47 protein-coding genes and 6 tRNA genes (1 of these 53 running past the window's edge) are annotated in these 57,671 nt (G+C 61.2%); 40 read left to right on the forward strand and 13 right to left on the reverse strand.

Going from position 1 to position 57,671, the window contains the following annotated elements; translation table 11 throughout:
* Positions 1 to 143 precede the first annotated feature (143 nt).
* The 3 genes from ACTQZF_RS00940 to ACTQZF_RS00950 all read left to right on the forward strand — a co-directional run bounded on the left by ACTQZF_RS00940 (position 144) and on the right by ACTQZF_RS00950 (position 2,541).
* Positions 144 to 794, forward strand: coding sequence for a Mu transposase domain-containing protein (locus tag ACTQZF_RS00940; RefSeq protein ID WP_441554291.1), 651 nt, complete (start codon positions 144 to 146; stop codon positions 792 to 794).
* Positions 794 to 1,567 carry an IS21-like element helper ATPase IstB gene (gene istB / locus ACTQZF_RS00945; protein WP_441554292.1) on the forward strand — a complete coding sequence of 258 codons (774 nt, stop codon included), beginning with the start codon at positions 794 to 796 and terminating at the stop codon, positions 1,565 to 1,567. Before ACTQZF_RS00940 ends, istB begins: the two co-directional genes overlap by 1 nt.
* Positions 1,568 to 1,929: 362 nt before the next feature.
* Positions 1,930 to 2,541 carry a TetR/AcrR family transcriptional regulator gene (locus tag ACTQZF_RS00950; protein WP_441041102.1) on the forward strand — a complete coding sequence of 204 codons (612 nt, stop codon included), beginning with the start codon at positions 1,930 to 1,932 and terminating at the stop codon, positions 2,539 to 2,541.
* 104 nt (positions 2,542 to 2,645) lie between these two features.
* On the opposite strand, the gene ACTQZF_RS00955 is transcribed toward ACTQZF_RS00950, so the two are convergent.
* From ACTQZF_RS00955 to metK, 6 genes are all read right to left on the reverse strand, one after another.
* A complete protein-coding gene (locus tag ACTQZF_RS00955; RefSeq protein WP_441554293.1) occupies positions 2,646 to 3,860 on the reverse strand; it encodes an ABC transporter permease in 1,215 nt (404 codons plus the stop codon).
* Positions 3,857 to 4,630 carry an ABC transporter ATP-binding protein gene (locus ACTQZF_RS00960; protein WP_427717357.1) on the reverse strand — a complete coding sequence of 258 codons (774 nt, stop codon included), beginning with the start codon at positions 4,628 to 4,630 and terminating at the stop codon, positions 3,857 to 3,859. The genes ACTQZF_RS00955 and ACTQZF_RS00960 overlap by 4 nt, the downstream gene beginning before the upstream one ends.
* On the reverse strand, positions 4,630 to 6,063 hold the full coding sequence (locus ACTQZF_RS00965) for an efflux RND transporter periplasmic adaptor subunit (protein WP_441048461.1): 1,434 nt from the start codon (positions 6,061 to 6,063) through the stop codon (positions 4,630 to 4,632). Before ACTQZF_RS00965 ends, ACTQZF_RS00960 begins: the two co-directional genes overlap by 1 nt.
* A gap of 129 nt (positions 6,064 to 6,192) precedes the next feature.
* On the reverse strand, positions 6,193 to 7,650 hold the full coding sequence (locus ACTQZF_RS00970; RefSeq protein ID WP_441554294.1) for a L,D-transpeptidase: 1,458 nt from the start codon (positions 7,648 to 7,650) through the stop codon (positions 6,193 to 6,195).
* Positions 7,651 to 8,066: 416 nt separating this feature from the next.
* On the reverse strand, positions 8,067 to 9,674 hold the full coding sequence (sdaAA, locus tag ACTQZF_RS00975; RefSeq protein WP_441554295.1) for an L-serine ammonia-lyase, iron-sulfur-dependent, subunit alpha: 1,608 nt from the start codon (positions 9,672 to 9,674) through the stop codon (positions 8,067 to 8,069).
* Positions 9,675 to 10,017: 343 nt separating this feature from the next.
* Positions 10,018 to 11,298, reverse strand: coding sequence for a methionine adenosyltransferase (metK, locus tag ACTQZF_RS00980; protein ID WP_427728191.1), 1,281 nt, complete (start codon positions 11,296 to 11,298; stop codon positions 10,018 to 10,020).
* A 326-nt stretch (positions 11,299 to 11,624) separates the two neighbouring features.
* Here metK and gltX point away from each other — a divergent pair, with 326 nt between their 5' ends.
* The 5 genes from gltX to ACTQZF_RS01005 all read left to right on the forward strand — a co-directional run bounded on the left by gltX (position 11,625) and on the right by ACTQZF_RS01005 (position 18,877).
* A complete protein-coding gene (gltX, locus tag ACTQZF_RS00985; RefSeq protein WP_441554296.1) occupies positions 11,625 to 13,100 on the forward strand; it encodes a glutamate--tRNA ligase in 1,476 nt (491 codons plus the stop codon).
* Positions 13,101 to 13,170: 70 nt separating this feature from the next.
* Positions 13,171 to 15,642, forward strand: a complete 2,472-nt coding sequence (priA, locus tag ACTQZF_RS00990; protein ID WP_441554297.1) for a replication restart helicase PriA — start codon at positions 13,171 to 13,173, stop codon at positions 15,640 to 15,642.
* An 18-nt stretch (positions 15,643 to 15,660) separates the two neighbouring features.
* Positions 15,661 to 16,197 carry a peptide deformylase gene (gene def / locus ACTQZF_RS00995; RefSeq protein ID WP_118449363.1) on the forward strand — a complete coding sequence of 179 codons (537 nt, stop codon included), beginning with the start codon at positions 15,661 to 15,663 and terminating at the stop codon, positions 16,195 to 16,197.
* 362 nt (positions 16,198 to 16,559) lie between these two features.
* Positions 16,560 to 17,480: a methionyl-tRNA formyltransferase gene (gene fmt, locus ACTQZF_RS01000; RefSeq protein WP_441554298.1), complete on the forward strand. Its 921-nt coding sequence runs from the start codon at positions 16,560 to 16,562 to the stop codon at positions 17,478 to 17,480.
* Entirely contained in the window at positions 17,477 to 18,877 is a 1,401-nt protein-coding gene (locus ACTQZF_RS01005; RefSeq protein WP_441554299.1) for an RsmB/NOP family class I SAM-dependent RNA methyltransferase, read from the forward strand. Before fmt ends, ACTQZF_RS01005 begins: the two co-directional genes overlap by 4 nt.
* Before the next feature lie 390 nt (positions 18,878 to 19,267).
* Here ACTQZF_RS01005 and ACTQZF_RS01010 read toward each other — a convergent pair whose 3' ends face one another.
* From ACTQZF_RS01010 to glgB, 7 genes are all read right to left on the reverse strand, one after another.
* Positions 19,268 to 19,504, reverse strand: a complete 237-nt coding sequence (locus ACTQZF_RS01010) for an FmdB family zinc ribbon protein (RefSeq protein ID WP_154518065.1) — start codon at positions 19,502 to 19,504, stop codon at positions 19,268 to 19,270.
* Positions 19,505 to 19,592: 88 nt separating this feature from the next.
* Complete coding sequence (locus ACTQZF_RS01015; RefSeq protein ID WP_441554300.1) at positions 19,593 to 22,889, reverse strand: 4-alpha-glucanotransferase; 3,297 nt, start codon at positions 22,887 to 22,889, stop codon at positions 19,593 to 19,595.
* A 219-nt stretch (positions 22,890 to 23,108) separates the two neighbouring features.
* The gene (gene glgA, locus ACTQZF_RS01020) at positions 23,109 to 25,523 is read right to left on the reverse strand and encodes a glycogen synthase GlgA (RefSeq protein ID WP_441554301.1); all 2,415 of its coding nucleotides are present in this window, start codon (positions 25,521 to 25,523) and stop codon (positions 23,109 to 23,111) included.
* A 90-nt stretch (positions 25,524 to 25,613) separates the two neighbouring features.
* Positions 25,614 to 26,741, reverse strand: coding sequence for a glucose-1-phosphate adenylyltransferase subunit GlgD (gene glgD, locus ACTQZF_RS01025; RefSeq protein ID WP_441063618.1), 1,128 nt, complete (start codon positions 26,739 to 26,741; stop codon positions 25,614 to 25,616).
* A gap of 4 nt (positions 26,742 to 26,745) precedes the next feature.
* Positions 26,746 to 27,894 carry a glucose-1-phosphate adenylyltransferase gene (locus ACTQZF_RS01030; RefSeq protein ID WP_441554302.1) on the reverse strand — a complete coding sequence of 383 codons (1,149 nt, stop codon included), beginning with the start codon at positions 27,892 to 27,894 and terminating at the stop codon, positions 26,746 to 26,748.
* Positions 27,895 to 27,999: 105 nt separating this feature from the next.
* Entirely contained in the window at positions 28,000 to 30,426 is a 2,427-nt protein-coding gene (locus tag ACTQZF_RS01035; protein ID WP_441554303.1) for a glycogen/starch/alpha-glucan phosphorylase, read from the reverse strand.
* Positions 30,427 to 30,519: 93 nt separating this feature from the next.
* Positions 30,520 to 32,799, reverse strand: coding sequence for a 1,4-alpha-glucan branching protein GlgB (glgB, locus tag ACTQZF_RS01040; RefSeq protein WP_441554304.1), 2,280 nt, complete (start codon positions 32,797 to 32,799; stop codon positions 30,520 to 30,522).
* 331 nt (positions 32,800 to 33,130) lie between these two features.
* Between glgB and ACTQZF_RS01045 the strand changes: the two genes are divergently transcribed.
* The 32 genes from ACTQZF_RS01045 to ACTQZF_RS01200 all read left to right on the forward strand — a co-directional run.
* Positions 33,131 to 33,820, forward strand: coding sequence for an HAD family hydrolase (locus ACTQZF_RS01045; protein WP_441554305.1), 690 nt, complete (start codon positions 33,131 to 33,133; stop codon positions 33,818 to 33,820).
* Positions 33,821 to 33,829: 9 nt separating this feature from the next.
* A complete protein-coding gene (locus tag ACTQZF_RS01050) occupies positions 33,830 to 34,495 on the forward strand; it encodes a thiamine diphosphokinase (RefSeq protein WP_441554306.1) in 666 nt (221 codons plus the stop codon).
* Between the two features lie 126 nt (positions 34,496 to 34,621).
* Positions 34,622 to 34,697: transfer RNA gene (locus tag ACTQZF_RS01055), tRNA-Ala, on the forward strand.
* Positions 34,698 to 35,080: 383 nt separating this feature from the next.
* A tRNA-Val gene (locus ACTQZF_RS01060) sits at positions 35,081 to 35,155 on the forward strand.
* Between the two features lie 130 nt (positions 35,156 to 35,285).
* Positions 35,286 to 35,358, forward strand: a tRNA-Ala gene (locus tag ACTQZF_RS01065).
* 200 nt (positions 35,359 to 35,558) lie between these two features.
* Positions 35,559 to 35,634: transfer RNA gene (locus ACTQZF_RS01070), tRNA-Ile, on the forward strand.
* Positions 35,635 to 35,951: 317 nt separating this feature from the next.
* Positions 35,952 to 36,024, forward strand: a tRNA-Ala gene (locus tag ACTQZF_RS01075).
* A 75-nt stretch (positions 36,025 to 36,099) separates the two neighbouring features.
* Entirely contained in the window at positions 36,100 to 38,130 is a 2,031-nt protein-coding gene (locus tag ACTQZF_RS01080) for an ABC-F family ATP-binding cassette domain-containing protein (RefSeq protein WP_441554307.1), read from the forward strand.
* On the forward strand, positions 38,117 to 38,413 hold the full coding sequence (locus ACTQZF_RS01085) for a hypothetical protein (RefSeq protein ID WP_441554308.1): 297 nt from the start codon (positions 38,117 to 38,119) through the stop codon (positions 38,411 to 38,413). The genes ACTQZF_RS01080 and ACTQZF_RS01085 overlap by 14 nt, the downstream gene beginning before the upstream one ends.
* A gap of 9 nt (positions 38,414 to 38,422) precedes the next feature.
* The gene (locus ACTQZF_RS01090; protein WP_441554309.1) at positions 38,423 to 39,106 is read left to right on the forward strand and encodes a site-2 protease family protein; all 684 of its coding nucleotides are present in this window, start codon (positions 38,423 to 38,425) and stop codon (positions 39,104 to 39,106) included.
* 84 nt (positions 39,107 to 39,190) lie between these two features.
* The gene (locus ACTQZF_RS01095; protein WP_441554310.1) at positions 39,191 to 40,000 is read left to right on the forward strand and encodes a segregation and condensation protein A; all 810 of its coding nucleotides are present in this window, start codon (positions 39,191 to 39,193) and stop codon (positions 39,998 to 40,000) included.
* A gap of 11 nt (positions 40,001 to 40,011) precedes the next feature.
* Positions 40,012 to 40,740, forward strand: a complete 729-nt coding sequence (gene scpB / locus ACTQZF_RS01100; RefSeq protein WP_441554311.1) for an SMC-Scp complex subunit ScpB — start codon at positions 40,012 to 40,014, stop codon at positions 40,738 to 40,740.
* A complete protein-coding gene (locus ACTQZF_RS01105; RefSeq protein WP_441554312.1) occupies positions 40,727 to 41,692 on the forward strand; it encodes a pseudouridine synthase in 966 nt (321 codons plus the stop codon). The genes scpB and ACTQZF_RS01105 overlap by 14 nt, the downstream gene beginning before the upstream one ends.
* 66 nt (positions 41,693 to 41,758) lie before the next feature.
* Positions 41,759 to 42,445, forward strand: coding sequence for a (d)CMP kinase (cmk, locus tag ACTQZF_RS01110; RefSeq protein WP_441554313.1), 687 nt, complete (start codon positions 41,759 to 41,761; stop codon positions 42,443 to 42,445).
* Positions 42,446 to 42,448: 3 nt separating this feature from the next.
* A complete protein-coding gene (locus ACTQZF_RS01115; RefSeq protein WP_441554314.1) occupies positions 42,449 to 43,177 on the forward strand; it encodes a lysophospholipid acyltransferase family protein in 729 nt (242 codons plus the stop codon).
* A 2-nt stretch (positions 43,178 to 43,179) separates the two neighbouring features.
* Entirely contained in the window at positions 43,180 to 44,076 is an 897-nt protein-coding gene (locus ACTQZF_RS01120; RefSeq protein ID WP_441554315.1) for a 4-hydroxy-3-methylbut-2-enyl diphosphate reductase, read from the forward strand.
* Positions 44,077 to 44,078: 2 nt separating this feature from the next.
* Positions 44,079 to 45,521 (forward strand): DUF512 domain-containing protein, encoded by a 1,443-nt coding sequence (locus ACTQZF_RS01125; protein WP_441554316.1) that lies wholly within the window; start codon positions 44,079 to 44,081, stop codon positions 45,519 to 45,521.
* Between the two features lie 10 nt (positions 45,522 to 45,531).
* Positions 45,532 to 46,866 (forward strand): ribosome biogenesis GTPase Der, encoded by a 1,335-nt coding sequence (der, locus tag ACTQZF_RS01130; RefSeq protein WP_441554317.1) that lies wholly within the window; start codon positions 45,532 to 45,534, stop codon positions 46,864 to 46,866.
* Complete coding sequence (plsY, locus tag ACTQZF_RS01135) at positions 46,859 to 47,542, forward strand: glycerol-3-phosphate 1-O-acyltransferase PlsY (RefSeq protein WP_441554318.1); 684 nt, start codon at positions 46,859 to 46,861, stop codon at positions 47,540 to 47,542. Before der ends, plsY begins: the two co-directional genes overlap by 8 nt.
* 9 nt (positions 47,543 to 47,551) lie before the next feature.
* A complete protein-coding gene (locus ACTQZF_RS01140; protein WP_441554319.1) occupies positions 47,552 to 48,559 on the forward strand; it encodes an NAD(P)H-dependent glycerol-3-phosphate dehydrogenase in 1,008 nt (335 codons plus the stop codon).
* An 18-nt stretch (positions 48,560 to 48,577) separates the two neighbouring features.
* Positions 48,578 to 49,249, forward strand: coding sequence for a ribulose-phosphate 3-epimerase (gene rpe / locus ACTQZF_RS01145; protein ID WP_441554320.1), 672 nt, complete (start codon positions 48,578 to 48,580; stop codon positions 49,247 to 49,249).
* Between the two features lie 6 nt (positions 49,250 to 49,255).
* On the forward strand, positions 49,256 to 50,434 hold the full coding sequence (locus tag ACTQZF_RS01150; RefSeq protein ID WP_441554321.1) for a cysteine desulfurase family protein: 1,179 nt from the start codon (positions 49,256 to 49,258) through the stop codon (positions 50,432 to 50,434).
* Positions 50,431 to 51,240 (forward strand): Nif3-like dinuclear metal center hexameric protein, encoded by an 810-nt coding sequence (locus ACTQZF_RS01155; RefSeq protein ID WP_441554322.1) that lies wholly within the window; start codon positions 50,431 to 50,433, stop codon positions 51,238 to 51,240. The genes ACTQZF_RS01150 and ACTQZF_RS01155 overlap by 4 nt, the downstream gene beginning before the upstream one ends.
* Positions 51,237 to 51,956, forward strand: coding sequence for a zinc ribbon domain-containing protein (locus tag ACTQZF_RS01160; RefSeq protein ID WP_441554323.1), 720 nt, complete (start codon positions 51,237 to 51,239; stop codon positions 51,954 to 51,956). Before ACTQZF_RS01155 ends, ACTQZF_RS01160 begins: the two co-directional genes overlap by 4 nt.
* Positions 51,957 to 51,958: 2 nt before the next feature.
* The gene (gene coaBC / locus ACTQZF_RS01165; protein WP_441554324.1) at positions 51,959 to 53,173 is read left to right on the forward strand and encodes a bifunctional phosphopantothenoylcysteine decarboxylase/phosphopantothenate--cysteine ligase CoaBC; all 1,215 of its coding nucleotides are present in this window, start codon (positions 51,959 to 51,961) and stop codon (positions 53,171 to 53,173) included.
* 80 nt (positions 53,174 to 53,253) lie between these two features.
* A tRNA-Pro gene (locus tag ACTQZF_RS01170) sits at positions 53,254 to 53,330 on the forward strand.
* Between the two features lie 295 nt (positions 53,331 to 53,625).
* A complete protein-coding gene (locus ACTQZF_RS01175; protein WP_441536134.1) occupies positions 53,626 to 54,330 on the forward strand; it encodes a CDP-alcohol phosphatidyltransferase family protein in 705 nt (234 codons plus the stop codon).
* Between the two features lie 66 nt (positions 54,331 to 54,396).
* Complete coding sequence (locus ACTQZF_RS01180) at positions 54,397 to 54,831, forward strand: FHA domain-containing protein (RefSeq protein WP_195838557.1); 435 nt, start codon at positions 54,397 to 54,399, stop codon at positions 54,829 to 54,831.
* Between the two features lie 3 nt (positions 54,832 to 54,834).
* Positions 54,835 to 55,719 (forward strand): transcriptional regulator FtsR, encoded by an 885-nt coding sequence (gene ftsR, locus ACTQZF_RS01185; protein ID WP_154516382.1) that lies wholly within the window; start codon positions 54,835 to 54,837, stop codon positions 55,717 to 55,719.
* Between the two features lie 23 nt (positions 55,720 to 55,742).
* Entirely contained in the window at positions 55,743 to 56,288 is a 546-nt protein-coding gene (locus tag ACTQZF_RS01190) for an adenine phosphoribosyltransferase (RefSeq protein WP_441015444.1), read from the forward strand.
* Between the two features lie 32 nt (positions 56,289 to 56,320).
* Complete coding sequence (locus ACTQZF_RS01195) at positions 56,321 to 57,442, forward strand: coiled-coil domain-containing protein (RefSeq protein WP_441048408.1); 1,122 nt, start codon at positions 56,321 to 56,323, stop codon at positions 57,440 to 57,442.
* A 178-nt stretch (positions 57,443 to 57,620) separates the two neighbouring features.
* Positions 57,621 to 57,671 carry the beginning of a DegV family protein gene (locus ACTQZF_RS01200; protein WP_441554325.1) on the forward strand. The gene runs 816 nt beyond the window's last position, so 51 of the gene's 867 nt are visible here — the first part of the coding sequence; it begins with the start codon at positions 57,621 to 57,623; its stop codon lies beyond the right edge, outside the window.

Genomic DNA, 57,671 nt, shown 5'->3' on the forward strand with positions numbered 1-57,671 from the left:
GCCATGCCCTCATGCAGGAGGGCTAGCCGCTCAAAAAGCGTGCGCGCTTCCGATGCTCAGGCTGCTCAATTTCCGATGATCTTTTTGCTCAAATCCTCTTGACGAAACACAGCGGCGTCCCGGAGGAGTGCATCACGGACAACATGTCGTGCCTGGTGACCGTCTCTGGCCGCAGGAGGACCAGGCAGGAGAGGGCGTGGCGGTTCGCGCGGGAGGCCGGCTTCGAGCTCAGGCTCTGCGCGCCGCGCTCGCCGCAGACCAAGGGCAAGGACGAGTCGGCCAACCGCTTCCTGAACCGCCTGCTCGCCTACGGCGGCGAGTTCACCGGGTGGAGCGGCCTCGCCGAGGCGGTGGCCCGGGTCGAGGCCCAGGCCAACTCGGAGCCGAACCGCACCACCGGCCTGCCGCCCGACGTGCTGTTCATGCGGGAGAAGGAGTGCCTGCGGCCCATCGGGAACCTCCGGCTCCTCGAGTCGATGGTGGGCGACGTGAGCGTCCAGACCGTCCCGTCGACCATGCTCGTCAGGGCCGCCGGCAGGGAGTGGTCCGTGCCCAGGCGCTGCATCGGCCGGCGCGTGAGCGTCGTGGCGATGCCCGGCGGCCAGGTCGTGGTGAGGATGGCCGGCGAGGAGGTCGCCGTCCACGACGCCGCGTCCGGGCCGTCGAGGCCCATCAACTACGACCCCGACCACTACGGGCAGGCCCTCGAGGGGAAGCGGGGCCTGGCCGACGCGGACATCGCCGAGGCCGCGCGCGCCAACCTCGCGCTGCTCGACTCGCTCGGAGGGGCGTGATGGGCGCCGTCGCGGAGGGCAGCCCCTCGATCAGGGCGCAGGCGAACCTCTCCGCGCTCGGGCTGCACGAGATGGCGGCGTCCCTGCCCGACTACGTGAGGATGGTCGCCGCGGGCGAGCGGGGCTTCGCCTCCGCCCTCGAGGAGATGACGCGCGTCGAGGTCGCCGCCCGGGAGGTCAGGACCACCAGCCAGCGCATACGGTCGTCGGGGTTCCCCTACGTCAAGGGGCTGGCGGACTTCGACTGGGACTTCCAGCCGTCGGTCCCGCGCGCCGAGATCGAGGAGCTCGCGACCCTGAGGTTCGTCGAGCGGGCCGAGAACGTCCTGTTCGTGGGGAGCCCCGGCGTGGGCAAGACGCACCTCGCCGTCGCGCTGGGCATCGAGGCGGTCAGGGCGGGGCGCGAGGTCAGGTTCGTGGACTGCGCCCGGCTCGTCGAGGACCTGGAGGACGCCTCGTCGCGCGGCATCCTCAAGAAGAGGCTCAGGTACTACGCCCACTCGAGGCTGCTGATCATCGACGAGCTCGGCTACCTCGACGTCGGCAGCGCGGGCGCGGACCTGCTGTTCCAGCTGATATCGACGCGCTACGAGCAGCGCTCGACGATCATCACCACCAACGTGGGGATCAGCGGCTGGGGCAGGGTGTTCGGGGACGACGTGGCGGCGAGCGCGATCGCGGACAGGGTGTGCCACCACTGCCACCTGGTCAAGATAACGGGCAGGTCCTACAGGCTGAAGGACCTGCCGAGGGACGGCCCCGTCGAGCCGTGACCGGAATCGGTGAAAATACGTTAGCGCAACCGGTGAAACCGCCTTTGCGCAAACGGCGCGCCTGTTTAGCGAAACTGGTGAAAAATAGATTGACGCTAACAACTCGAAGCCGTGCCCTCGCTCGAAGAGCCCGATCGCCGCCTTCCTGGCCTCGATGTCGTGTTTCACTCTCAAGTCGACACGCATAAAAAGCCTCCCATTTCTCGTGTCCAAGAAATGGGAGGCAGTTCAAGTTGGTGAGTCGTGCGTTCTTAATGATGCTCGTCATTGCGATGCTAGATGTAGGATAATCCTCTTACGTTGATTATCTCCCACTTGTACAGGAGCTATAGGTGGGCAGTTGACATGAAGGGGACACGTCTATGGCCACCACTAAACCGCGCCTTGACCGCCGCATCGTTCGCAGTCGCAATGCGATTCTTTCGGCATTCGAGCGACTGCTGATGGAAAAGCCCCTCGCCGATATTACGGTGAGCGCCATCGCGCGCGAGGCAAATGTCGACCGTAAGACCTTCTACGTGCACTTTGGCACGGTGGACGGCTTGCTCGATGCCATTGCCGTGGATGTGGTCGAGATGATTGTCGACTCAGTCGAGAAGACGCTTTCCTCTATGGGCGGTAACACCAACGAGCGCGCACTCGGAGCGGCGGCGACCTTCTTCAAAACCGTTAACGAGGCGCTGTGCAACAATTTGGTGCTCAATCGCCAGCTGATTGAAAACATTCCGCTCGACGACTTTATGACGCGCTTGCGTGTGCCGCTCGAGCACGAGATTGCCGAGCGCGACCTGCTGCCCGATGGCTTAAAGGACGAGCTGTTCGACTATTATCTGGCGTTTTTGCTTTCGGGCATTATCGGCATTTACCGCACGTGGGCACTCTCCGATGGCTCGGTGCCCATCGAGCGCATTTCGGAGGTCGCTAACAATCTGACGTTGAACGGGCTATCGAGTCTGGAATCTCGTTTCGAATAGCACTAGCGCCTTATCCCCTCCGAGTTGCGGTGAAATAAGGACTGAATAGGCCTTTTAACGGCTAAAACACTCCCTATTTCACCGCAACTCAGGGGGGGATTGCATTACTGGTAGCGCAGGCACTCCACGGGGTCGAGTTTTGCGGCCCGGCGGGCGGGGTAGAAGCCAAAGATTACGCCGATGCCGACGGAGACCGCAAAGGCCAGCAGCACCGTGGCGATCGAAAAACTCGGCGTTATGGTACCGCTGGCACCGAGTTCGCCAAGCACGCCGGAACCCGCGGCGAACATCGCTAGGCCCCAGGCAAGCAGGTAGCCAATCAGGACACCTAGCAGACCGCCGGTGATGCACAGCGCCGAAGACTCGGCCAAAAACTGTGCGGTGATATCGCGACGGCTGGCACCCAAGGCTCGACGAATACCGATCTCGCGGATGCGTTCGGTCACATTGGTGAGCATCATGTTCATGATGCCGATACCGCCCACGAGCAGCGAAATGCTGGCAACGGCGCCCATGATGAGCGAAAACGCGCCCATAAAGGAGTTGAGGGCGTCGATGGCGCTTTTCATTGAGGTCGCCGACACGCTGTCATATTCGTCGTCATCCGCGATGTCCTTCATGCTGCGCACCTTGGATTCAATCATCTTGCACAGCTCATCCATGTCCGTACCCTCGGCGGCGAGCGCCGTTACGCTGGGAAAAGACGGGTTCTCGTCGCCAAAGAGGCCCGAGATGGTCTCGCGCGGCATGTAGAGCGTGAGTGAGCCCATGGAGTCGCTGCCGCCGTCGATAACGCCGATAATCTGCACCTCGCCGTTCGACACCTTGATGGTCTTGCCGAGCGCGTCCTGTTCGTTGCCGTACAGCTGGTCCGCGCCGCCGCGGCTGATGAGCGCCACGCGTGCGCCAGATTGGGACTCAGCCTGGGTATAGGTGCACCCCGCGACGAGCTTGCTGGCGCCCACTGCGTCGAGCATGTCGCTATCGACGCCCTGCGCCATGACGTTATAGCTTTTGTCACCGGCCTTGTACTCGGTATAGGCACTGTCCACGATACCGATCTGCTCGATCTGCGGCACCATCTTGCGAAGATTCTCAACGTCCGACTCGGTGAGCTCTTGCGACGAATAAATCTGCACCATACGCGCGGCGTTGAGGCCCAGGCTGTTGACCAGGCTGTTTTGGATACCGCCGATAAGCGAGGTCATGGCAATGACGGAGGCGATGCCAATAACAATGCCCAGGATGGTGAGTAGGCTGCGTCCCTTGTTGGCCTCGAGGGAGTGAAGGGCTTCTTGGATAAGGTCGCACGTGCTCATGCCTTCACTCCTTTCGTCGGATTGGCGTGTGCGGAAATCATGGGCAGGTTATCAATGGCGCCGTGCAGGGTCTGCGGTGCGTGCGCGATGTACGCGCCGTCGTGGATTCGGCCGTCGCGAATGGTTACGGCACGGTCGGCCTCGGCGGCGATACCGGGATCATGCGTGATGAGCACAATGGTCTTGCCACGTTCCTGGAGTTTGTGGAAGGTCTCCATCACGAGCGCTCCGGTGGCGGAGTCCAGGTTTCCCGTCGGCTCGTCCGCCAGGATGATGGGCGGGTCGTTGACGAGGGCGCGCGCGATGGCAACCCTCTGCATCTGTCCGCCTGAGAGCTCGGAGATGCGGTGGTCCCAGTGGTCGACCGGCAGCGTGACGGCTTGCAGCGCATGAACGGCGCGCATCTCACGCTGAGCCCGCGGCACGTTGGTGTACGACAGCGGCAGCATGACGTTTTCGATGACCGATAGGCGCGGCAGCAGGTTAAAGCTCTGAAAGACAAAGCCGATGCTCAGGGCGCGGACTTCGGTGAGCTCGTCATCGTCGAGCTCTGCCACGTTGAGGCCCTGCAGGTAATAATCGCCTGCCGTTGGCTTGTCCAGGCAGCCCAGGATGTTCATGAGCGTTGACTTGCCCGAGCCAGAAGGGCCGGTAATGGCCACGAATTCGCCGGGATTCACTGCCAGGCTCACGTTATGCAGGATATGGGCGCAGCCGGCCTCGCTCTCAAAAATGCGATGCACGTTGCGGATGTTGATGACGGGACGCATTACAAGCCCTCGTCGGCAGACATGCTGCCAGAGTCGTCGCCGTCGGCCGTCATGCCTGCGCCGGTGTCCACGATGAGGGTGTCGCCGTCGCGCAGCTTGGTAACCGGTACGTCTGCGTTGATCTCATTGCCCTGGTCGTCGCGCTTGACCTGCGTCTTGCCGACCACGGCGTCGTTATCGTTTTGCGTCACAATGGTCACCTTCACGCGGCGCATCTCCTTGCCTTCACCGTCGGTTGCCACGTTGACGTAATAGTGCTCGCCATCCTCGGTCATGAGCGCCATGGTCGGCACCATCACCACATCGTCGAGCTGCTCGGTTACCACCGAGACCTCGGCGGTCATGCCCGGCTTGAGGCGCGCGTCGGGCGCGTCGATCAAAATATCGACGTTATAGGTCACGCTACCGCCGCCACCGTAGGTGGAGTCGGAGTTTGCCACCGAAGCGATTGTCGTGACCGTTCCCTGGCTCACGATATCGGGAAAGGCCGGATAGGTAACGTTGGCGCTCTGGCCCACTGCGATCTTGGCGATATCCTTTTCGCCCACCTGAACGGTGACCTTCATCTTGGAGAGGTCAGCGATCTGCATGCACTGCTTGCCGCCGGTCGTATCGCCTTCGCCCATAATCATGCCGCCCGTCACCGTGGCGCCGACCTTGGCGTTGAGCTCGACGATGCTGCCCGAGCTGGGCGCGGTCACAGTGCGCTCGGCAGCTTTGGCGTTGGCCTGGTCCAGGGTCGCCTGGGCCGAGGCCAGGTTACGTTGGGCGCTCGAGATGGCGCTCGTGTCGGCACTCGTGCCGGTGCTGCCGCTGGCGCCACTTGCGCCTGCCGCATCTGTGTCAGTCGCCGGAGCGGCTTGGGCGGCAGCTACCGCTTTCTGCGCGTTGGCGAGGTCTTCCTGTGCCGCCGCCACCGCGCGTTGCGCCTCGGCAACGTTGCGATCGAGCTCGTCATTTTTAATGGTCATGAGCACATCGCCCTCGTTAACGGACTGGCCGGCTGATACGTTGATCGATGCCACCGTGCCGTCGACAGAAGGGGAGACCACCGAAGCCGAGATAGGCTTGAGCTGGCCTTTAGCCTCGACGGTGGTCGTAAATGTACCCTCGGTGACCATGTCTGTCACCGGCCCGTTGGTACCTGCGGGCCGTGCGTTAATGACGAAGGTTACGACAACGGCGATGAGCACAATGGCGGCCACGACGCCGGCCGCAATGCCACGTCGGATGAGCTTTTTGCGCCGACGCTCGGCACGCTTCGCCTTGAGCTTGGCGTAGGCCTCTTCGTCAGAAATCTCGGTTGCATCGCTTGTGCTGCCGTTTTGCTGTGTGGCGCGCATGTTTGTTATGAGGGGAAGCGTTTCGGTGGCACCCTCGGGCGCTCGCTCGGTATCATTCGGTCCCGGGGTGATGGTGGGGACATTCGACATGGCGTCTCCTTTATAGAAAGTTCTTCGATAAGTATATGCGCCCGTCGCGAGAAGCGGGCGCATATGGCGGATTCTTTCGGAACTGTTAGATTGGAGCGTCAGTTCCCCGTTGTGCGAAGGCGTGTTTCCCTACGAGTGCACGACCACGCACAGGCCGACGCTGATGCAGTCGTGGAGTGCCTTGGCATCGGCCAGACGCAAGTTGATGCAACCGTGGCTGCCGCACCATTTGTACGAATTTGGGTCGTCAAAGCTCTGATCGTTTTGCCATGTTGCATCATGGAAACCAACCATGTTGCCTTCAAACGGCATCCAATACGACACGGGGCTTTCGTATTTTGGTTTTCCGGTCTCTGGGTCTTTGGCACCGATGAGCTTGCTTGCGCCGTCATTGCTATTGATCTGCCAAACGCCCTCGGGAGTGGCATCCTCTCCCGGTTTGCCCGAGATAAAGTTGGCTTCCCACACGATATTACCGTTCTCGTCATAGTAGCGCGCGTGCTGCTCGGACAGATCGACGTCGATATACGCTTTCCAGTCGGGCTCTCCCTTCGCGGTATAGGTGTCGGCCTTCTGGGAGTACTTAATCTCGATTTCGCCGGTCTGCTTGTTGTTAATGGCGTCCTCGACCTGCTTGGCGAGCGAGCTGCTGTCGATGGACCAGCCAAAGTCACCGCCCTCGACGGCACATTCTTTGCCGTCGGCACGCGTCCACCAGCGGGTGGTGCCCACGGTATTAAAGCCGTTGGCGAGCTCGGCTGCCCAGCTACCGATCTGCGACGTATCGAGTGTGGGGTTGGCCGGATTGGCAAAGCTGATCCACTGCAACACGGAGCTGCCGTCGACCTTGCCGGCAGCTCCGCCGTTGAGCTTGAGGGTCACGTTGACGCCCAAGAAGTTGTTGGCGGCATCGCATGCGGCCTGAATCTGATCATTGGTCAGCGTTTCATTGAGCGGCTCATAGGCATCGTTGCCGAGCTTGGAAAGATCTACGGTCTCGGCCAGCGAGGCAAGCTCGAGCTCGGCATACTTAATGACATGCTCGCGGTTGAGTTTTTCGTTGGAGCGCGCCTTCTCGACGGTAAACTTGCCGGCTTGCTCGTCATAGGAGCTATTGGCCTCGAACGTACCCGAACGGCCCTCGTTAAACTCGTCAATGGCGGCGCCCAGATCCTCCTCAAACTTCTTTTGGTCAAAGGTGTCAGAGAGCATGGACAGGTCGACGTCTTGTTCAAGATCGACTTCGTTGGAGGTAGCGGTTGTTTTGGTCTTGCCGCTTAAGGATTCCACAAGGCGGACCGGCCATATAAAGGCTTCGTTGCGGCTGATGATTTCTTTTGCGGCAGCTTCGCCGTCGACGATGGGTTCATCGGACTCGGGTTGATAGATCCAGTTAAAGTCGTCGCCTGTCACGGTGAGCTTATAGTGCTTCCACGCCGAGTTGACCTTAGTGGCAGCAGACGAAGCGTTGGAGAACGAGACGTCGACGCCGGCAATGGTGGTGTTGGGGTAGGCTACCTGCGAAAATGCGACAACGCCAACAATGTAAACGACAACAATGAGGCCCAGAGCAACGAAAAGGGTCATTTTGGCCCCGGATTTTTTCCCGTCGGCGTGATTCTCTGACCCACGGGGACCCTTGTGATGGTTTTGCGTGTGTGAAGGCGCGTGCTTAGTCGCTTTATTGCTCTGACGCTGCTGATATGCATGAGGGATCTGGCGCTGTGAGGTGTTTCCCGAACCATGCTTTGTGCTACGCGTTGGCGTAATGGGGCGCGGCGACTGGACGCCGTCGGTAGGCCTAGAAGGCTGTTTAGGATCGGGAATCAGTTGGGTGCGGTCGTTTTGCGACATCGTATGCATATCCTTCGAGTTTCGCCTTGCGGCTCATCGTGTTTTTACTGGGCTTGCATTATAGCGATTACCTAGTTGTTTGTGGTATTGAAACGGTGGCATTGGCAAGAGGTTGGACATTTGTCCCACCTCTTGTTTTGGACTGCTCTTTATCCGCACACACCGCATTTTGCACAGGCCGAAAGCGCGGCCGGAGCCTGCGCGATGCCGCCCTTTGCCGTCTCGCGCAGCGTGGCCGGCAACGCGTGGCCCACCGAGAGCATGACGTGTGCCATCTGGTCGAAGGGCACAAGGCTTTTGATACCTGCAAGGGCGAGCTGCGCCGAGCTAAATGCGGTCGCCACGCCGATCGCGTTGCGGTTTTGGCATGGCACTTCGACAAGGCCGCCCACGGGATCGCATACAAGACCAAGCAGATTGCTCAGTGCGATAGAGCTAGCGTCGAGTGCCTGCTCGGGCGTGCCGCCCAGCATCTGGACTAGCGCGGCAGCGGCCATGGCGGCGGCGCTGCCCACCTCAGCCTGACATCCGCCTTCGGCACCGGCGACGCAGGCACTTGTGGTGAGGTTGAGACCAATCGCGGCAGAGCAGTAGAGTGCGTCCATGACCTGTTCGTCATCGAGCTGTAGATGGTCGGCGAGCGCCAACACGCAGCCGGGCACGACGCCCGCAGAGCCGGCCGTGGGGGCGGCGACGATGACGCCCATGGTGGCAGAGCGCTCAAGCACAGCCATGGCGCGGGCTACGGCTTCGGTTTGGACGGCGCCCATCAGGTTTGTGCTCAGATCGTTGCGGCGTGTGGCGTCGATGAGTTTTGCCTCGCCGCCGATAAGCCCGCCGAGCGAGCGCTGCGGTGCGGCGATGGGCGCCGTTGTCTCCTCGCGCATGACCTCGAGTACGCGGCGCATGGCGGCGACGGCGTGCTGCTCGCCGGTCAGGCGGGCTTCGCGTACGGCCATGACGGCGCCAATGTTGAGGCCCAGTTTGGCGCAGGCGTCGAGGAGCTGTTCGCCATCGTCGAAGATTTCCTTGGCGGAAACGCCGGGGGAGAGCGATGAGGCCGAGCCGGGAAGCTCAATGAAGGTGGCGTAATCGACATTGTCGAGCATGCGTAGCATGGGAACGACGATGTCATCGGGGGTGCCGTCAGTCTCAAAGACGGAATAAGCTTGGCCGCCCACCTCGGTGCGGTAGGTGCGGCAGAAGGCAATGTTTACGTGTGCGTAGGCGAGCTGGTTCGTGAGCGCGGCGAGAACGCCGGGGACATCCTGGTGCGCCACAAACAGGGTGGAATACATGCCCGAGATATCGACGCCGACGCCGTTGATGCGGCTGATGCGCATCTTGCCGCCGCCAAGGCTCTCGCCGCGGACCTGCGCCGTGGCGCCCGTGTCATCGACCATGTCGATGTCGACGGTGTTGGGGTGGATGGAGGCGTCGTCGCCCTTAATGTCAAAGTGATAGCTGAGGCCCTGCTCGCGCGCGAGGTCAAAGGCCTGCTTGATGTTTTCGTCGTCGGTATCGAGGCCCAAGATGCCCGCGACGAGTGCGCGGTCGGTGCCATGGCCGCGGTAGGTGTGGGCAAAGGAGTTCCACAGGCCAAAGGTGACCTTGGTGATGCGGCCTTCCAGCAGGCTGGCGGCAACCTGGGCGCAACGCAGGGCGCCGGCGGTGTGCGATGAGCTGGGGCCGACCATGATGGGGCCCAAGATCTCGAATGCCGAGGTCGTAGCTAGTGTTTGCGGCTTGCCTGCCATGGCTGCTCCTTCTCTATCTCGTCGTCCCGAGGGGCGGGGCACACGCTGTCCCGCCGTTTCGAGGGCTTTAGTATTTGGTCGCTTGCTCGGACAGTCCTGCTCGCACGGAGAGCACATTAAGTGCTCTCCGGCTCGTGCGGAACTCGCGATCGACCAAATACTAAAGTCCTCGGAACTTAGGATACATGGTTGGAGTCGCTCTTCTGCAAAATTTATCGGCCTGTGACCTATTCCATGTCCCAGGTCGGCTCATCTTCACCACCTTTAAATAAAAAAGAGGTACCGGTTGTTCCGGTACCTCTTTTTGGTGCGTTTTTATTTGGCTGTGGCTTTTCTCGTTAGCTTACAGGCCGCAGGCTGCTTTGAGTTCGTCGATGCGGTCCGTTTTCTCCCAGGTAAAGTCGGCGTCTTCGCGGCCAAAGTGACCGTAGGCTGCCGTCTTTTCATAGATGGGGCGACGCAGGTCCAGGTCGCGGATGATTGCGCCCGGGCGCAGGTCAAAGGTCTTCTCCACGGCCTCGACGATCTTGTCCTCGGCAATATGCGCGGTGCCAAAGGTGTCGACCATGATCGACAGCGGCTTGGACACGCCGATGGCGTAGGCCAGCTCGACCTCGCAGCGATCGGCCAGGCCGGCGGCGACTACGTTCTTGGCGACCCAGCGAGCGGCGTACGCGGCAGAGCGATCGACCTTGGTGCAGTCCTTGCCGCTAAAGGCGCCACCGCCGTGACGGCCGTAGCCGCCGTAGGTGTCGACGATGATCTTGCGGCCGGTCAGGCCCGTGTCGCCCATGGGGCCGCCCACGACAAAGCGTCCGGTGGGGTTCACATAGATATCGGCGCCATCCCACGGCATGTTCTCGGCATCCATGACGGGTGCGATGACATGCTCGATGAGGTCGGCCTTGATCTTGCCCATGTCCTCAACTTCGGCAGCGTGCTGCGTGGAGATGACGATGGTTGTGACCTCCACGGGCTTTCCGTCCTCGTAGCGCACGGTGACCTGGGTCTTGCCGTCGGGGCGCAGATAGGGCAGGGTGCCGTCGTGGCGCACGGCGGACAGGCGTTCCGCCAGGCGGCTTGCCAGGTAGTGCGGCATGGGCATGAGGGTCTTGGTCTCGTTGGAGGCGTAGCCAAACATCATGCCCTGGTCGCCGGCACCGATCAGGTCGATCGGGTCGGTGGTGGCGCCGGTCTGGGTCTCAAATGACTCGTCGACGCCCTGGGCGATATCGGGGGACTGCTCGTGGATGAGGCTCATGACGCCGCAGGTATCGCAGTCAAAGCCAAACTTGGCGCGGTTGTAGCCGATGCGGCGGATGACGCCACGGGCGATTTCCTGCACGTCGACGTATGCCTGGGTGCGAATCTCTCCGGCGACGATGACGGTGCCGGTGGTCACGAGGGTCTCGCAGGCGCAGCGTACGTTTTCAACGTTGGCGGGCACGCCGTTGGGCGCAATATAGCCCTGCTCCTGCAGCTCTATTTCTTTAGCGAGGATTGCGTCGAGGACGGCATCGCTGATCTGGTCGGCGATCTTATCGGGATGGCCTTCGGTCACCGACTCCGACGTAAACACAAAAGACCCCTGCTGGGGCGGGATGGAACGAAGCTCTTCTGACATGATTGTCCTTTCGAATAACGTGTCCCAGCGACCGTTACCATTCCGCTGGGCTCTGTATGCAGGGGCACATCATAGCGCGTAAATCCAACATTCACACCCTTTCCGCACCTAGTCATTAGGTAGCTAATTTGGGACGGGGCTTTTTTAGCTACCCCGGCTGATTGTTTGCTGGTTTAGCCGATAGCCTGCCGGGGCAGCTAAAAAAGCCCCGTCCCAAATTAGCTACCCGGCTTCGATGACTGGGTCGGTGCCCTTTGTGCGGAGGTGGGCATTGTTGCTTTATACTGGTGCGGTTAGACATCCATCCTGCAATCGAGGAGATTTCCATGGCATCAGACGTTCGCGTCCGCTTTGCACCCTCACCGACGGGCAAGCTGCACATCGGCGGCGCCCGCACCGCTATCTATAACTGGGCTTTTGCCCGCGCAAACGGCGGCACGTTCATCCTGCGCATCGACGACACCGATCCCACCCGCTCTACCGACGAGAACACGCAGATCATTCTGCGCGCTATGCGTTGGCTGGGCCTGGACTGGGATGAGGGCCCCGAGGTTGGCGGCGACTATGGCCCCTATGCCCAGACCGAGCGCCTGGACCTGTACAAGCAGGCCGCCCAGAAGCTTTGGGACGAGGGCAAGGCCTATCCCTGCTTCTGCACCAAGGAGCAGCTCGAGGCCGACCGTAAGGCCGCCCAGGAGCGTAAAGACCCCTTCCAGGGCTATCAGCGCCGCTGTCGCGATCTCGATCCCGAGGAGGCACGCCGCCGCATCGAGGCCGGCGAGCCCTACGTCCTTCGCATCAAGGTGCCCGAGGACCGCGGCGATGTCGTCATCCACGACGCCGTCCACGGCGAGGTGTCCTTCGACGCCAAGGAGCTCGACGACTTCGTCATCTTCCGCTCCGATGGCACGCCCACGTATAACTTCGCGACCGTCGTCGACGACGCCATGATGAAGATCACCCATGTCATCCGCGGCGACGACCATCTGTCCAACACCCCGCGCCAGGTCATGGTTTACGAGGCCCTCGGCGCGCCCGTTCCCACGTTCGCCCACATCTCCATGATCTTGGGTGCCGACGGCAAGAAGCTCTCTAAACGCCACGGCGCCACCTCGGTGGAGGAGTACCGCGACGCTGGTTACCTGTCCGACGCGTTCGTTAACTACCTGGCGCTGCTCGGCTGGTCGCTCGACGGCGAGACCACGATCATCCCGCGCGATGTCCTGGCCCGTAAGTTCTCGCTCGACCGCATTTCCAAGAACCCGGCGACCTTCGACCCCAAAAAGCTCGACTGGGTCAATGCCGAGTATATCAACAACATGTCCGACGCCCAGTTTGCCGACGAGATCATGATCCCCGAGCTGCACGAGGCCGGCATGATCGAGGGTAACATCGAGTACGGCGAGGACTGGATCGACGCGCTTGCCGCCATCGTCAAGCCGCGCACCAAGATGCCGGCCGACGCCGTGACCGTCGCCGCTCCCATCTTTGCCACGGCCGAGACGCTCGAGTATGACGAGAAGTCTGTCAACAAGGGTCTGGCCAAGGAAGGCATGGGCGCCATTCTGGATGCCGCCAAGGCCGCGCTCGAGGGCGTGGATGAGTGGACGGCTGCCAACATCGACGCCGCGCTTGAGCCGCTGCCCGATCAGATGGACCTCAAGAAGCGCGTGGTGTTCCAAGCCGTGCGCGTCGCCGTCTGCGGTAACATGGTGAGCCCCCCGCTGGGCGAGACCATGGCGCTCGTCGGTCGCGACGACTGCCTGGCGCGCATCGACCGCGCCCGCACGATGGCGCTGTAGCAGCTGCGTAAACGCATGTATCCGAGCCCCGTTCACCCGAGCGGGGCTCTTGTTTCTAAAGACGTATGGGATGGGAGGTACAGAGACCATGGCCGAGCAACTGTCGCTGTTTGGTTCGCCGGAACCGGATGAAGCTCCGAAGTCCACGGCCCCTGCCGCCGCCCCGGCGCAGCCCGAGCTCGCACCCGAACCCGTCTCCGCCTACGCGAGCGTGGTCCTCGACATCCCGACCCGTGCGCTCTCCGAGCCATTCGACTACGGCATCCCACGGTCCCTTGCCAACGATGCCCTGATCGGGTCCACGGTCCTGGTCCACTTTGGCAACCGTGCGGCCGCGGGCTATATCGTCGATATCGCGCCCGAGCTGGGCGACCTGCAAGGCAACGACACCCCCGACCCCTTGCGCATCAAGCCCATCGAGTCCATCCTCAGCAAGCCGCTCTTTACCGCCGAGGCTGCACGCATTGCGCGCTGGATGAGCCACGAGTACGTCGCGACGCTTTCCGAGTGCCTGCGTCTGTTCTTGCCTCCGGGCGGGAGCCCGCGTGTCGTGAAGGGCGATGACGGCGTGTGGACCGTTGAGCGCCCCGCCGTAAAACCCATCCAAAACCGTTGGGTCATGCTCACGCCCGAGGGTTTCGACTACACGCCGCCCAAGACTGCGGTCCGTCAGCGTCAGCTCATCGACGCGCTCCAATGCGGCCCGGTCACGACGCGCGACCTCAACCTGCTCTACAACAGCATGTCGGCGACCATTAAAGCGCTCGAAAAACGCGGCGTCGTGGTGGTGGAGGAGCGCCGCGCCTGGCGTGGGTGTAGCGAACAGACCACGTTGTCCTCGGCAAGCGGCAAGGCGCCGGTCTCTCTCACCAACGGCCAGCAGCAGGCGCTCGCGCAGATTGAACGCGCCCGCCTTGATGCCCATGGCGACGTGGTCCTTGTCGATGGCGTCACCGGTTCCGGTAAAACCGAGGTTTACCTTTCGGCTATTGAGCGCGTGCTGGCGGCCGGCCGTTCGGCCTGCGTGCTCGTGCCCGAGATTTCGCTGACGGCCCAGACCGTCGGCCGCTTCCGCTCGCGCTTTGGCGAGACGGTCGCGGTCTTCCACTCGCGTCTTTCGGCCGGCGAGCGTCTGGACCAGTGGGATATGGTTGCCAGCGGTGCCGCGCGCGTGGTCGTGGGCGCCCGCTCGGCGCTCTTTTGCCCGCTCAGCGATCTTGGTCTCATCATCATTGACGAGGAGCACGAGACCAGCTACAAGCAGGGCTCCAGCCCGCGCTACCATGCGCGCGAGGTGGCTTCCGAGATGGCGCGCCGCTATCGGTGCCCGCTCGTGTTGGGCTCCGCCACGCCATCGGCCGAGGCCCTCGACCGCTGTCGCCGCGGTATGTACAACGGTGCCACCTGGACGCGCGTCGAGATGCCCGAGCGCCCGGGACACGCCGTGCTGCCCACGGTCCGCATTGCCGATCTGCGCCGCGAGTTCGCGCACGGCAGCCGCTCCATGTTCTCTAAACCGCTGATGGAGGGCTTGGAACGCGTGGTCGAGCGCCGCGAGAAGGCCGTACTGCTGCACAACCGCCGCGGTTTTGCGCCGTTTTTGATGTGCCGTGAGTGCGGCTGCGTCCCCACCTGCAACCACTGTTCTACCGCGCTCACGTACCACGAGCGCACGCACACGCTGCAGTGCCACACCTGCGGATCGTCTTGGCGCGTGCAGCCCTATCCGGCGCCCACGAGTCGTTGTCCCAAGTGCGGCAGCCGCTACCTGGCAAAAATGGGGCTGGGTACGCAGCAGATCGAGGACGCCCTACACCAGATACTGCCCGAGGATGTCGCCATCATTCGCATGGACGCCGATTCCACACGCGGCAAGGATGCGCACAAAAAACTACTCGAGCAGTTCGATGCCGCCGATTGCGCGGTGCTTCTGGGTACCCAGATGATTGCCAAGGGCCTCGATTTTCCCGAGGTCACGCTCGTGGGTGTGGTCAATGCCGACTTTGCGTTAAAGCTGCCCGATTTTAGGGCGGGGGAGCGCGCCTACGATTTGCTGGAACAGGTCGCTGGCCGCGCCGGTCGCGGCGATCGTCCCGGCGAGGTTATCATCCAGACATATCTGCCCGAGGACCCGGTCATTCGCGCCGTCGCAGAGCACGATCGTTCGATCTTTACCGACTACGACCTGGACCAGCGCCGAGACGCGCTGTACCCGCCTTTCGTGCGTCTTGTCAACATCTTGGTGTGGTCGGCGAATCGTGATAATGCGCAGGACTACATTGGGCGCATCGCAAAGCTTCTCAAGCGCCGCTGGCATGCCGCCGCGCCTGACTTTTTGCGGGCCGGAAGTGTCTTGCCGCAGGTGCTGGGCCCGGCTTCGTGTGTAATCGAGAGAGCCAAAGACCGTTACCGCTTCCATCTGCTTGTAAAGTCGCCGGTAGGGTACCATGTCTCTGATGATATCGACGCCTGCCTCAAAGAGGTGGGCTCCGTGCGCGGCGTGAGCGTGAGCGTTGACGTCGACGCCTATGATTTGATGTAACAACCCGAAAGGATGGCCATGGAAGCCAACGGAATCGTATTGTCGCCCGACCCTCGTTTGCGTCAGGAGTGCGCCGTCATCGAGGAGATCACCCCGGCGATCGAGGCGCTTGCCGAGAAGATGAAGAAGATGATGTTCGACAACGGCGGTTGCGGCCTGGCTGCCCCGCAGATCGGCGAGCTCATCCAGCTCGTCACCATCGACTGCGACTACACCGACAAGAACGACTATGATCCCTACGTGCTCATCAACCCTGTCATTGTTGAGCAGAGTGACCACCTGGTGCCGTTTAGCGAGGGCTGCCTGTCCATCCCCGGCATTAGCTGCGAGATCGAGCGTCCCGACCATGTCGTTGTCGAGGCATACGATCTGGACGCCAATCTGATTCGCTATGAGGCCTCGGGCGACCTGTTCTGCGTGTGCCTGCAGCACGAGATCGATCACCTGCACGGCAACACCATGTTCGAGCGACTCAAGCCGATGCAGCGCATCAAGGCCGTCAAGGAGTACCAGGACGCCCTGGCCCGCGGCGCTCGACCGGGCGAGACGGAGTAGGTCCCACCGTCCCCTTCCGCCGCAGGGCTTAGGTTTTGCTCCATGCTCAAACAGTCCTGCTCGCACGAAGAGCACATTAAGTGCTCTTCGGCTCGTGCGGAACTGCGCGTGGAGCAACAACCTAAGCCCTGCGGCGGAAGGGGACTGCGTTTTCGTGCTCCTTTTCGCCCGGGTGCCATTGGGCCAGGGAGGGGCGTCTTCGCTGATAATTGCTTTGTTGGAAGAGCTGCTTTTATTGCGGCTCTTTCTTTGGTTTTGGGTATATTTGTTCTTGTTGAATTGTTATTGCGGATGGGCTGGCGACTTGGCTTTCCGCTGTTATTTGGAGCCGTCTCGGTTTTGTTTGAGGGGAGACGTTCTTTATGCGTATTGTGTTTATGGGTACGCCCGATTTCGCGGTGCCGTCGCTTTCTTCGCTTGTTGAGGCTGGGAATGAGATTACGCTGGTAATTACGCGTCCCGATGCTGTTCGCGGGCGTGGTAAAAAGCTGGAGCCGTCTCCTGTTAAGGCCAAGGCGCTTGAGCTTGGTCTGCCCGTTGTTGAGACAAATCGTATGACGCCGGATGTTATTGATCGGCTTAAGGCTGCTGATGCCGATATTTTCTGTGTGGCTGCCTATGGCTGCATTTTGCCCGATGAGGTGCTGCATATGGCGCCGCTCGGTATTGTGAATGTTCATGCTTCGCTGCTGCCCCGTTGGCGTGGCGCTGCTCCCATTCAGCGTGCCATTCTTGCTGGTGACGAGGTTGCTGGCGTTTCCATTATGCGCATTGGGCATGGCGTGGATACGGGCGCTTATTGCGCGCAGGTGTCGACCTCGGTTGCCGGTAAACATGCCGAGGCATTGACCATGGAGCTTGGTGAGCTGGGCGGTAAGTTGCTTGCCGATACGCTTCCCTCGCTTGCCGATGACTCGGCTGTTTGGACTGAGCAGGATGAGTTCCTTGTCACGCATGCTGCCAAGATTTCCAAGCAGGAGATGCGTCTGGATCCGCAGATGGGGGCGCTTGATTGCGTGCGTCATGTGCTTGCCTCTTCCGACACCGCTCCCGCTCGCTGTGTGATTGCCGGCAAGACCGTGCGCGTGCTCGATGCCGCGCCGGCAGATGTATCGCTTGGCGAGGGGCTCGTCGCCGTTCAGGCCAAGCACGTTTACCTGGGCCTGTCCGATGGCGCGGTCGAACTGCTTGAGGTTAAGCCCGATGGTAAGCGTGCTATGGCTGCTTCTGCCTGGGCTGCTGGCCTGCAGGGTGCGGATCTTTCGTGGGGTGTTTTGTCATGAGTAAGCTTTCCCCCGCGCGCAAGCTCGCGCTTGATGTTTTGATGGAGGCCGATCGCCGCGGCATGTACGCGCGTGACGTGCTCTCGTCCCGCGCCTCGGCCAAGGCCATTGACCAGCGCGATTCTGCTTTCGCCGCTCGTTTGGCACTGGGCGTTGCAGCCACCCAGGGCATTTTGGATGAGCTGCTCGACCAGTTTCTCGATAAGCCCAAAAAGGTCGCGCCTCGTGTGCGCATGGCACTTCGTATCTCGGCCTTCGAGATGCTCTACCTGCATACCCCGGGTCGCGTTGCGGTGAGTCAGGGCGTTGAGCTCGTGCGCAGCGGTGCTAAGTCTGCCGCCGGCCTGGCGAACGCCGTGCTGCATAAGGTTGCGAACAACGTCGAGGACTTTGCCACTGCGGCGGATGCCGATGAGTCCGAGCGTCGTTTGGTTCGCCTATCTCGCCTGATGGGCATGCCGCGCTGGCTGTGCGCTCGCATTATGGCGTCGTTCGATACACCCGAGGGCGCGCTCGGCTTTGCCGGCAATCTGGCGCCCGCGCCGCTGGCTTTGCACGAGAATGCCTTTGCAACAAAACCCGATCCGTACATTTCGCAGCTTGTGGCACCCGTGTTCCCGGGTTGCCATGCGCCGGTCGACGCGCAGGCCACGGTTGCGTCGGGTGTGTTTGAGCGCGCAGCTGCCGTGGCCTCGGACCTTAACGCCCAGCTCATCGCTACTGCGGCGACCCGTCCCGGGCGTTGTCTAGAGATTGGCGCCGGTCGTGGCACCAAGACCTATGTGATGATGTGCCAGGCCAAACGTGCCGGTTACGACCGTCAGCACACCGCACTCGATTTGCACGACCGCAAGTGCGACCAGAATCTCGCGCGTCTGCATAAGGCGGGTATTACGGGTGTTCGTACGGTGTCGGGCGATGCCTGCGAGCTCAATGAGGTGCTCGCGTCCTTTGACGCGATGCTTGGCGAGCCTGTCCTGTTCGACACGGTGTTTATCGATGCTCCGTGCTCGGGCACCGGCACCATGCGCCGTCATCCCGAGATTCCCTGGCGTCTGACCGAGAACGACGTTACGACTGAGTTGCCCCGCCTGCAGCTGTCGATGCTCAAGGAAGCAGCCGCGCGCGTGGCTGCCGGCGGTGAGCTTATCTATGCCACCTGCTCGGTCTTCGATGAGGAGAACACGCAGGTCGTTGATGTCTTCCTAGCCTCTCCCGAGGGCGCCGGCTTTACCGTGGCGCCGCTCTCCGAAGCCCAGATTCTGCAGCTCCCCGAGTACGATCATGCCAAGAGCCTCGTCACCCTGCGCCAAAACGCTCGAGGCCTCTTCCAAAGTGTGCCCGTTAATGCGGACTCCTACGACGGCCACTTCTGCGCCAGACTGGTCCGCAAGTAAAACGGATTCCAAGGGTAGCTAATTTGGGACGGGGCTTTTTTAGCTGCCCTGGCCGCCAGTCGGCCAAACATTTGCGTTATCAGCTGGGGCAGCTAAAAAAGCCCCGTCCCAAATTAGCTACCCTACGATTCAAGATGACCTGCCCGCCACGAAATGGGCCTATCTACTACATTAAACCCATTACCCTCAACCATGCCAAATTTAGCGAAATCAAAACCGCAGGTAGACGGCTCGTCGATTTTGTAAAAACGCAGGTGCGCTCGGACCATACGGGTCAAACGTAGTAGATAGGCCGTTTTCGTGGCGCAACCCCAGACCAGTCGCCGGGGCGTGGGACATTCCTGAAAAATTCGACCCCGCGATCGGGCTTGAACGCGGGGTCGCTTGTCGCTAGTGGTTATGCGGGCAGTCGGCGCAGCAGCCACTGGTGGCGCTGGTGCTGGACCCGCCACTGCGCTGGTCGGTGTTGTAGAAACCGCTGCCGTCGAACTTAATGCCGCTGGCCGAGAACGTCTTGGATGCCGGGGCGCCGCAGCTGGGGCATACAACCTCGGGAGTCTCGGACATGGGGTGCTCAACCTCAAAAACGTTGCCGCAGCTCGTGCACTTGTATTCGTAGCGCGCCATAATACTTCCTTTTCAGCACAAAGCGGGCAGATCTCTCTGCCCGCAAAAATTCAAACTGCAGTAACTGTACCCCATATCGGGGGTTTTATCACGCTTCGCCCCAGAATCTATGGGTGCTGCGCAGGAGCTTCGCAGTTTTCTCTTCGGCCTCCGCAACGTCTGCCTCTTGTGCCTGCCACGTCCAGTTGCCTGTGGCTACACCCGGCACGTTCATACGTGCGTCATCGCCCAGCCCCAGCACATCCTGCAGCGGCATCATCACCAGGGGGGCGTCGCTTGCGAGCGCATCGCCCATCAGCTTGGCCGCCACCTCAGCACCACTCGGCTCGTCGCCGCCTGCAAAGGAGCGCGTGCACCAGCCAGCGAGCGTCGAAGTGTCGTGCGTCGAGGTGTACAGGATTTTGTCCGGCGTGGGATGAATTCCGCAGCGAACGTCGTAGTCACTAAACTCCAGTACGTCCATGCCGGGAAAACCGCAGGTCGAAGCCATAGCGCGAACGCCAGGCGTCAGATAGCCCAGATCCTCGGCAATAAAATTGAGCGGACCCAGCTCGTCGTAGGCGGTCTGGAACAGGTCCTTGCCCGGACCAGCAAGCCAGCGGCCGTCGGCACAGGCTTTGCCAGCGGGAATGCTAAAGTAGTTGTGGAAGCCCAGGAAGTGGTCCAGGCGCACGCGGTCGTAGAGCGCGAACGCTCGGCGCAGGCGATCGAGCCACCAGCGATAGCCGCTCTCCTTCATGTGATCCCAGCGGAAGGTGGGGTTTCCCCACACCTGACCTTCGGGCGCAAAGTTGTCGGGCGGCGCACCGGATATCTCGATTGCCTTGCCGGTATCGGACAGCCAGAAGTTCTCGGGCTCGCTCCACGCATCTGCCGAATCGTCCGATACATACATCGGGATATCGCCGATGACCTCGATGCCCTTCTTGTGCGCATAGTTCATGAGCTCGCACCAAGCCAGGTCAAAGCGGTACTGCATGTACGCCTGAAGCTCGGCCTCGTCGTGGAAGCGCTTGTCGTCGATCAGATGCTCGTTGTAGCGCGCGACATCTGCCGGCCAATTGTGGCGCGACTCGCCCTCAAAGTATTTCTTAACGGCCATGTAGACGCAGTACTTCTCGAGCCAATCGGCATTGCGATGTTTAAACGCGGTGTACAGCGGGTCGGCATCTTCGCCACCGTGGGCCTTCCAAGAAGCGAAGTCGGCGGCCAGCTCCTCGTGACTCTCGGGCAGCAGGTCGATGTTACCCGCAAAAGCCGAGGGTCCGGCATAGGGGGAGCGGAAGTAATCCGTCGGGTTGACGGGCAGGACCTGCCAGTAGCGCATGCCCATGGCGGCCAGGTGGTCGATAAAGCGGCGCGTGGGTGCGCCGATCGTACCCGGCTTGCCATCGTCAGTCGGCACCGAGGTAATGTGGCACACGACGCCCGCACCATGATCGAGCGGCTCTTGCAGGCGCCTCTCGGCATGGTGATAGATGATCGAAGAGCCCAGTGGGTACAGGTCGAGTGTGACCGTACCGTTGTGGATCTCGCACTCGTGGCCGCTGATCACGTCACTCGCGCATTCACCGAGCGCGGGAATCGTCACGCGGTGCGAATTGCGCAGGCTGCGATTGACGATAACGGTCGCAGCCTCGCCGTCTTTGCTCGTGCGGGTGTAGGCTAGGACGTCGTCGTTAAGCGCGAAGGCCTTGATCTCGCCGTCAACCATAAAAGGCAACGCGCGGCGCAGGGCGGATGCGTTCTTCACGATGGCCAACGTATCGAAATCGTGAAGCTGGTCCTTGGTCGGCAGGGTACGGCGGTTGCCCGGATCGGTGAGTCCCTCCAGGCCGTACTCATCGCCATAATAGATCGAGGGCACGCCGGGGAAGGTCATCTGCATGAGCGTCGCCAACCAAAAGCGCTTCTTGGCCAGGTCCATGGAGTTCTCGTCCAAGCGCCATTTGCTACGCTCGCTCTCGGGTAGCTGCGACTCGTCGGGACCGCCGCCGAGCACCGAGATAATGCGCGGACGGTCGTGGCTCGAAAGCAGATTGAGCGCGCAGGCCAGTGCCTCGCGCGGGTAGTTCTCGCGCAGTGTCTCGATGTCCTCGGCAGCCTGATAGGCGTCCTTGTAGCCCATCAAAAAGCCGATGACCATGTCGCGGAAGGGGTAGTCCATGGCGGAATCGAGTTCGGAGCCCTGCAGATAACGGCGCAGATGGCCATAGCTGATCTTGTTGGAGGCGTCCTCCCAGACTTCGCCGAGCAGCAGCGCATCGGGCTTCTCTTCGAGCACGGCGGCCTTGATATCGGCCAGGAAGTCATCGGAAAGCTCGTCGGCCACATCGAGTCGCCAGCCGTGGGCACCGGCGCGCAGCCACTTGCGAATGACGCCGTCCTTGCCCAGAAGCTTTTTACGCACGAGCTCGGAATTCTCGTTGAGGGCGGGCATATTGCTCACGCCCCACCAGCAGTCATACGAACCGTCCTCGTGGAAGGTAAACGCATCGCGCCACGGGGAGTCCACGCTCTGCCACGCGCCGACGCCGGGATAGTTGCCGTAGCGGTTAAAGTAGATCGAGTCGTCGCCCGTATGGTTGAAGACGCCGTCCAGGATGATGGAAATGCCGCGCTTCTCGGCCGCCTCGCACAGCTCCGTAAAGTCCTGCTCGGTTCCCAGAATCGGGTCGATCTTGGTGTAATCGGCCGTGTCGTAGCGGTGGTTGCTCGCGGCCTCAAAGATCGGGTTGAGGTAGATGGCCGTAAAGCCCAGCTCGGCGATGCGGGGCAGGTCATTTTGGATACCCTTGAGAGAGCCGCCGTAAAAATCCCAAGTCTTGATGGATCCGTCTTCGGCACGTTCGTACACGGGCGGCTCGTTCCAGTCCTCGACCATGCGGCGCTGGATTCCGTTGCGCGGTTTTTCGACCTCGGCCAGCGTGCGTTCGCGCCAGTTTTCGTCGCGGGCGTAGCGGTCGGGGAAGATCTGGTAGACCATGCCGTGCTCGTACCAGGTGGGACGGTTCTCGCGGTGCTTGTAGACGGTAATCTGGAAGGACGGAACCTCGGCGTAGTCGTATACAACGCCCTCGCCGCCGGTGCGACCCTGCGGCGCACCCAAGCGGACCTCGGACTGGCCTTCGATATTGCATATAAAGCTGTACCATACAAGACAGGGCTCGGCGCAGTTGAGCTTACCGGTAAAGATGCCATCGCCCTTGTGCTCCATGGGGATCAAGGTCTCTCCGATGCCGTCGATCCAGGTGCGCAGGGTGAGCGTTGCCTGGTTGGGGTCGGCATCCTCCAAAATCACCGAAAGCGAAACGGAAGTTCCAGTGGTCACAGCGCCAAAAGGAGTGCGAAACTGCGTCAGGCGGCTGTTGTGTATCAATCTCATAGTACGGTCCAGTTCTATACAATCATGGCCAGCGGGTCATGGGCTTAACGCACAGTGCATAAGTATATCCGTTGCACTTTAGTTGTATAAACTACAGTCGCTCACTATCGGCGAACGGTTGTCCTAGAAAATCGTTTTACCAACTATCTACAGAGAAGGGGCGCCCGGTTGGAGCGCCCCTTGTTTAGGGTTTTTATTAGGTTTTAGATAGTCTGTGGACTAGCGGCGCTTGCGAGTGGCCGTGGCCTTGCGGACGGAGGTCTTCTTGGTCGGAGCCTTTTCCTCGGCTGGAGCGGCGGGGGAGACAGGGGCCTTCTTGGCAGGTTCGGTCTTTGCCGTAGCCTTCGGAGCGGTCTTGACCTCGGCGGCCTTCGGTTCAGGCTCGGCCTTTACTGCGGGTTTGTCCTTGGCTTTAGCCTCTGCCTTGGGAGCGGCTGTCTTGGTCGTAGCCTTTTTGGCCGTTGTCGTGGCGCGCTTGCGTGTGGTGGTCTTGGCGGCCGGCTTTGCCTCGACCGTTGCCTCGGCCTTGGGCTCGGAGGGCGCCTCCTCGACCTTGACGGCGGGCTTTGCAGAAGCCTTCGGGGCCGACTTCGCGGCGGCCTTCGTCGTAGCAGCCTTGGTTGTCGTCGACTTCGCAGCCGTGGCCTTCTTGGCGGTTGCGGTCTTGGTCGCGGTCTTGGTCGCGGTCGTCTTCTTGGCAGCGGTCTTGGCCGGAGCCTTTGCCGCGGTCTTAGCCTCGGCAGCGGTAGCCTCAGCGGTGGCGTCAGCCTTTACCTCGGGAGCGGCCTCGGCTTCGACTGCCTTCTTGGCAGCGGCGGTCGTACGCTTACGCGTGGTGGTTGCCTTGGCAGTGGTGGTCTTGCTCGTAGCGGCCTTCGTGGTCGTGGCCTTCTTAGCCGTCGTCTTGCGGGTCGTCGTCTTCTTGGCGGCAGGCTTCGCCGTGGGCTTTACCTCGCCGTCGTCAGCCGGCTTCTCCTCGGCCTTGGGCTCCTCGGCAGCAACCGGCTCCTTAACGGGTGCCGCAGGCTCGGCCTCGGCAGCAGCGGGCTCCTTAACGGGTGTCGCAGGCTCGGCCTCAGCGGCAACCGGCTCCTCCACAGCCGCAGCAGCCTCAACAGCCACCGGCTCCTCCACAACCGCAGCAGCCTCCACTGCCACCGGCCTCTCAATCTCTGGGTGCATAAAGAAATACAGGTCCAGATACTTATCGGCCGAACGTGTCCAGCTAAAGTCCTGGCTCATGGCCTGCGTGACCAGCTGATCCCAGGCCTTGCGGTTATCCCAGAACAGGCGAGCCGCACGGAACACCGCGTCGCCCATCTCGTCGCCGTTAAAGTGACTAAATGAGAAGCCCGTGCCCTCGCCGGTAAACTCGTTGTACGGTTGCACGGTGTCCTTCAGGCCACCGGTCTCGCGCACAATGGGCAGGGTGCCGTAGCGCATGGCGATGATCTGCGACAGGCCACACGGCTCAAACTTCGAGGGCATCAGGAACATATCGGCGGCGGCGTACATGCGCTGCGAAAGTGCCGGGTCAAACTCGATACGCGCCGCCATGGTGCCGGGGTATTTGCCCTGGAAGTAGCGCAGGCCGTCCTCGTAGTCGCGGTCGCCGGTACCCAGGACGGCCACCTGAACGCCACCGGACAGGATGCGGTCGAGCGCGTACATGACCAGGTCCATGCCCTTCTGTCGCGTCAGGCGCGTGACCATCACCATAAGCGGGCGGTCGTCGCGAATCTCGAGCCCCAACTCCTCCTGCAGTTTGGCCTTGCATACGGCCTTCCCCGCACGGTCATCAACCGTGTAGTTGGCGGCAATGCGCTTGTCGGTCGCCGGATCAAAACCCACAACGTCAATGCCGTTGAGGATACCCTGCAGAGCGTACGAACGCTCGCGCAGCACGCCGTCCAGGCCCTCGCCAAACTCGGGCGTCTGGATCTCGCCCGCATAGGTGGGGCTCACCGTGGTGATGGCATCGGCATAGTGCAGCGCGCCCAGCATATAGTTAATGCTGCAGGCGTCACAGCGCAACTGCGTGGCAGCTGCCGGAATATGCGCCATACCCAGTATGTCTTCCATCACGGTGTCGCTAAACTGGCCCTGGAACGCCACATTGTGGATCGAGAACACGGTCTTGACGCGGTCGTACAGCGGCAGGCCTTGGTAGAACTCTCGCAAGAACACGGGCGCCAGCGCCGTCTGCCAGTCGTTACAGTGCAGGATGTCGCACTCAAAGCCTTCGGGCAGGTGCTGCAGGCTCTCGGTGATGGCCTTGGAGAAAAACGCGAAGCGCTCGCCGTCGTCAAAGAAGCCGTAGGGATAGTCGCGCGCAAAGTAGTGCTCGTTGTCCACGAACATATAGGTGACGCCGTCGTGCTCGAGCTTCTCCAACCCGCAGTACTCGTTGCGCCAGCTCAGGCTCACGTAAAAGTCGGCAAAGTGCTCCATCTGCGCCTTGTACTCGTCCTTGATGGTGGCGTACTTGGGCACCATCACAATGACTTCGGCGCCAGCGCGCACGAGTGCCGCAGGCAGCGAGCCCGCCACGTCACCCAAGCCGCCGGTCTTAACAAACGGCGCGCACTCTGCCGAGGCAAACACGATCTGCATCTTTTTGCTGGTTTGTGCCATTTTGTCTCCCATGTTGCAATTCGAGAATAGCCGCCTGGCGCTAACCGGGCGACTATTCTACAAGTTACGTGCGATTATGTGGTGCCAACGTTAACGAGCGATGGTGGTATCGGAAGTTAACGGAGCCTTGCCCAGCACCAGGATGTTCTCGGGCGTACCGCGAAGCTCGGTGTTGGTGGGAACCACGTTGTTCTTGTCCAAGATGGCGTTCTCAACACGGGCGCCGCTCTTGATGATGCAGCTCTGGTTGATGATCGAGTTGGTCACCGAGGCGCCTTCCTCGATAACAACGCCGCGCGACAGAATCGAGTTGCGCACGGTGCCCTTGATGATGCAGCCGGCCGAGATGATCGAGTTGCAGGCGTGGCTGCCGGTCGCGTAACGCGAAGGCGGCACGTCGTGGGCCTTGGTCAGGATCGGGCGCTCGGGGTCAAAGAGCTGATCGGCCACGGTCTGGTCGAGCAGGTCCATGCTGCGACGATACAGCGACTTCTCGCTAAACACGCCCACGACCTCGCCCTTGTACTCATAGCTGCACACGTCGATGTTGCCAAAGTCGCCCTGGAGCGCCTCGAGCAGGTCCAGATAGTCGGCGGCTTGGTAGTGGTCGATGATCTCGAGCAGCGTCTCGCGGTTGACGATGCAGCAGTCCATAGAGGCGTTGTCGCCGTACGCGACGCCGGAGCTTACGCCCGTCAGGCGGCCGTTCTCGTTGATATCGAGCTTGGTCTCGTCTTCGACGTTGTGCGTGGCCTTGCAGTACACCACGGTCATCTGGGCACCGGATTTCTCGTGCGCCTCGATAATGGTGTTGAGGTCCATGTTAAAGATGACGTTGGTGCCCATCATCACAACATAGGGCTTGTCCGAGCGCTGGAACAGCGTCTTGTTGGAGATGATGTCGCGGAGCAAGAAGCGCATGCCGCCCTTGGTGGTGCCATACGCGTTGCCGGGCACCATGAACAGGCCGCCCTTCTTGCGGTCCAGGCCCCAGTCCTTGCCCGAGCCCACGTGGTCGATCAGCGAGCGGTAGTTGCCCGGCATGACAACGCCGACGGTCTTAATGCCGGCATTCATCATGTTGGACAGCGGAAAGTCGATCAGGCGGTAGCGGCCCAAAAACGGAACGGACGCAATGGGGCGATCCTTGAGCAGCACGCTGCCGTAGGTCGAAGAGTAGTTAGCGGTGATATAGCCGATGGCCTTGCGATTGATCATCGGGTCATTCCCCCTTCCCGACAACGACGTCATTTCCAACGACGGCCGTATCCTTGGTGGTATCGACAGAGCCGAGCTTCACGCCCTCTTCGACCGTGGAGTTCTCGCCCAAAATAGCGCGGCAAATGTGCGCGCCGCTCTTAACGTGCGCACCCGGCAGCAGCACGGAGTCCTCGACCACGGCGCGCTCCTCGATGATGACATCGGTCGAAAGGATCGAGTGGCGAGCGGTGCCGTAGATCTTGCAGCCATTGGAGACCAGGCAGTCGTCCAGGCGACCGTCCGGGCCAATGTAGTGCGGCGGACGCGTGGTGATGTTGGACATAATGGGGAAGCTCTTGTCAAACAGATCGAACTCGGGGTTGTTGCCCAGCAGGTCCATCGAGGTCTCGTGGAAGCTGGCGATGGTGCCAACATCCTTCCAAAAGCCGTGGAACTCGTAGCTGTACAGGCGCTTGTTCTCGCCGAGCAGCTTGGGGATGATGTCCTTGCCAAAGTCGTGGCTCGAGCGCTGGTCCAGAGCGTCCTGTTCGAGCGCCTTGATCAGGACGTCGGCCGAGAAGATGTAGATGCCCATGGACGCGAGGTTCGAATCGGGCTTCTCGGGCTTTTCCGTGAACTTGGTGATGCGGCCGTCCTCGGGGTCGGTGGTCAGGATGCCAAAGCGGCTGGCCTCCTCCCACGGCACGGGCATAACGCTCACCGTGAGGTCGGCGTTGTTCTCAATGTGCGTCTTGAGCATCTTGCGGTAGTCCATGCGATACAGATGATCGCCCGAAAGAATCAGGACGTACTTGGGGTCGTTGGACTTGATGTAGTTGAGGTTCTGCGTGATGGCGTCGGCCGTGCCCGCATACCATGCGCCACCGGTTTGCGTCTCGTACGGCGGCAGGATCGACACGCCACCGTCGCGGCTGTCCAGATCCCACGCCTCGCCAGAGCCCACGTAGGCATGCAGCAGGTAGGGACGATACTGCGTCAGAACGCCCACCGTGTCGATGCCCGAATTGGAGCAGTTGGACAGCGAAAAGTCGATAATGCGGAACTTGCCACCAAAGCTAACCGCCGGTTTAGCGATCTTTTGGGTGAGTGCCCCTAATCGACTGCCCTGTCCTCCTGCGAGGAGCATCGCGATGCATTCTTTCTTACTCATCGATTTCTCCTTCTGTCATCGATGTTCCTAAACCCATTAGCGACGGGCGCGGCGCTCGGTCGCGCCCGTCGAGTAATTCCGTGCGGCAAAGGGAACTCGCGGCCTTTAAGCGTGCCAGATCTCGTCGCGGTACTCGCGAATGGTGCGGTCGCTCGAGAACCAGCCGCTCGAGGCGGTGTTGAGCAGGGCCTTGCGGTTCCAGGTCTCCTGGTCGCCATAGCTGCCCGTGAGCTTCTCCCATGCATCCACGTAGCTGCGGAAGTCTGCCATGACCAGATCGGGGTCGTTGTTGTTCATAAGCTCGTTGTAGATGCTCTCAAAGTTGCCCGAAAGGCCGGCAAACGTGTTGTCCTTGAGCTCATCCATCACGAGGCCCAGACGTTCGCGATCATTGTTGAGCGTATCCCACGCAAAGTAGCTGTTCGATGCCCAGAGCTGCTCGACCTCGGGAGCGGTCAGACCAAAGATCGCCTCGTTCTCGCGGCCGGCCAAATCGGCGATTTCGATGTTGGCGCCGTCGAGGGTGCCCAGTGTAATGGCGCCGTTCATCATGAGCTTCATGTTGGACGTGCCCGAGGCCTCCTTGCCAGCTGTGGAAATCTGCTCCGAAATCTCGGCGGCAGGGTAGATGAGCTGGGCGTTGCTCACGCGGAAGTTGGGGATAAAGCAGACCTTCATGACTTCGTTGACGCGCGGGTCGTTGTTGATAACCTCGGCCACCGAGTTGATCAGGCGGATGGTCTCCTTGGCAAAGGTGTAGCTCGAGGCGGCCTTGCCGCTAAAGATAAAGGTCGTCGGTGTCACGTGGAAGTTGGGATTGGCGATGCGACGGTTGTAGATGTCCATCACCTTCATGATGTTCATGAGCTGGCGCTTGTAGGCATGAAAACGCTTTACCTGAACATCGAAGACGGTGTTGGGGTCAATAACCAGACCGGTCTCTGCCTTAACGTAGGCAGCAAGGCGCTCCTTGTTGGCGCGCTTGGAGGCACCCACGGCCTTCAGGAACTCGGTGTCGTTCTGGAACTCCTTGAGTTTCTCCAGCTCAAAGGCGTCCTTCAGCCAGCCGTCGCCAATGGCCTCGGTCACGAGCTTGGCGTAGGTGGGGTTGGCCTCGGCAAAGAAGCGACGGTGCGAGATGCCGTTGGTCTTGTTGTTGAACTTCTCGGGCGTCAGGGCATAGAAGTCCTTGAGCACATTGTTCTTGATGATATCGGAGTGAATCTTGGCCACGCCGTTGACGCTGTGGCTGCAGATCACGGACAGGTTGGCCATGCGAACCTCGCCGTCCCATAGGATGGCGGTCTGGCGCAGGCGCTCCTGCCAGCCTTCCTGCGTAGTATCGAACGACTCATGCCAACGACGGCTGATTTCGTCGATGATCTGGTACACACGGGGGAGGAGCTTGGAGAACGTGCCGATGGGCCACTTCTCCAGGGCCTCGGGCAGGATGGTGTGGTTGGTGTAACTCACGACCTGCGTCACGATGTTCCAGGCGTCATCCCACTCGAGCTTCTTCTCGTCGATGAGGATGCGCATGAGCTCGGGGCCGCACATGGCGGGGTGCGTATCGTTGGTGTGGATGGCCACAAACTGCGGCAGCAGCTCCCAGTTCGCGCCGTGCTCCTTCTCAAAGGTGTCGAGCAGGCTATAGATACCGGCCGAGACAAACAGGTATTCCTGCTTCAGACGAAGCAGACGGCCGTGCTCACCGGCGTCGTTGGGGTAGAGGATGGCACTGATGGCCTCGGCCTCGGCGCGCTCGGCGTCGGCCAGGGCGTAGTCGCCGCGGTTGAAGGCCTCAAGGTCAAAGTGCTCCTCGACCGGCTCAGCGGCCCAGACGCGCAGCTTGTTGACGGTCTCGCCGGCATAGCCCACCACGGGGATGTCGTAAGGGACGGCCAGGATGTCCTGCGTGTCCACGGTTCGATAGAACGTGCGGCCGTTCTCCTCAAAGCCCTCGACGCGGCCACCAAACTTAATGGTCACGGCCTTGTCCTGACGACGGACCTCCCAGGGATAGCCGTTGGTGAGCCACTCGTCGGTGGTTTCGACCTGGCTGCCGTTGACGATCTCCTGTTTAAACAGGCCGTAGCGGTAGCGCATGCCGTTGCCGTAGCCGGCAATGCCCTCGGCTGCCATGGAATCCAGGAAGCATGCGGCCAGACGACCCAGGCCACCGTTGCCCAGCGCCGGATCGGGCTCCTGGCTCTCGATGACGGACAGGTCAAGGCCCATATCGTCGAGCGCCTCGGCGACCATGTCGCGCACGCCAAAGTTGAGCAGGTAGTTGTCGAGCAGGCGGCCGATCAAAAACTCGATCGAGAAGTAGTACACGCGCTTCTTGCCCTCGGCGGTGGCGCGGGCGTCGCTCTTGGTGGCAACGGTGCGGGCCTTCTCGGCCACGAGCTTGGCCAGGGCGTTAAAGCGATCCAGGTCGCTGGCTGCCTCGACGCTCTTGCCGCTAATGCTCATGACGGCATCGCGATAGAGCTCGGTAAACTCCTGCTTGTTGTCGAAGATCTTATTCATACGTTCCTTCCCCCGGGGATGTTTCTCCCGGAACGGTTGTGACTTGTATCCTACGCCCCGCTGGGGCGGGTAATTACAGCTGTAACGGCTTTGTTACGCATCCTTAGGTGATGACTTAACAGAAGCAGACTTGGCTTTGGTAGCGGCCTTTTTGGCAGCCAGCTTCTTGGTCGCGGTAGCCTTGGCAGCGGGCTTTGCGGCGGCCTTAGCCTTGGCCTTGGTCGTCGTAGCCTTCGCCTTGGCCGGAGCCTTCTTGGCGGCCGCTGGCTTGGGCTTCACCGAGGACGCACGCTTGCGGGTCGCCTTCTTGGGCTCCTCGACCACGGGCGGCTTATAGCTGCTGGGGCCGCGACGCTTAAGCACCACGCCTGCCAGGCTGGGCACCTTAATCTCGATGGAGTCCATCTGCCCGTTCCAGGGATAGGGCTCGCTCGAGCAGGTGTAGGGCTCCTCGCCAGCATAGCCGCTGCCGCCAAACTCGGGACGGTCGGAGTCAAAGATGACCTCCCAGTCGCCCTCACGCGGCACGCCCACACGGAAGCTCTCGTAGGCCGCCGGGTCAAAGTTGATCAGGATCACGAGGTCGTCATCGACGTTCTCGCCCTGACGCACAAAGCTCACGATGGACTGCTTGGAGTTGTCCGCGTCGATCCAGGTAAAGCCGTCGTCGTTGTAGCCGCGCTCGTACAGGGCGGGCTCGGCGGTATACAGGTGGTTGAGCGCCTTAATGAACGCCTGATGGTGTGCATGGGTCTCATACTGCTCGGTCAAGAACCACTGAATAGATTCGTAGTAGCGCCACTCGATAAACTGGCCGATCTCGTTGCCCATAAAGTTGAGCTTGGCACCGGGGTGCGTCATCTGGTAGAAGGCGAGCGTGCGAAGGCCGGCAAACTGGCGCCACCAGTCACCCGGCATGCGGCCGATGAGCGAGCACTTGCCGTGCACGACCTCGTCATGGCTCAGCGGGCAGATAAAGTTCTCGGTAAAGGCGTACATGATGGAGAACGTGAGCAAGCCATGGTTGCCGGGGCGCCACGGAAAATCGGTCTGCATGTAGTGCAGGGTGTCGTTCATCCAGCCCATGTCCCACTTGTAGTGGAAGCCCAGGCCGCCGTCCTGCGGCGGATAGGTCACAAGCGGCCACGCGGTGGACTCCTCGGCCATCATCATCACGTCGGGGTAGTGCGCCTCAACAGCGCAGTTGACCTGACGGATAAACGCGCTGGCGTCCAGGTCCTCCTCGGTACCGTACTTGTTGAACTTCTTTTGGCCAGGATCGTCAATGCCAAAGTTGAGGTACAGCATACTGGACACGCCGTCCATGCGAATGCCGTCCACATGGAAGTTCTCGATCCAGTACAGCACGTTGGAGACCAAGAAGGAGCGGACCTCGCCGCGGGCGAAGTCAAACTTGTGCGTACCCCAGTTGGGGTGAATCTCGTGCTCAAACAGCATGTGGCCGTTAAAGGTGGCAAGGCCGTGGGAGTCGGCGCAAAAACCGCCGGGCACCCAGTCCATGATCACACCGATGCCCGCCTCGTGGCACGCATCGATAAAGTGCATGAGCTGCTGCGGGTTGCCGTAGCGCGAAGTGGCGGCAAAGTAGCCGGTCGTCTGGTAGCCCCAGGACCCATCGAAGGGGTGCTCCATAAGCGGCATGACCTCGATATGCGTGTAGCCCATATCGCGCACGTAGTCCACGAGCTCCACCGACAGGTCGTCGTAGGTGTAAAACTCGCCGCGCTGCGCAGGGAAGGGGTCCATGGGACCGGGGTAGTTGCCGTACTCGTCCGGCTCGCCCTGTGGCTCGTCTCCGTGGCGCTTCCACGAGCCAATATGCACCTCGTAGATGTTGAGCGGCTGCGACATGTGGTTGTGGCCGGCGCGGCGCTTGAGCCACGCGGCGTCGTTCCACTGGTAGCCATCGAGGGTCCACAGCACGCTCGCCGTTCCCGGAGGGCACTCGGCCTTAAAGGCGTACGGATCGGCCTTGTAGAGCTTTTCGCCCTCGTTGGTCTCGATGAGGTATTTATAGAGCTGGCCCTGCTCGGCGCCAGGAATAAAGCCTTCCCAGATAGCGCTCGTGTGTACGGGCACCAGCGGGTTGGCTTGTTCGTCCCAATTGTTGAATTCACCGATAACGTGGACGCTCTTAACGTCGGGCGCCCAAACGCAAAAACGCCAGCCGCGCGTGCGCTGCTGCGTGTCGGGATGCGCGCCCATCTTTTCCCAGCTGCGCTCCCACATTCCAATGCCAAACAGATAGACATCGTCCTTGGTGAGCTCCGGTGCGTGCGGGGCGGCTTTACGGGTAGCGGGCTTTTTGGTTGCTGGCTTTAGCTTTGTATCGCTCACGTTTGATCCCATCATGACGCGGCAGCGTGTTGCCTTGGTGACTAGATGCGAAAGGTCCAAGGCTGCACGAATCGAAGGGACGGCGATAGCTCTATGATTCGTCCCACCTCGCGTGCTCGGTGGAACTTTCGGCAAAAACCACAATAACACCTGTCCGTTACTTTTATGGACGAAAGTGGATTTACGGTGGCGTTTAATCGGTGAGCGCCATGTTTATGCCACTGACAGAATTGCGATGGTAAAACTCTTGACAGTTTTACCAATTAGGGTTTCAAAATTTTTAGATTTACGTTTGGTAAAACGTTTTTAGCAGGTTGTTTACCATTTGACATTGAAAGGTTTGCGAATGAACCACACAGCCGCCTCTAATGTTGCTTTTATTTTTGATTGCGACGGCACACTGGTAAATAGCACCCCCGTTTGGGGCTATGCGCAGCCCGAACTATTGCGGCGTCACGGCATTGATGTAACGGTCGACGATTTTGCCCAGTTTGAGCATTTGTCGCTCGAGGACGAGTGCCAGGCCTACCACGACACCTGGGGCATTGGCGAAAATGGCGAGGAGCTGTATCGCGAGCTGAGTGACATCCTGATCGATGGCTACTCCAAGGTGCCGCCGCGCGAGGGGCTCCTGGCATTTTTGGAGCAGGCGAAGTCGGCCGGCATTGCTCTGTGCGTGGCCACGTCCACGCCGGCCGAGCTGGTGCAGTCCGCACTCGCGGGTGCGGGGCTCGACGCCTATATGGAGTTTATTACCACGACGGGCGAGGCGGGCCGCTCCAAGCAGTTCCCCGACGTGTACGAGCTGGCGCTGCGCCGCCTTGAGGAGCGCCACGGGCACCAGTTTGAGCGCGCGTGGGTGTTTGAGGACGCGGTCTTTGGCCTTAAGAGCTCTGGCACTGCAGGCTTTAAGCGCGTGGGCATTTATGACCCACACGGCCGTATGGATCGCGACGAGGTTCGCGATAACTGCAATATCTTTATCGATAGCTATGAGGACCTGGATCTGGCCCGTGTGCTTGCGTTTAAGGGCTAGGCGAGGGCCGTGGCTTGCAAAGTATTAGTTGTTTGCGGCTCACCGGTGGTGGCGAGCGCGGATCTGCTGCGTGGGCTGGCGGGGGAGTGCGACCACGTTGTCGCCGTGGACCGCGGGCTCGACGCGCTGCTGGGCGCTGGCCTGGGTTGCGACGTGTATGTAGGAGATGCCGACACGGTGAGCGACACCGGTCGCGCGTTAGTCGATGCCGCCGAGGCCTTTGAGGTAGAGCGCCACGACCCCTACAAGGACTATACCGATCTAGCGTTGGCACTCGATTCGGTCCGACGTCGCTGGCCGGGTGCCGAGGTGGTTGCGACCTGCGCCACCGGCGGTCGCCCGGACATGGCGCTTTCCGTAACTGGGCTGCTTGCAGGCTACGATGATGCCCCCATTTGGATTGCCGAGGACAAGGTGGTCGCCCGCATCCTTCACACAGGCGAGTCGTGGACCATCGAGGGGGCCGAGGGCAAGACGTTCTCCATCATCGCCATAGCCCCTAGGACAGTAGTAAGCGAACACGGCCTAGAGTGGGAACTGGACCACAGCCCTCTAGGCCTGTTAGCTGACACGGGCATCTCTAATGTCGTAAGGAAAACGGCCAAGATTCAAGTCCACCAAGGCATCGCAATCGGTTTTTTATACCGTGAGGGTTTTATCGGGACGGTGGGTTAATTGACTGATTTTGCCGAAGTCAAAATCAGTCAATTCAGCCCCGTCCCAGGAAAACCCGTAAGAAAAAGTTTCAACAAAAATCTCTTGCATCAAGCAAAACATTCCCCTATAGTATCTCCTCGTCACGGGGGCGTAGCTCAGCTGGGAGAGCGCTTGACTGGCAGTCAAGAGGTCAGGGGTTCGATCCCCCTCGTCTCCACCATCGTGAATGTAAAGCCTTCGAAAACCGGAGGCTTTTTTTCTTATAGATAGGCTCAATTGGTTGACTGTGTTCGTGGCGGGCGTTACGGCGCAAGTCTATAAAAAGGTTTAATCATTTCAATAAATGGTGGCGTGGTCCAGCGGGATTTACGAGTACGAGCATCCCAAGATCTTCGACACCTATTACGAGAAGGTCTTGCCGTATGAAAATTGGTTTAGCTGCTGGTTTTGACGACGAGTGTAGGAACAGGTCGTTGTGCTGCAAGTATGCCGTAAACACGGATTGTGTCGGAGTGGTCCGGCATACGATTTTAAAATCGAAGCCAAAAAGTTCTTGGTAATCCTCGCGTTGCTATGTTAGTATCTCTTTTGCCGAAAGGCGACGGGCGATTGGCTCAGGGGTAGAGCATATCCTTCACACGGATGGGGTCACAAGTTCGAATCTTGTATCGCCCACCATCAAAAGCACAGGTCAGAGGTGATAAGCCTCTGGCCTTTTTCTTTTTGACACAGAGAGTGTGATCAAAAAAGTTTCTTCAAAATTGTTCTTGCACCCTTGGAGGAGTTCCCGTATAGTACTTCTTCGCACGGGGGCGTAGCTCAGCTGGGAGAGCGCTTGACTGGCAGTCAAGAGGTCAGGGGTTCGATCCCCCTCGTCTCCACCCGAGCATTGAATGAGGCTCCAACGCAAGTTGGGGCCTTTTTTCATATAGGCACACAAGGTCAAAGGCAGGACCATGATCCTTCCAATCGAAAAGATCGTGCGTTGAATGACCATTGCGCGCATGGTAGTATTTCACATCGTGGTGCAACGACACGCTAAATGGAACTTCTCCATTGCCTTTGCAACCACTAATATAAAGGGCTCTTGGCGCAACGGTTAGCGCAGGGGACTCATAATCCCTGGGTTCTGGGTTCGAATCCCGGAGGGCCCACCAGGTTTTTCAACAGGTCAGGCAATTTGTCTGGCCTGTTTCTTTTTCAGGGCAACATTTTCTTGCAAGTAGCTTGTTTGCCCACTTCCAAACGCCTTGGGTCGCGTTCATGGCGGGAGGTCCCCGGGGGCGACCGGGCTGGAGCCGGAAAGGCGGGCTGCGGCAGCACCGCACGCCTTAGGGCGCGCCCCGCGGGCATGGCCAGGCATCGCGGACCCTCGATCCTGTGCGGGTCCGCGCCCCCGCGCCGCGACGGCGAAAGTTTTTCTAAAATTGTCCTTGCATCGCCGTCCGAGTTCCCGTATAGTACTTCTTCGCACGGGGGCGTAGCTCAGCTGGGAGAGCGCTTGACTGGCAGTCAAGAGGTCAGGGGTTCGATCCCCCTCGTCTCCACCCGAGCATTGAATGAGGCTCCAACGCAAGTTGGGGCCTTTTTTCATATAGGCACACAAGGTCAAAGGCGGCACCATGATCCTCCTGGTCGACAAGATCGAAAAAAGCTTCGGCGCGCGCGTCCTCTTTAGCGGCGCGTCCTTCCAGATCAACCCCGGCGAACGCTTTGCACTCGTGGGACCCAACGGCGCCGGCAAAACCACCATGCTCAAAATCATCATGGGTATCGACAGCCCCGACGCCGGCCAGGTCCAGTACTCCAAGGACTGTCAGGTGGGCTACCTCGAGCAGGAAACCAACCTGGAGCACAAGGACACGACCATCCTCGCCGAGGTCATGGCCGCCGCCAAGGAAATCCGCCGCATGGGCGAGCGCGCCAACGAACTGCAAGCCCAGATCACCGAGCTCTCCGAACAGGGCAAGGACGTCGACGCGCTCCTTAACGAGTACGGCCAGGTCCAGGACCGCTTTGAGCACTTGGGCGGCTACGAGCTCGAAAGCAATGCCCGCAAGATCCTGTCCGGTCTGGGCTTTAAGGTCACCGACTTTGAGCGCCCGTGTTCCGAGTTCTCGGGCGGCTGGCAGATGCGCATCGCGCTGGCCAAGCTCTTCCTGCGCCATCCCGACCTGCTACTTCTGGACGAGCCCACCAACCACCTGGACCTCGAAAGCGTCCAGTGGTTGCGCGGCTTTATCGCCAACTACGACGGCGCCGTGCTCATCGTCAGCCACGACCGCGCCTTTATGGACGCCTGCGTCGACCACGTCGCCGCGCTCGAGAACCGCCGCGTGACCACCTACACCGGCAATTACAGCAGCTACCTCAAGCAGCGCGAGGACAACCTGGAGCAGATGCGCGCCAAGCGTGCCGCCCAGGAGCGCGACATCGCCCACATGCAGGTTTTCGTTGACAAGTTCCGCTACAAGCCCACCAAGGCCGCCCAGGCCCAGGAGCGCATCCGCAAGATCGAGCAGATCAAAAAGGAGCTCGTCATCCTGCCCGAGGGCCACAAGCACATCGACTTTAAGTTCCCCGACCCGCCGCGCTCCGGCGACATGGTCGTGGGCCTCGAGGGCGTGTCCAAGTCCTACGGCAACAAGCACATCTATAGCGGTATCGACCTCAAACTCTACCGCGGCGAGCACGTGGCGCTCGTCGGCCCCAACGGCGCCGGCAAGTCCACCCTCATGAAGATCCTCGCCGGCCTGGAGCCGCCCACTACCGGCACGCGCGACCTGGGTACCAACGTGGGCGTGGCCTATTACGCCCAGCACGCGCTCGAAGGCATGACCGAGTCCAACACCGTCCTGCAAGAAATCGACACCGTCACGCCCAAGTGGACCGTACCGCAGCAGCGCAGCCTACTGGGCGCCTTCCTGTTTAGCGACAACGATTCTATCGAAAAGCAGGTTCGCGTTCTTTCCGGCGGCGAAAAGGCACGTCTGGCCCTGGCTAAGATGCTCGTGGCACCCGAGGCACTTCTGTGCCTGGACGAGCCCACTAACCACCTGGACATCGATTCGGTGGACATGCTCGAGAACGCCCTGCAAAACTTCCCCGGCACCATTGTTCTGATCAGTCACGACGAGCACCTGGTGCGAGCCGTGGCCAACCGCGTGATCGATATCCGCGATGGCAAGGTCACGGTCTATGACGGCGACTACGACTACTACCTCTACAAGCGCGAGGATCTCGCAGCCCGCGCCGCCGAGGCGGCAGGGGAGAGCACACCTTCCGCGGCCAAGCCCACCAAAGCCAGCGCCGCCCAGGCCGATACCCCCGCTGCGGCCCCCAAGCCTGCCGAGGGCAAAAAGACCAAGGAGCAAAAGCGCGCCGAGGCCCAGGCCCGAGCCGCGCTCAACAAAAAGCTCAAGGGCGTGCGCAACCAGCTCAAGAAGATCGAGGCCGAGCTCGACAAAAAGCGCGCCCGCTATGACGAGCTTATGGAATTGATGGCAAGCGAAGAGCTTTATGCCGATCAGGATAAGTTCAACGCCGCGCTGGGGGAATATAACGGCCTTAAGCAAGAGCTGCCCAAGCTCGAGGACGAATGGCTCGAGCTTTCCACCCAAATCGAAGAGGAGACCGCGCGTGAACTCTCGTAAGGCCGCTGCCGTGGCGATGAGCATCATCGCCATCGCGTGCCGCATCTGCGGCATCTTTATGAGCGCGATGACCGTGCTGCTGTGCTTTAGCGGCCTCTCCGCCAAGCTGCAGATTGTGGGCTTTGTCGTTGAGCTTTCGCGCGCGCTGCCGACCGCCATCGCCGGCTATGGCGTCATCACATCGCCCTTTGGCGGTGTGTTCCGCCTGGATTACGCCATCGTGGCCGTCATCCTGTTTGTGGCCGACTACCTGCTCACGCGCGCCTCGCGCCGCGTCCGCTAGGGGAGCGCCATGTCCAGCAGCTACTTCATGAACCTACTTGCCAGCGCCGTCGCCGTCATCGTGGGCATCGTGATCCACGAGAGCGCACACGCCGCCGCAGCCTGGGCGCTTGGCGACAAGACGGCCCGTTCGCGCGGCCGCGTCTCGCTCAACCCGCTCAACCATATCGACCCGTTTGGCACCATCATCCTGCCGCTGCTCATGCTCGCCGCCGGCGGCCCGGTGTTCGCCTTCGCCAAGCCGGTGCCGGTCTACCTCAACAACCTCAAGCACCCCAAGCGCGACGAGGTCCTGGTGAGCGCGGCCGGTCCCGCATCGAACATCGCACTGGCGTGCCTTGCCGCAGCGCTCATGCACGCAGCATACGGCAACCTCTACACCAGCATGTCCTTTGCCGTAGCGTCCCAAATCATAAACTTCGGCGCCACCTTTATCGTGGTCAACCTGTCGCTCGCGTTTTTTAACCTCATCCCGATCCCGCCGCTTGACGGCTCGTCGATCATCGTGCCGTTCCTCAAAGGTAAGGCGCTCACCAACTACTACCAACTGCAGCAATACGCCATGCCCATACTCATCATTGTGCTGTATCTGCTGCCCATGTGGACTGGCATCGACGTGATCGGCCGCTATTTCGACGTTACCGTGTATCCGCTCGCTGGGCAGCTGCTTAACTTCGCAATCGCCGGCATCTAGGGTAAACTTACAGGTCGACCGTGCAAAACGGTCGCAACATGCACCCAAACCGCGCCGCGAAGGCGCCGTCAAAGGAGGTCGAAGATGTCGTATCGCGTGTCGACGCAGGTCTACAGCGGACCGTTCGACCTGCTACTGCAGCTGGTAACCCGCCAAAAAGTTGATATCGGCGCCATCTCGATCAGTGAGGTGGCCGAGCAGTACCTGGCCGAGGTCGAGCGTATTGAGGCGCTGGACCTGGACGTGGCGAGCGACTTTTTGCTGGTCGCGGCAACCCTTTTGGACATCAAGGCCGCCTCGCTGGTGCCCCAGGAGGCCCCGCACAAAGCCGACGACGATGACGAGATTGACGAAGACCTCGAAGAGCTCAGCACACTCGACGGCGACGCCCTGCGCGAGGTCCTGATCCAGCGCCTGATCGCCTACAAGCAGTTTAAGGGCGCGGCGGCGGCCCTTGGCGCGCGCATGCAGGCCGAAAGCCGCATGCATCCGCGTGTGGCCGGCCCCGACCCCGAGTTCTTGGGCCTTATGCCCGACTACCTGGCCGGCATCACGCTGCGCGGCCTCGCCGTCATCTGCGCCGACCTGGACGGCAAGCGCCAGGCCTTCCTGCTGGAGGCCGAGCACGTGGCGCCGCATCGCGTGCCGCTCGACTTGACGGTGGCCTCGGTCGACCGCTTTACCATGGCGCACCAAACCTGCACCTTCCGCGAGCTGCTGGACGGCGACGCCACCACCGAGCAACTCGTCGTCACCTTCCTGGCCATGCTGGAGCTCGCCAAGCGAGGCTCGCTCACTCTGAGCCAGGACGAGATCTTTGGAACCATCCGCATCAACCGCGTCGAGGGCGCCGAGGCATACGTGCCCGGCGAGGGCCCCGAGCTCACCGAATAGGAGCGGCAACCATGTCAACCCTTTCCACGCCAGAGGCAAACAGCCTCAAGGGCGCCTTGGAGGCGCTCCTGCTGGTTTCGAGCGATCCCGTGAGCGCGCCCGCGCTGGCAGATGCGCTGGATATCGCCCCCGGCGAGTGCGCGTCGCTTTTGGCCGAGCTCAAAGTTGAGTACGAGGAGGCTAATCGCGGCTTTCAGCTGCGCGAGGTCGCCGGCGGCTGGCGCCTGTTTACGCATCCTGCCTACCACGATGTGGTCGAGTCCTATGTGCTGAGCTGGGACACGCAAAAGCTGTCGCAGGCGGCGCTCGAGACCCTTGCTGTGATCGCCTACCACCAGCCCGTCACGCGCGAGGTGGTCAAGGGCATCCGCGGCGTCAACTCCGACGGCGTCATCGCGTCGCTCGTTGACAAGGGTCTGGTGCGCGAGCTCGGTCGCGACCCCCAGCGCGGTCAGGCCATCATTTACGGCACGACCAACGCCTTTTTGGAGAAGTTCGGTCTGCGCTCCACCCGCGACCTGCCCGATCTGGAGCAGTTTGCCCCCGACGAGCAGTCGCGCCAGTTTATCCGCGAGCGCCTGAGCGGCCGCAGCATTCAGTCTACGCTCGAGGAGCAGGTCGAGGACCTGGACGAAGAGCGCGAGCTGCTGGATACCGATGTTGAGGATGTCGAGGCAGCCGGCGGCGAGGAAACACTTGCCACCGACGACGCTGCGGAGGATACGCATGACGAGGACTAACGAAGCAGGGGAGACGCGTACCGCTGGCGCCACGGGCGCACCCGCGACCGACGCCCAGCCCGTCTACCCGCACACCATGCGCCTGCAGCGCTTTTTGGCGCGCGCGGGCGTGGCGAGCCGCCGCGGCTCGGAGGACCTGATGACCGCCGGCCGCGTGACTGTCAACGGCCAGGTCGCGACCGAACTGGGCACCAAGGTCGATGTGGACCGCGACCATATCGAGGTTGACGGCATGCCCGTCAAGCTCAACCAGGGTGCCGTGTACCTGATGCTCTACAAGCCGACCGGCTATCTCACCACCATGAGCGATCCGCAGGAGCGCCCCTGCGTGGCCGACCTTGTCCCGCGCGACCGCTTTCCGGGCCTGTTCCCGGTGGGTCGCCTGGACCGAGACACCACGGGCCTTTTGCTCTTTACCACCGACGGCGACCTGTCGCAGGACCTGCTGCACCCCAGCAAGCACGTCTACAAGACCTACCAGGCGCTCGTGGACGGCCACCTGACCGATCGCGACTTGGAACCGCTGCGCCGCGGCATCGAGCTCGACGACGGCCTGTGCCAGCCGGCGATCTGCCGCGTTATTACCGCGCGCGAGGCCGAGGCGGTGGCCCCGCAGGGTGTGAAGCCCGGCACAACCGCCGTGGAGGTCATTATCCGCGAGGGGCGCAAGAACCAGGTCAAGCGCATGCTGAGCAAGATCCACCACCCGGTGATCCGCCTGCACCGCTGTAACTTTGCCGGCCTGGAGCTCAAGGACGTGGCCAAGGGCTCGTGGCGCGAGCTCACCGACCGCGAGGTACAGATCCTTAAGGCCGGCGGCATCCCGCCCAAGCAGGCCGGCGCCAAGCGCGCCGCCGCGCCGGCGGCCAACCCCGCGAGCCGCACGCGCCATCACGGCAGCCACGGCTCCGCGCCCAAGCGCAACACCTACCGCGAGCGCTACACGGGCTAGCCAGTCCGCCAGCAAGCAGCGCCCGCGCCCCATACCAGCACGTCAACCACCGAAAGGAAGCATTGCATGATCGTCGCCATCGACGGCCCCGCCGGTTCCGGCAAGTCCACCATCGCCAAGGAGATCGCCCGCCAGCTGGGCTTTAACAAGCTCGACACGGGCGCCATGTATCGCGCCGTCACCTTCGCCGCGCTCGACCGCGGCATCGATCTGGACGACGAGGCTGCCATCGACGCCCTCGCCGAACAGATCGAGATCCGCTTTACCAACGGCACCGGCGAGGACACGCGCCTGACCATTGACGGCCAGGACGCCTCGGCTGCCATTCGCACCCCGCAGGTGGACGCCAACGTCTCCAAGGTCTCGGCCTACCCGGGCGTACGCGCGGCCATGCTCATCCATCAGCGTCGCGCCGCCGAGGAGCGCGACATCGTGGCCGAGGGTCGCGACATCGGCACCGTCGTGTTCCCCAACGCGCAGGTCAAGGTCTTTCTGACCGCCGACCCGCGCGAGCGCGCCCGTCGCCGCGTGCTGCAGCGCCACCAAAACGACGCCCAGCCGCTCACCGAAGAGCAGCTCGAGGCCGAGGTCGACGAGACCCTCGACGCCCTCAAGCAGCGCGACAAACTCGACAGCAGCCGCGAGGTCGCGCCGCTCGTGCCCGCCGAGGACGCCGTGCATGTCGACTCCACCGCACATACCATCGACGAGGTCGTCTCGATAATCGAGGACCTCATCAACCAAAGGAGGTAGCTCATGCGCCTGTTTAAGCAGACGCCCGAGGATTACTACAACGCGCCTTATGCCGAGTTCCCCGTGCTCATCCGCGGCACCGTCGCCGTGGTCATGGGCATCCTGTGGGTCTTCTCCAAGCTCATGTGGCGTTGGAAAGTAGAGGACAGCGACCTGCTGTTTGAGCGCCAGGAAGGCCGCGGCAGCGTGGTCATCTGCAACCACACCTCGATGGCCGAGCTCCTGGCTGTAGAGACGGCGCTGTTTTTTGGCGGCCGCCGCATTCGCCCCATTTTTAAGTCCGAGTTTGCCAAGAGCAGGATCGTGCGCTGGGCCTTTAGCCGCGTGGGCGGCATTCCCGTCGAGCGCGGCACCGCCGACATGAAGTGCCTGCGCGCCGCCCAGCATGCACTCCAGCGCGGCGAGGACGTCCTGATCTTCCCCGAGGGCACGCGCATCCGCTCGCGCGAGATTAAGCCCGAGGTCCACGGCGGTTTTGCGCTCATTGCCCAGATGGGCAAGGCGCCCGTCAACCCGCTCGCCATCTGCGGCTGGTCCGATATCACGCCTGCGGGCAAAAAGCTTATGCGCCCCAAAAAGTGCTGGATCCGTGCCGGCAAGGCCATCTCGCTATCCGATGCACCGGCCGAGCTCAAGCGCAAGGAGCGCCTGGCATGGTTTGAGTCCGAGGCCATGAGCCGCGTCTACGCCATGCGCGACGACCTGTGCGCCGAGCACCCCGGCAGGTTCTAGCCATGGGCGAGAACGTCATGAATACCACCGCGACCGCCGCTGAGGAGGTCGTCCCCACCATCGAAATTGCAGCGCACGCCGGTACCTGCTACGGCGTACAGCGTGCACTCGACATGGCCCTGGCCGCCGCGCCGCAGGCAGGGGAGAGCGCTCAGGTCCACACCCTGGGCCCGCTCATCCATAACCCCATCGTGGTGCGCGAGCTCGCCGAGGCAGGCGTTGATCTGGCAGACACCTTGGACGACGCCGCATCGGGCACCGTGGTCATTCGCGCGCACGGTGTGGTGCCGCAGGTCATTGAGGCTGCTCGCGAGCGCGGCCTTACCGTGGTCGATGCCACCTGCCCCTACGTCAAGAAGGTTCATGTGGCGGCTGAGCGCCTGGTGCGCGAGGGCTACCGTGTGATCGTCGTGGGCGAGCCGGGCCACCCCGAGGTTGAGGGCATCCTGGGCCACGCCGGCGATGACGCGCAGGTCGTGAGTTGCGCCGCCGATGCGGACGCGCTGCCGCTCAAGGGCAAGGTGGGCCTGGTCGTGCAGACCACCCAAACCGCGCAGAACCTGGCCGAGGTCGTGGCCTCCATCACCCCGCGCGTGCAGGAGCTGCGTGTGATCAACACCATCTGCGCTGCCACGAGCGAGCGACAGCAGGCGGCCGCTGCACTTGCCAACCGCTGCGACTGCATGGTCGTCGTGGGCGGCAAAAATTCGGGCAATACGCGCCGCCTGGCACAGATTTGTGCCGATGTCTGCGAGCACACCCATCACATCGAGGAAGCATCCGAGCTTGAGGCCGCATGGTTTGCCAACGCGCGCCGCATCGGCATCACCGCCGGAGCCTCAACTCCGCAAGAACACATCGAACGCGCCGTTGCGCGCATCAAGGAGCTTTGTCGCTAATCATGGACCAGACCGTACCCGCATACGCCGCCGAGGTGGCCGATTACGGGCGCAGCCGCGACCCCGAGCCGGGTGAGGGCGCGCTCGTAAAGAACGTGCGTCCCGAATCGCCCGCATGGGATGTGGGTATCGAGCCGGGCATGCGCGTGCTCACGGTCAACGGCGAGCAGCTGACCGATATGATCGTGTGGCTCTGGGAGGCCGACGAGGACACCGTCGAACTTGAGGTTCTCGACCCGCGCGACGGCACCGTCACCCCCGTCGAGCTCGATCGCTTTCCCGGCGAGGACTGGGGCCTTGAGTTCGACGGCCCTATCTTTGACGGCATGCGTACCTGTGTGAACGCCTGCGTGTTCTGCTTTATGACCATGCTGCCCAAGGGCGGCCGCTCCACGCTGTATATTCGCGATGACGACTACCGCCTGAGCTTTTTGCAGGGCAACTTTGTTACGCTCACGAACCTTTCCGACGAGGACGTACAAAACGTTATCGACCGCAATATGAGCCCCATGAACGTGTCGGTCCATGCCGTGAGCCCCGACGTCCGCCGCCGCATGATGGGCCGCAACGCCCAGCGCGGCATGGACGTACTCGAGGCCATCATGGCCGCCGGCATCGAGATCCACGCACAGATCGTTTTGTGCCCCGGCATGAACGACGGCGAGGAGCTGCAAAAGACCCTACGCTTTTGCGAGGAACACGAGCAGATCACCAGCCTGGGCATCGTGCCGCTCGGTTTTACCAAGCATCAGAGGCGCTTTACCTGGTCATACAGCGACAAACCTGAGCTCGCGCGCGAAACCATTGCCATGATCCGTCCCTTCCAGGATCGTGCCTACAAGCGCTTTGGCCGCCACACCTTCCAGATGAGCGACGAGTTCTATCTGGACGCCGGCATCGAGCCACCCCAGGCCGATTTTTACGACGGCTACCCGCAGTATTACGACGGCATCGGTATGATTCGCTCGTATCTGGACGAGACTGACGATGTGCTCACCGCCGACGCCGAGCGTCTGCGCCGCGTTCGCGCTGGCATCGCCGGGCGCAACCAGCGCCTCCTGTGCCTCTCCGGCACCAGCGCGCGCGACACCGTGGCGCGCTTTGTGGAGTCGCCACGGGGCCTTGCCGGCACCGTCACCGCTATCGAAAACCGTTACTTTGGCGGCAACGTGGACGTGACCGGCCTCATCGTCGCCTGCGACATTCTGGAGCAGCTGCCGCAGGACCTCTCGGGGGTTATGCTCTTTGTGCCTAAGCTCATGTTCAACGCTGACGGCATGACGCTTGACGAGTATCATCGTGACGATTTACTCGCAAGCCTTGAAGCTCGCGGCGCCGAGGTTCATGTGGTGTCAACCATGCCGCATGAGCTGCTCGATACCCTGGAGCATATCCTTGGCATTGTGCCCGCAGGCTCTAACATTTCCACTGACCCTACCCATTAAAGGAGTGCAGATGAAACCTATCGTCGCCGTCGTCGGACGCCCCAACGTGGGCAAGTCCACGCTCGTTAACCGCCTGGCCCAGACCTCGGACGCCATCGTCCATGAGTCCCGCGGCGTAACGCGCGACCGCTCCTACCACACGGCCGACTGGAACGGCCGCGAGTTCACCATCGTCGACACGGGCGGCATCGAGCCGCTCAAGAGCGATGACGTCTTTGCCACGTCCATCCGCGACCAGGCCCTCGCCGCAGCCGAGGAAGCCGCCGTCATCCTGTTTGTGGTCGACGGCCGCACCGGCGTCACCGAGGAGGACGAGTCGGTCGCCCGCATGCTCAAGCGCTGCGACAAGCCGGTCTTTCTGCTGGTGAACAAGCTCGACAACCCCGATCGCGAAAACGACAGCATCTGGGAGTTTTATTCGCTCGGCATCGGCGAGCCAACGCCGCTCTCGGCCCTGCACGGCCACGGCACGGGCGACCTGCTCGACGACATCGTTGCCCTGTTGCCCGAGGAGGAGGACGAGGTCGCCGACGAGTTCCCCGACGCGCTGAACGTCGCCATCATCGGCCGCCCCAATGCCGGTAAGTCCTCGCTGTTCAACCGCATCCTGGGTGCCGACCGCTCTATCGTGTCCAACATCGCCGGCACCACGCGCGACGCCATCGACACCGTCGTGGAGCGCAACGGCAAGCACTACCGCATGGTCGACACCGCGGGTATTCGCAAGAAGAGCACCGTGTACGAGAACATCGAGTACTACTCCATGGTCCGCGGCCTGCGCGCCATCGACCGTGCTGACGTGGCACTGCTCGTCGTCGACGCCTCCGTGGGCGTTACCGAGCAGGACCAGAAGGTCATGGGCTTGGCCATCGAACGCGGCTGCGCCATCGTCGTACTGCTCAACAAGTGGGATCTGCTCGACGACGACCGCAAGCGCGAGGCCTGCATGGAGACCGTCGACCGCCGTCTGGGCGTCATGGCTCCCTGGGCCCAGTACCTGCGCATCTCGGCCCTGACCGGCCGTAGCGTCGAGAAGATCTGGGCGATGGTCGACGCCGCCGAGAAGACGCGCTCGCAAAAGATCAGTACCTCGCGCCTCAACACCTTCCTCACCGACCTGCGCGAGTTTGGCCACACCGTGGTGGACGGCAAGCGTCGCCTGCGCATGCACTACGTGACCCAGACGGGCGTCAACCCGCCGACGTTTACGTTCTTCGTCAACCACAGCGACCTGGTCAACGACACCTACCAGCGCTATGTGGAGAACCGTATGCGCTCGACCTTCGATTTTTCCGGCACGCCCATTCGACTCTTCTTTAGGAAGAAGGAGCAAAAGGATGCATAATCCGTTTCTGCTGACCGCCATCTGCGCCGTGGTCTCGTTCTTTATCGGAGCGATTCCGTTTGGCCTGATCCTGGGCCGCGTGTTCAACCACACGGATATTCGCAAGGCGGGCTCCGGCAACATCGGCACCACCAACGCCCTGCGCGTAGCCGGCCCCAAGGTCGCCGCGCTCACGCTGCTGCTCGACTGCTTGAAGGGCGCCATCTGCGTCCTTATCGCGCGTCCGCTCATCGCGAGCGTGGGCTATGGCTTCCCGGTGAGCATCATGGCTCCCGGTGCCGCCGGCGACTGGATGCTCGGCGTCATTTGCCTGGCTGCCGTGTGGGGACACATCTTCTCGCCCTACCTCAACTTCCGTGGCGGTAAGGGCATCGCCGTGGGGCTGGGCGTCATACTGGCCTGGTACTGGCCCATCGGACTTTCGCTACTGGGCATGTTTATCGTGGCCGTCGCCATCACCAAGTATGTGTCGGTGGGCTCGCTTGCCGCGGCCATCGGTCTTCCCATCGCCGCCTGCGCGGTCTTTCCGTACAGCAGCCTGGGACTCAAGTTTTGTATGGCGATGATCGGCATCACCGTGGTGTGGGCCCATCGCGCGAACATCAAAAAGCTCATGACGGGTAAGGAATCCAAGCTCTCGTTTACCAAGCGAGTCACCGAGCCCGACGATAAGTAGGAGAGAGTCATGAATGTTGCGCTGATTGGCTCCGGCTCCTGGGGAACCGCCGTCGCCGGCCTTGCCGCCGCGCGAGCCGAGCGCGTGACCATGTGGGCCCATAGTGAGCAGACGGCCGCCGGCATTAACGGCGAGCACCGCAACCCGCGCTATCTGGTGGACTACGTGCTGCCCGGCAACGTCGCCGCCGCCACGGACCTGTCGCTGGCGCTCGACGGTGCCGATGCGATCATCTTTGCTGTGCCTTCGACGCACCTGCGCGACGTGTGCCATCGGGCAGCGCCGTTTATCGATACCGAAACTCCGGTCCTGTGCCTCACCAAGGGCATCGAGCCCGAGTCCGGCCTGCTCATGAGCGAGGTCATCGCCAGCGAGATCGGCAACGAGATGCGTGTGGCGGCGCTCTCGGGCCCCAACCATGCCGAGGAGATATGCCGCGGCGGACTTTCCGCCGCCGTCATCGCCAGCAAAGGCTCGCAGGTAGGGGAGACCTTTAAGGACCTGCTCCTATCCACGGCCTTCCGCATCTATCTGTCGCAGGACATGACTGGCGTCGAGGTTTGCGGCGCCATGAAAAACGTCATCGCCATCGTGTGCGGCATCTCCGCCGGTACCGGCGCGGGCGACAACACGCTCGCCCTTATCATGACGCGCGGCCTGGCAGAAATCAGCCGACTGGTGCACGCCCGCGGCGGCCAGGCCATGACCTGTATGGGTCTTGCCGGCATGGGTGACCTTATTGCCACCTGCACCTCCGAGCATTCGCGCAACCGCACCTTCGGCTACGAGTTTGCCCACGGCGTATCGCTCGACGAGTACCAGGCGCGCACGCATATGGTGGTCGAGGGCGCCGTAGCCGCCCGCAGCGTGAGCGAGCTCGCCCGTTCGCTGGGCGTAGACATTCCGCTCACCTTTGCCGTGGAGCAAACGCTCTACAACGGTGTTACTTTGGATAGGGCGCTCGAGATCCTTACCGACCGCGTCCCCTCTCAAGAGTTCTACGGACTCACCGACTAGCGCAGAAAGGCTACTACCATGGGTTCCATCAAAATCGCTCCGTCCGTCCTTTCGGCTGACATGGCCAACCTCAAGGGTGAGCTCGACAAGATCGCCGGTGCCGACTATGTGCACTTCGACGTCATGGACGGACACTTTACCGGCAACCTCACCTTTGGCGTCGATATCCTCAAGGCCGTCAAGCGCTCCACCGACGTGCCGGTCGAAGCGCACCTGATGGTGTCGAACCCCGACGAGACCGTCGATTGGTATGCCGACGCCGGCGCCGATATGATCACCGTGCACTACGAGGCCTCCACGCACCTGCACCGCACGCTCACGCACCTACAGCAACGCGGCGTCAAGGCCGGCGTGGTGCTTAACCCCGCCACCCCCGTCTGCGTGCTCGAGAGCATCATCGAGGTCGTCGACATGGTGCTGCTCATGAGCGTGAACCCCGGCTTTGGCGGCCAGAGCTTTATCCCGGGCACGCTGCATAAGCTCCACGAGCTCAAGGCCATGTGCGAGCGCCACGGTGTGTCGCCCATGATCGAGGTCGACGGCGGCATCTCTTCCAAAAACATCGCCGAGGTCGTCAAGGCCGGTGCCGATGTCCTGGTGGCCGGCTCCGCCGTATTTAAGTCCGAAGATCCCGCCGCCGAGGTTGTGCTGCTGCAGAAGCTGGGCAACGAGGCCGCACAGGAGGCATAAACCCTTATGACCGCAGGTCAAAACCGCATACCCGTGAATCTTGACTATGCCGCCTCGACGCCCATGCGCGCCGAGGCGCTCCTTGCGCAGCGCGAGTACGACGAAAGCGAGCTTGCCGGCGTCAACCCCAACTCGCTGCACTCGCTCGGCCGCAAGGCTGCCGCACGTCTGGAGGTTGCACGCCGCGAGATCGCCCGCAGCTTTGGCACACGCGTTCGCCCGTCCGAGATTGTCCTAACCAACGGCGGCACCGAGGCCAACCAGCTGGCGCTCCTCGGACTTGCCGAGGGTGCTCGTCAGCGCGATCGTAAGCGCGAGCGCGTGATCGTGTCTGCGATCGAGCATGATTCAATCCTGGACAACCTATCGCTGCTGCGAGCCGCGGGCTTTATCGTCGACTTAGTGCAGCCCTGCCGTGCGGGCTACATCGAGCCTGCCGAGCTGAGCGACTTGTTGGGCGACGACGTCGCGCTCGTGAGCATCATGGCCGCCAACAACGAGACCGGTGTGGTACAGCCTATTCGCGAGCTTGCCGCGGCTGCGCACACCGCGGGTGCCCTGTTCCACACCGATGCCATCCAGGGCTATCTGCATATTCCGCTCGATGTGACCGAGCTGGGCGTCGATGCCATGACCGTTGCAGCACACAAGATTGGCGGCCCCGTAGCCTCCGGCGCGTTATACCTAAAAAGCCGCACGCCGCTGCGCCCCCGCATCTTTGGCGGAGGACAGGAAGCCGGACGTCGTGCCGGCACGCAGGACCTGCGCACGCAGCTGGCCTTTGCCGCTGCCGCCTCGTCTCTGGCGCCCCATGTGGCTCAGGAGCGCGAGAAGCTGCAAGCCCTTTCCGACAAGCTCTACGCTACGCTCACGGCCCATCCGCGCATTCACGCCACCATGGGCGACTACACGCAGGCCGACCGTCTGCCCGGCATGGTTTCGATCTATATTGACGGCATGGACTCCGAGGAGCTCATCATCAAGCTCGACGCCGCCGGTTTTGAGGTTTCGGCCGGATCGGCTTGCTCGAGCGGCAGCATGGACCCGAGCCACGTGCTCAGCGCCATGGGCATTGGTCGCGAGCAGGCGCTGGGCGCACTGCGCATCTCCTTCGATGACCGCGTGAATCCGGCCGATCTGGACGACTTTGCCCAGACGCTGCTCTCGATGGTAGGTGCCGCATGATCGTCGCCGATCTCGAGCGCGCCCTGCTGGCACGCTATCCCAAAACGGACGCCGAGCCCTGGGACCACGTAGGCTTTTCCGTTGGCGACCCCGACGACGAGATCCGCGGCGTTGCCTGCGCGCTTGACGCCACCAGGGTCAACGTGCAGCGCGCCTTGGAAGCCGGAGCCAACGTGTTGCTCACGCATCATCCCGTCTACATCAAGGCGCCCGAGTCGTTTTGCCCGCCTAGCGCAACGCGCCCCCAATGCAGCGCGGCGCTCTACGAGGCGGCCCGCTGCGGGGTGAGCATTATCTCGCTCCACACCAACCTGGACCGCTCGCACGAGGCACGCATCTGCCTAAGTAAGCTGTTGGACGCGGCGCCTGCAAGCTCGTTGGAGCACGTGGACGACCCCAAGGCCTGCGGCCTGGGAGTTTTTGCGACACTCAACGACCCGTGTACGCTGCGCGATCTTTCTGCCCGTGCTGCCACGGCCTTCGGAAGCGACCCACGCGTATGGGGCGATGCCGAGCGCCCGTGCCGCACCGTCGCCATTCTGGGCGGCTCCCTCGGCGACTTTGGCGAGCTTGCCATCGCCGCCGGTGCGGATGTCATCGTGACGGGCGAGGCGGGATATCACGTGGCGCAAGATCTTGCCTTGCGCGGGCTGAGCGTGATCTTGCTCGGCCACGACCGCTCCGAGGAGCCGTTCGTGGATATCTTGATGAACTCTGCGGTTGACGCCGGGGTCGACCCCCGTCATGCGATTAAAATACTGAACCCTTGCCAATGGTGGACAGTGACAAAAGGAGAGAACTTATGAGCGCCGGCGCTACGCTACTCAAGCTGCAACAGATCGATTTGGAGCTCGCCCGCAACAAGAGCGAACTTGCCAATATGCCGGAGCTCAAGGAGCTCGCCTCAAAGCGCAAAACCTATGTAAAGCTTAAGTCCGAAATGACCAAGCTCTATGCTCAGCGCAAGGACCTCGACATTGAGCTGGACGATCTCAACACCACCGAGATCCAGACCAACAACGCCATCGAGGCCGCCAAGAAACGCTACGTCGACGGCTCTGACTACCGCGAGGTTCAGGATCTGGAAAACGAGCTCGCCACCCTGGCCAAGCGCCTGGACAAGATTGAGCACACCCGCAAGGATGTCGTTGTCGCCCACAAGGAGGCGCTCGACCGTGAGGCTCGCGCGCAGGCCATCATCGCCAAATTCGAGGAGGGCGTAAAGGCCGACGCCGAGGCCGCCCGTGCCAAGGCCGCCGACCTCCAGGCCCAGATTGATGCCGCCACCAAGGAGCGCACCGCGCTTGCCGCCACGCTGCCGACCGACGTGCTCACCGACTACGAGCGTCTGCTCAAGCAGTTCCGTGGCCTGGCCGTCGAGACCATCAAGGGCAACATCCCCACGGTCTGCCACACCGCGCTGCAGGCGTCGTCCATGAGCGACCTCAACCACGACGGTAGTGAGATTACGCACTGCCCGTACTGCCACCGCCTGCTCGTGCTCCCCAACAAGGAAGCCTAACAATGACGACGGCACCCGACAATTCAATGCAACTTGAGGGAAAAACGATCCTGCTGGGCATTACCGGCGGGATCGCCGCCTATAAGTCGTGCAATATCGTGCGCCTGATGCAAAAGCGCGGCGCACGCGTCAAGGTCGTTATGAGCGAGCATGCCACGGAGTTTGTGGGCCCGCTCACCTTTCGCGCGCTCACGGGCGAGCCGGTCGCTGTGGGTCTGTTCGACGACCCCTCCGACCCCATCCACCATATCTCGCTGGCGCAGGAGCCCGACTTGGTGGTCGTGGCGCCCGCGACGGCCAATATCATCGCCAAGATGGCCAACGGCATCGCCGATGACCTCATCTCCACTACGCTGCTTGCCACGCCGCGTCCTATCGTGGTCGCGCCGGCCATGAACAATGGCATGTGGAAGGCGCCGGCCACGCAGGCCAACATGACCACGCTGCGCGAGCGCGGTGTCCACGTTGTGGGTCCGGGTAGCGGCTACCTTGCCTGCGGCGATGTGGACACGGGACGCATGAGCGAGCCCGAGGACATCGTCGAGGCCGTCTGCAAGCTGCTCGACCCCGCTCCTCAGGACCTTGTGGGCAAGCGCATCGTGATCACCGCCGGCCCCACGCACGAGCCGATCGACCCCGTGCGCTTCATTGGCAACCGTTCATCGGGCAAGATGGGTATCGCCCTGGCGGGGGAGGCCGCGCGTCGCGGTGCCGCCGTCACGCTCGTGCTGGGACCGACATCGCTCGACGTTCCCTGCGGTGTAGAGTGCGTGCGCGTACAAACCGCCGCGGAAATGCTCCAGGCTGCGCTGAGCGCCTTCCAGACGGCCGACGCGGCCATTTGTGCCGCCGCCGTTGCCGACTACACGCCTGCAGCCCCGGCGGACCATAAACTCAAAAAGGCCAACGAGCGCCTGGATCGAATTGATCTCGTCGAGACCGTTGACATCCTGGCCGAACTCTCACGCCAAAAGGGCGATCGCCGTGTAATCGGCTTTGCGGCCGAGACCGATAACGTCGTGGAGTACGCGCAGCGCAAACTCGTGCGCAAGGGTTGCGATGCCATTATCGCCAACGATGTCTCGCGCGCCGATTCGGGCTTTGGGACCGATACCAACAAGGCCTGGATAGTGAGTACAGCGGGCACGCAAGAACTTCCCGTACTAACAAAACCCCAGCTCGCAGATACAATTTTAGACTTGCTTCAAAATTTGTAAAAAAGTTCTTGCACAAGGACAAAGTTTCGGGTTACTATACTCCCTGTTGCGAGCGAGAGCAGAGCAACAAACATAAGCTTCGGGACGTGGCGCAGCTTGGTAGCGCACTTGACTGGGGGTCAAGGGGTCGCTGGTTCGAATCCAGTCGTCCCGACCAGAAGTTTGCAGGTCAGGCACCTAGTGCCTGACCTTTTTTGTTTTAAGCAATTGCTTATAGCAACGAAGAGTCAACGACTTTCCCGTTCAATGAGTCTGCGCAACAAAAAACCTGTACATCAGCCTCCAAAAACAACATTTTTCGACATGTTTGGAGGCTGATGTACACAAAAGCGATAAACATCCCGGCCGATACCGTCCTCCACATGTCTGGACTCTCTATGCTCGCGCTGGATAGACGTCGCCAGAACGGGTATAGTATCGAGAGTTTTGTCGTTTACCAGCGGGGGAGTCCTGTGGGCATCAAAAAGAAGATCAAAAAGGAGCTTATCGGCACCTCCGATTACCCGTCGAATAAGATTTTCACGATCTCCAATTTCATTACCTTCACGCGCCTGGTCCTCACGCTGGTCTTCCTGTACCTGTTTGTGACGGACAACAACCGTGTCGTCGCCATAGTCATCTATGCCATCGCGGCCTCCACCGACTGGATGGACGGTCAGATTGCCCGCATGACTAAAACGGTCTCGTGGCTCGGCAAGGTTATGGATCCCATCTGCGACCGTGCGCTGCTATTTACAGGCGTTTTAGGTCTCGTGGTTCGCGGCGAGCTTCCCATCTGGGTCTGCGTGCTCATCATTGGGCGCGATATCTACCTGGGCATCGGCACGCTCATCGTGCGCCACTACCACCGCCGCCCCATCGACGTAGTGTTTCCCGGCAAGATTGCCACGGCGCTGCTCATGACCGGCTTCTCGCTCATGCTGCTGGGCTTTCCCGTCGTGGACGGCTGGCATCTGCTGCCTGCCACGTTCACGGCCTTCCCGGGCCTCAACGGCAGCTCGGTACCGCTCGGCATCTTCTTTGTGTATGGCGGCGTCATCTTCTCCATGCTCACCGCTGTCATCTATTCCATTAAGGGTGGAGCGGCCATTAAACAGGCTGTTGCGCATCCAGAGGACGAAGACGTCGACTTTCTTAACCCCGAAATCGAAGACTAAGCCATTGGGGTATTATTACGTACAGTTCATTCTTTGCGGCATGTCCGCGTTAAGTTAGGGGTTGTCATGGACAACATGGTTAACAATATGCCTCAAAACGATAAGACTGCCGACGCAACCTGCGTCTTCCGTGTGCCTTCGAGCGACGTTACCGTTCCCGATCTTATGGCGAACGTTCGCATCACTGCCCCCGTTCTGTCTATTGTCAAGGGGCCGCAGACCGGTGCTGCCTTTGAACTCGAGGATGATGTGACCACCATTGGCCGCGATCCGGCAAACGGCATTTTCCTCAATGACATGACCGTATCGCGTAGCCACGCACGCATTATTCGCGAGGGTCTGGCTGCTCGCATCGAGGACTTAGGCTCGCTCAACGGCACGTGGGTTGACGGCGCTATCGTCAATGCCGCCCCGCTGCACGACGGATCTTCCGTCCAGATCGGTACGTTTACGCTCATCTACCACGAGAGCACGCCGGAGCGCATCGAAACCGGTGAGTAGGGCATGGCCGAACGCAACTATCTGAGTATCGGCCAGGTCGTCAATTTACTTCGAGGCGCATACCCCGATCTTTCGAACTCAAAAATTAGATTTCTAGAAGATGAGGGGCTCATCACCCCTCATCGTACGCCTAAGGGGTATCGCCAATACTCCAAGGAGGACGTTGACCGTCTTGAGGTCATTCTGCACCTGCAGAAGACTCGCTACATGCCGCTCAACGTGATCAAGCAACGTCTGGAAAACGCTACAGATCTCTCCACGCTTGCCTACGAGGTGGGTCTGCTGTCCGATGTTCCGCTCAAGACGGAACCAAAGGAAACCAAGCAGAAACTGCACCCCATCGAGACCATTCCGGATATGTTGGGCGTCGAGATCTCGTTTATTCGCTCCTTGGCCGAAAACGACCTTATTCGCATTATCAAGAGTCCGCAGAACCGTGAGCTCGTCGACGGGCGCGATTTTCCGATTATCCGCTACTGTTCCGAGCTGTCACGCTTTCATATCGAGCCGCGAAACCTTCGTCAGTACGTATCATCCGCCAACCGCGAGTCTTCGATGTTCGAGCAAGTGCTCGTGAGTATGCTTGGCATGGACACCTCCGATGACGAACGCGATGCCAAGCTCGAACGCGCGTTTAAGAAGTTACATGACCTCACCGAGGGCGTGCATACTGCGCTGCTCAAAAACCGCGTGTTTGAGTCACTCAACGCCGTAGTCGAGGACGCCGATATCGATGCCCTCGATGAGGAGATCGCACGCTCCGAATCAACCAAAGCCAAAAGCGAAGAGGCATCTGCCTCCGCGGTCCCCGTGCGCGAGGAATCCCTCGTGCAGCCGCTTAAGGTTGTCGCCCCCTCGCACACCGGCACCGCCAGCGCGGACAAATAAACGCTTCTACAAACCAGCCTCCCATGAAAGGTCACACCATGTACGACTTCGAATCTCACATCGTCGACATCCCCGACTATCCCGAGCCCGGAGTCGTCTTTAAGGACATCACGCCGCTCTTTAGCAATCCCGAAGCGCTTAAAGCCATGGTCGACGCGCTAGCGGAGCATTTCTCCGGCATGGGCATCACTAAGGTTGTAGGACCCGAGGCTCGCGGTTTTATGGTAGGCGTGCCTGTTGCCGTGGCACTCGGCGCCGGCTTTGTTCCTGCACGTAAACCGGGAAAACTGCCACGTAAGACCGTTAGCCAGGAATACGAGCTCGAGTATGGAACCGATTCGATTGAGATTCACGTCGATGCCATCAGCTCTAAAGATACCGTGTTGATTCTGGACGACTTGGTCGCGACGGGCGGAACCGTCGAGGCAACAGGTAAACTGGTGCGAGATATGGGCGCAAAGCTCGTAGGTTATGGTTGTATCCTTGAGCTTGCGTTTCTTAATCCGCGCAAGAAGCTCACGCCTTCTAACGAGGACGTTGAGCTCTTTAGCCTGGTAACGGTGGACTAGCCGCTACCCTTAGATACCGGAAAGGAAGCTCCATGCGCACAGCAAACACGCACAAAAACATGGCACGCTGCGCTGCTACGGCAACCCTCGCTTGTGTTTTGGGCTTGGGCCTCGCGGCTCCTGCCTATGCCGATACCGCGTCCGATCTTGCCGCCGCTCGTACCAAACTCGAGCAGATCGGTACGCAAACCCAGCAAATTCATGAAGAACTCTCCGCTCAGACGCAGGAACTTGATCAGACTGCAGGCGAGATCACGCAAAAGCAGCAAGAGATTGCCGAGGGTCAGGCAAAGCTTTCGAGCTACGTTGCCGGTGAGTACAAGACCGGCGGTCTGAGTCTCCTTCAGGTTCTGACGGGCGTCGACGATCTGGGCGATATGCTCAACCGTTTGTTCTACTACGGCAAGGTTTCCGACAAGCAGGCCCAGACCATTCAGGAGGTCAAGAACCTTAAGCAGCAGCTCACCGATAAGCAGGCCGAGCAGGAGAAGAACGTCGCCGCGACGCAGAAGAAGGTCGACGAGCTCAATGCCCAGCAGGCTGAGGCCCAGAGTGTCGTGAACTCCCTGGATTCACAGCTGCAGGCCGAGCTTGCCGCCGAGGCCGAGGCGAACGCCGCGCTGCAGGCTGGCATAAATGCCAGCACCGCCGAAAAGGCTACGGTGAGCAACGACACCGCCGGTACGACCGAGAACACCAACAATGGTGGCGGTACGACCAACAATGGCGGCGGTAACACGCCTGCGCCCGCGCCCGCTCCTGCTCCCACGCCGCAGCCCTCGACGCCCGCCCCGGCACCGGCCCCTTCCGCGCCGAGCCAGTCCGTTGACGGCGGCAGCGTTGTCTCTCGCGCTTATAGCAAGCTTGGTTGTGCTTATTCCTGGGGCGGCATTGGCCCGAACAGCTTTGACTGCTCCGGCTTTGTAAGCTACTGCCTCACCGGTCGCTACTGTCGCCTGGGCACTACCGGCACCTTCATGGGTTGGCCCCGTGTTTCTGATCCTCAGCCGGGCGACGTCGTTGTTAACTCTTACCACACCGGCATCTACATTGGTAACGGCCAGATGATCCATGCTTCCGACTACAGCACGGGAGTTATCATCAGCTCTGTTGCCGCTGGCATGAACAACAATTATATTTTCGTTCGCTATTAAGTGTTTTTAACTCAGCTAACGAAAGTGGACCTCGTATCCTTTGGGAGCGAGGTCCATTGTTTTATCTCGACCGCCCATTTTGTGTGTAAACTACAATCTAGTTTTGAATACTAGATATGCGCAGCATCTATCCAAAAGATAGCTATAATTGTTGAGGAACAACTAGAAAGGACCCTCAATGAGCTGGGCACTCATCTCAGATTCGAGCTGCAATCTTCGCGATTGGCAA

The organism is Collinsella sp. LCP19S3_H3, assembly GCF_052119145.1.
Taxonomy (GTDB): domain Bacteria; phylum Actinomycetota; class Coriobacteriia; order Coriobacteriales; family Coriobacteriaceae; genus Collinsella.

Excerpts from the sequence above, each read along its gene's own strand:
- ACTQZF_RS00940 (WP_441554291.1), top strand. The coding sequence starts at position 144 with ATGTCGTGCCTGGTGACCGTCTCTGGCCGCAGGAGGACCAGGCAGGAG.
- istB (WP_441554292.1), top strand. The coding sequence starts at position 794 with ATGGGCGCCGTCGCGGAGGGCAGCCCCTCGATCAGGGCGCAGGCGAAC.
- ACTQZF_RS00950 (WP_441041102.1), top strand. The coding sequence starts at position 1,930 with ATGGCCACCACTAAACCGCGCCTTGACCGCCGCATCGTTCGCAGTCGC.
- ACTQZF_RS00955 (WP_441554293.1), bottom strand. The coding sequence starts at position 3,860 with ATGAGCACGTGCGACCTTATCCAAGAAGCCCTTCACTCCCTCGAGGCC.
- ACTQZF_RS00960 (WP_427717357.1), bottom strand. The coding sequence starts at position 4,630 with ATGCGTCCCGTCATCAACATCCGCAACGTGCATCGCATTTTTGAGAGC.
- ACTQZF_RS00965 (WP_441048461.1), bottom strand. The coding sequence starts at position 6,063 with ATGTCGAATGTCCCCACCATCACCCCGGGACCGAATGATACCGAGCGA.
- ACTQZF_RS00970 (WP_441554294.1), bottom strand. The coding sequence starts at position 7,650 with ATGACCCTTTTCGTTGCTCTGGGCCTCATTGTTGTCGTTTACATTGTT.
- sdaAA (WP_441554295.1), bottom strand. The coding sequence starts at position 9,674 with ATGGCAGGCAAGCCGCAAACACTAGCTACGACCTCGGCATTCGAGATC.
- metK (WP_427728191.1), bottom strand. The coding sequence starts at position 11,298 with ATGTCAGAAGAGCTTCGTTCCATCCCGCCCCAGCAGGGGTCTTTTGTG.
- gltX (WP_441554296.1), top strand. The coding sequence starts at position 11,625 with ATGGCATCAGACGTTCGCGTCCGCTTTGCACCCTCACCGACGGGCAAG.
- priA (WP_441554297.1), top strand. The coding sequence starts at position 13,171 with ATGGGAGGTACAGAGACCATGGCCGAGCAACTGTCGCTGTTTGGTTCG.
- def (WP_118449363.1), top strand. The coding sequence starts at position 15,661 with ATGGAAGCCAACGGAATCGTATTGTCGCCCGACCCTCGTTTGCGTCAG.
- fmt (WP_441554298.1), top strand. The coding sequence starts at position 16,560 with ATGCGTATTGTGTTTATGGGTACGCCCGATTTCGCGGTGCCGTCGCTT.
- ACTQZF_RS01005 (WP_441554299.1), top strand. The coding sequence starts at position 17,477 with ATGAGTAAGCTTTCCCCCGCGCGCAAGCTCGCGCTTGATGTTTTGATG.
- ACTQZF_RS01010 (WP_154518065.1), bottom strand. The coding sequence starts at position 19,504 with ATGGCGCGCTACGAATACAAGTGCACGAGCTGCGGCAACGTTTTTGAG.
- ACTQZF_RS01015 (WP_441554300.1), bottom strand. The coding sequence starts at position 22,889 with ATGAGATTGATACACAACAGCCGCCTGACGCAGTTTCGCACTCCTTTT.
- glgA (WP_441554301.1), bottom strand. The coding sequence starts at position 25,523 with ATGGCACAAACCAGCAAAAAGATGCAGATCGTGTTTGCCTCGGCAGAG.
- glgD (WP_441063618.1), bottom strand. The coding sequence starts at position 26,741 with ATGATCAATCGCAAGGCCATCGGCTATATCACCGCTAACTACTCTTCG.
- ACTQZF_RS01030 (WP_441554302.1), bottom strand. The coding sequence starts at position 27,894 with ATGAGTAAGAAAGAATGCATCGCGATGCTCCTCGCAGGAGGACAGGGC.
- ACTQZF_RS01035 (WP_441554303.1), bottom strand. The coding sequence starts at position 30,426 with ATGAATAAGATCTTCGACAACAAGCAGGAGTTTACCGAGCTCTATCGC.
- glgB (WP_441554304.1), bottom strand. The coding sequence starts at position 32,799 with ATGATGGGATCAAACGTGAGCGATACAAAGCTAAAGCCAGCAACCAAA.
- ACTQZF_RS01045 (WP_441554305.1), top strand. The coding sequence starts at position 33,131 with ATGAACCACACAGCCGCCTCTAATGTTGCTTTTATTTTTGATTGCGAC.
- ACTQZF_RS01080 (WP_441554307.1), top strand. The coding sequence starts at position 36,100 with ATGATCCTCCTGGTCGACAAGATCGAAAAAAGCTTCGGCGCGCGCGTC.
- ACTQZF_RS01090 (WP_441554309.1), top strand. The coding sequence starts at position 38,423 with ATGTCCAGCAGCTACTTCATGAACCTACTTGCCAGCGCCGTCGCCGTC.
- ACTQZF_RS01095 (WP_441554310.1), top strand. The coding sequence starts at position 39,191 with ATGTCGTATCGCGTGTCGACGCAGGTCTACAGCGGACCGTTCGACCTG.
- scpB (WP_441554311.1), top strand. The coding sequence starts at position 40,012 with ATGTCAACCCTTTCCACGCCAGAGGCAAACAGCCTCAAGGGCGCCTTG.
- ACTQZF_RS01105 (WP_441554312.1), top strand. The coding sequence starts at position 40,727 with ATGACGAGGACTAACGAAGCAGGGGAGACGCGTACCGCTGGCGCCACG.
- cmk (WP_441554313.1), top strand. The coding sequence starts at position 41,759 with ATGATCGTCGCCATCGACGGCCCCGCCGGTTCCGGCAAGTCCACCATC.
- ACTQZF_RS01115 (WP_441554314.1), top strand. The coding sequence starts at position 42,449 with ATGCGCCTGTTTAAGCAGACGCCCGAGGATTACTACAACGCGCCTTAT.
- ACTQZF_RS01120 (WP_441554315.1), top strand. The coding sequence starts at position 43,180 with ATGGGCGAGAACGTCATGAATACCACCGCGACCGCCGCTGAGGAGGTC.
- ACTQZF_RS01125 (WP_441554316.1), top strand. The coding sequence starts at position 44,079 with ATGGACCAGACCGTACCCGCATACGCCGCCGAGGTGGCCGATTACGGG.
- der (WP_441554317.1), top strand. The coding sequence starts at position 45,532 with ATGAAACCTATCGTCGCCGTCGTCGGACGCCCCAACGTGGGCAAGTCC.
- plsY (WP_441554318.1), top strand. The coding sequence starts at position 46,859 with ATGCATAATCCGTTTCTGCTGACCGCCATCTGCGCCGTGGTCTCGTTC.
- ACTQZF_RS01140 (WP_441554319.1), top strand. The coding sequence starts at position 47,552 with ATGAATGTTGCGCTGATTGGCTCCGGCTCCTGGGGAACCGCCGTCGCC.
- rpe (WP_441554320.1), top strand. The coding sequence starts at position 48,578 with ATGGGTTCCATCAAAATCGCTCCGTCCGTCCTTTCGGCTGACATGGCC.
- ACTQZF_RS01150 (WP_441554321.1), top strand. The coding sequence starts at position 49,256 with ATGACCGCAGGTCAAAACCGCATACCCGTGAATCTTGACTATGCCGCC.
- ACTQZF_RS01155 (WP_441554322.1), top strand. The coding sequence starts at position 50,431 with ATGATCGTCGCCGATCTCGAGCGCGCCCTGCTGGCACGCTATCCCAAA.
- ACTQZF_RS01160 (WP_441554323.1), top strand. The coding sequence starts at position 51,237 with ATGAGCGCCGGCGCTACGCTACTCAAGCTGCAACAGATCGATTTGGAG.
- coaBC (WP_441554324.1), top strand. The coding sequence starts at position 51,959 with ATGACGACGGCACCCGACAATTCAATGCAACTTGAGGGAAAAACGATC.
- ACTQZF_RS01180 (WP_195838557.1), top strand. The coding sequence starts at position 54,397 with ATGGACAACATGGTTAACAATATGCCTCAAAACGATAAGACTGCCGAC.
- ftsR (WP_154516382.1), top strand. The coding sequence starts at position 54,835 with ATGGCCGAACGCAACTATCTGAGTATCGGCCAGGTCGTCAATTTACTT.
- ACTQZF_RS01190 (WP_441015444.1), top strand. The coding sequence starts at position 55,743 with ATGAAAGGTCACACCATGTACGACTTCGAATCTCACATCGTCGACATC.
- ACTQZF_RS01195 (WP_441048408.1), top strand. The coding sequence starts at position 56,321 with ATGCGCACAGCAAACACGCACAAAAACATGGCACGCTGCGCTGCTACG.